This is a genomic window from Paenibacillus sp. JNUCC 35, from assembly GCF_058269095.1.
The window spans coordinates 980,001-1,037,671 of sequence record NZ_CM177771.1; the positions used below are offsets into that span (position 1 = coordinate 980,001).

Annotated in this window: 49 protein-coding genes, 2 rRNA genes and 1 riboswitch (1 of these 52 only partly in view); of the genes, 46 read left to right on the forward strand and 5 right to left on the reverse strand. The window is 49.2% G+C overall.

The window, feature by feature from the left end:
- The 14 genes from AC2TF6_RS04445 to purD all read left to right on the forward strand — a co-directional run.
- A 23S ribosomal RNA gene (locus AC2TF6_RS04445) occupies window positions 1-556 on the forward strand (it extends 2,361 nt beyond the left edge of the window).
- 136 nt (window positions 557-692) lie between these two features.
- A 5S ribosomal RNA gene (rrf, locus tag AC2TF6_RS04450) occupies window positions 693-809 on the forward strand.
- Between the two features lie 446 nt (window positions 810-1,255).
- Window positions 1,256-1,358: riboswitch (purine riboswitch) on the forward strand.
- 160 nt (window positions 1,359-1,518) lie between these two features.
- Window positions 1,519-2,004: a 5-(carboxyamino)imidazole ribonucleotide mutase gene (gene purE / locus AC2TF6_RS04455; protein WP_217561916.1), complete on the forward strand. Its 486-nt coding sequence runs from the start codon at window positions 1,519-1,521 to the stop codon at window positions 2,002-2,004.
- Complete coding sequence (gene purK, locus AC2TF6_RS04460) at window positions 2,001-3,404, forward strand: 5-(carboxyamino)imidazole ribonucleotide synthase (RefSeq protein WP_491310070.1); 1,404 nt, start codon at window positions 2,001-2,003, stop codon at window positions 3,402-3,404. The genes purE and purK overlap by 4 nt, the downstream gene beginning before the upstream one ends.
- Window positions 3,405-3,794: 390 nt before the next feature.
- A complete protein-coding gene (gene purB, locus AC2TF6_RS04465) occupies window positions 3,795-5,090 on the forward strand; it encodes an adenylosuccinate lyase (RefSeq protein ID WP_317956391.1) in 1,296 nt (431 codons plus the stop codon).
- Between the two features lie 30 nt (window positions 5,091-5,120).
- Complete coding sequence (locus tag AC2TF6_RS04470) at window positions 5,121-6,014, forward strand: phosphoribosylaminoimidazolesuccinocarboxamide synthase (RefSeq protein ID WP_491310071.1); 894 nt, start codon at window positions 5,121-5,123, stop codon at window positions 6,012-6,014.
- Window positions 6,015-6,355: 341 nt separating this feature from the next.
- Window positions 6,356-6,595 carry a phosphoribosylformylglycinamidine synthase subunit PurS gene (gene purS / locus AC2TF6_RS04475; RefSeq protein ID WP_009675257.1) on the forward strand — a complete coding sequence of 80 codons (240 nt, stop codon included), beginning with the start codon at window positions 6,356-6,358 and terminating at the stop codon, window positions 6,593-6,595.
- A 20-nt stretch (window positions 6,596-6,615) separates the two neighbouring features.
- A complete protein-coding gene (gene purQ, locus AC2TF6_RS04480; RefSeq protein ID WP_317956392.1) occupies window positions 6,616-7,311 on the forward strand; it encodes a phosphoribosylformylglycinamidine synthase subunit PurQ in 696 nt (231 codons plus the stop codon).
- The gene (purL, locus tag AC2TF6_RS04485; protein WP_491310072.1) at window positions 7,289-9,532 is read left to right on the forward strand and encodes a phosphoribosylformylglycinamidine synthase subunit PurL; all 2,244 of its coding nucleotides are present in this window, start codon (window positions 7,289-7,291) and stop codon (window positions 9,530-9,532) included. The genes purQ and purL overlap by 23 nt, the downstream gene beginning before the upstream one ends.
- Entirely contained in the window at window positions 9,517-10,998 is a 1,482-nt protein-coding gene (purF, locus tag AC2TF6_RS04490; RefSeq protein ID WP_491310073.1) for an amidophosphoribosyltransferase, read from the forward strand. Before purL ends, purF begins: the two co-directional genes overlap by 16 nt.
- A 123-nt stretch (window positions 10,999-11,121) precedes the next feature.
- A complete protein-coding gene (purM, locus tag AC2TF6_RS04495) occupies window positions 11,122-12,162 on the forward strand; it encodes a phosphoribosylformylglycinamidine cyclo-ligase (protein ID WP_491310074.1) in 1,041 nt (346 codons plus the stop codon).
- Between the two features lies 1 nt (window position 12,163).
- Window positions 12,164-12,802 (forward strand): phosphoribosylglycinamide formyltransferase, encoded by a 639-nt coding sequence (purN, locus tag AC2TF6_RS04500; RefSeq protein ID WP_491310075.1) that lies wholly within the window; start codon window positions 12,164-12,166, stop codon window positions 12,800-12,802.
- Between the two features lie 87 nt (window positions 12,803-12,889).
- On the forward strand, window positions 12,890-14,434 hold the full coding sequence (purH, locus tag AC2TF6_RS04505; protein ID WP_491310076.1) for a bifunctional phosphoribosylaminoimidazolecarboxamide formyltransferase/IMP cyclohydrolase: 1,545 nt from the start codon (window positions 12,890-12,892) through the stop codon (window positions 14,432-14,434).
- Between the two features lie 19 nt (window positions 14,435-14,453).
- Window positions 14,454-15,722, forward strand: coding sequence for a phosphoribosylamine--glycine ligase (gene purD, locus AC2TF6_RS04510; protein ID WP_491310077.1), 1,269 nt, complete (start codon window positions 14,454-14,456; stop codon window positions 15,720-15,722).
- Between the two features lie 301 nt (window positions 15,723-16,023).
- On the opposite strand, the gene AC2TF6_RS04515 is transcribed toward purD, so the two are convergent.
- Window positions 16,024-16,176, reverse strand: coding sequence for a hypothetical protein (locus tag AC2TF6_RS04515; protein WP_491310078.1), 153 nt, complete (start codon window positions 16,174-16,176; stop codon window positions 16,024-16,026).
- 310 nt (window positions 16,177-16,486) lie between these two features.
- Here AC2TF6_RS04515 and AC2TF6_RS04520 point away from each other — a divergent pair, with 310 nt between their 5' ends.
- Entirely contained in the window at window positions 16,487-17,713 is a 1,227-nt protein-coding gene (locus tag AC2TF6_RS04520) for a stalk domain-containing protein (protein ID WP_491310079.1), read from the forward strand.
- A gap of 71 nt (window positions 17,714-17,784) precedes the next feature.
- On the opposite strand, the gene AC2TF6_RS04525 is transcribed toward AC2TF6_RS04520, so the two are convergent.
- From AC2TF6_RS04525 to AC2TF6_RS04535, 3 genes are all read right to left on the reverse strand, one after another.
- Complete coding sequence (locus AC2TF6_RS04525) at window positions 17,785-18,213, reverse strand: thiol-disulfide oxidoreductase DCC family protein (RefSeq protein WP_491310080.1); 429 nt, start codon at window positions 18,211-18,213, stop codon at window positions 17,785-17,787.
- 523 nt (window positions 18,214-18,736) lie between these two features.
- The gene (locus AC2TF6_RS04530) at window positions 18,737-18,997 is read right to left on the reverse strand and encodes a hypothetical protein (RefSeq protein ID WP_491310081.1); all 261 of its coding nucleotides are present in this window, start codon (window positions 18,995-18,997) and stop codon (window positions 18,737-18,739) included.
- A 5-nt stretch (window positions 18,998-19,002) separates the two neighbouring features.
- The gene (locus tag AC2TF6_RS04535) at window positions 19,003-19,221 is read right to left on the reverse strand and encodes a hypothetical protein (RefSeq protein ID WP_491310082.1); all 219 of its coding nucleotides are present in this window, start codon (window positions 19,219-19,221) and stop codon (window positions 19,003-19,005) included.
- 404 nt (window positions 19,222-19,625) lie between these two features.
- Between AC2TF6_RS04535 and AC2TF6_RS04540 the strand changes: the two genes are divergently transcribed.
- The 8 genes from AC2TF6_RS04540 to AC2TF6_RS04575 all read left to right on the forward strand — a co-directional run bounded on the left by AC2TF6_RS04540 (window position 19,626) and on the right by AC2TF6_RS04575 (window position 32,747).
- Complete coding sequence (locus AC2TF6_RS04540) at window positions 19,626-19,916, forward strand: YerC/YecD family TrpR-related protein (RefSeq protein WP_009675256.1); 291 nt, start codon at window positions 19,626-19,628, stop codon at window positions 19,914-19,916.
- A gap of 493 nt (window positions 19,917-20,409) precedes the next feature.
- Complete coding sequence (locus tag AC2TF6_RS04545) at window positions 20,410-21,198, forward strand: sirohydrochlorin chelatase (protein WP_491310083.1); 789 nt, start codon at window positions 20,410-20,412, stop codon at window positions 21,196-21,198.
- Between the two features lie 9 nt (window positions 21,199-21,207).
- Window positions 21,208-22,137 carry a diacylglycerol kinase gene (locus tag AC2TF6_RS04550; protein WP_491310084.1) on the forward strand — a complete coding sequence of 310 codons (930 nt, stop codon included), beginning with the start codon at window positions 21,208-21,210 and terminating at the stop codon, window positions 22,135-22,137.
- 5 nt (window positions 22,138-22,142) lie between these two features.
- Entirely contained in the window at window positions 22,143-23,858 is a 1,716-nt protein-coding gene (gene rlmD, locus AC2TF6_RS04555) for a 23S rRNA (uracil(1939)-C(5))-methyltransferase RlmD (RefSeq protein WP_491310085.1), read from the forward strand.
- 813 nt (window positions 23,859-24,671) lie between these two features.
- Window positions 24,672-27,935 (forward strand): type I restriction-modification system endonuclease, encoded by a 3,264-nt coding sequence (hsdR, locus tag AC2TF6_RS04560; RefSeq protein ID WP_491310086.1) that lies wholly within the window; start codon window positions 24,672-24,674, stop codon window positions 27,933-27,935.
- Window positions 27,932-29,350, forward strand: coding sequence for a class I SAM-dependent DNA methyltransferase (locus AC2TF6_RS04565; RefSeq protein WP_491310087.1), 1,419 nt, complete (start codon window positions 27,932-27,934; stop codon window positions 29,348-29,350). Before hsdR ends, AC2TF6_RS04565 begins: the two co-directional genes overlap by 4 nt.
- Window positions 29,350-30,726: a restriction endonuclease subunit S gene (locus AC2TF6_RS04570; RefSeq protein WP_491310088.1), complete on the forward strand. Its 1,377-nt coding sequence runs from the start codon at window positions 29,350-29,352 to the stop codon at window positions 30,724-30,726. Before AC2TF6_RS04565 ends, AC2TF6_RS04570 begins: the two co-directional genes overlap by 1 nt.
- A 743-nt stretch (window positions 30,727-31,469) precedes the next feature.
- Window positions 31,470-32,747 carry a hypothetical protein gene (locus tag AC2TF6_RS04575; protein WP_491310089.1) on the forward strand — a complete coding sequence of 426 codons (1,278 nt, stop codon included), beginning with the start codon at window positions 31,470-31,472 and terminating at the stop codon, window positions 32,745-32,747.
- 13 nt (window positions 32,748-32,760) lie between these two features.
- On the opposite strand, the gene AC2TF6_RS04580 is transcribed toward AC2TF6_RS04575, so the two are convergent.
- Complete coding sequence (locus tag AC2TF6_RS04580; protein ID WP_491310090.1) at window positions 32,761-33,048, reverse strand: hypothetical protein; 288 nt, start codon at window positions 33,046-33,048, stop codon at window positions 32,761-32,763.
- Window positions 33,049-33,219: 171 nt separating this feature from the next.
- Between AC2TF6_RS04580 and AC2TF6_RS04585 the strand changes: the two genes are divergently transcribed.
- From AC2TF6_RS04585 to AC2TF6_RS04695, 23 genes are all read left to right on the forward strand, one after another.
- Window positions 33,220-33,936, forward strand: coding sequence for an MBL fold metallo-hydrolase (locus tag AC2TF6_RS04585; RefSeq protein WP_491310091.1), 717 nt, complete (start codon window positions 33,220-33,222; stop codon window positions 33,934-33,936).
- Window positions 33,937-34,097: 161 nt separating this feature from the next.
- A complete protein-coding gene (locus AC2TF6_RS04590; protein ID WP_491310092.1) occupies window positions 34,098-34,811 on the forward strand; it encodes a DUF7832 domain-containing protein in 714 nt (237 codons plus the stop codon).
- A gap of 118 nt (window positions 34,812-34,929) precedes the next feature.
- Window positions 34,930-35,493, forward strand: a complete 564-nt coding sequence (locus AC2TF6_RS04595) for a hypothetical protein (RefSeq protein ID WP_491310093.1) — start codon at window positions 34,930-34,932, stop codon at window positions 35,491-35,493.
- Between the two features lie 802 nt (window positions 35,494-36,295).
- Window positions 36,296-37,801 (forward strand): TROVE domain-containing protein, encoded by a 1,506-nt coding sequence (locus AC2TF6_RS04600; RefSeq protein WP_491310094.1) that lies wholly within the window; start codon window positions 36,296-36,298, stop codon window positions 37,799-37,801.
- A 345-nt stretch (window positions 37,802-38,146) separates the two neighbouring features.
- Entirely contained in the window at window positions 38,147-39,097 is a 951-nt protein-coding gene (locus AC2TF6_RS04605; RefSeq protein ID WP_491310095.1) for an iron-hydroxamate ABC transporter substrate-binding protein, read from the forward strand.
- A 445-nt stretch (window positions 39,098-39,542) separates the two neighbouring features.
- Window positions 39,543-40,922: an amino acid permease gene (locus tag AC2TF6_RS04610; RefSeq protein WP_491310096.1), complete on the forward strand. Its 1,380-nt coding sequence runs from the start codon at window positions 39,543-39,545 to the stop codon at window positions 40,920-40,922.
- 207 nt (window positions 40,923-41,129) lie between these two features.
- Window positions 41,130-41,570 (forward strand): hypothetical protein, encoded by a 441-nt coding sequence (locus AC2TF6_RS04615; protein WP_491310097.1) that lies wholly within the window; start codon window positions 41,130-41,132, stop codon window positions 41,568-41,570.
- Window positions 41,571-41,855: 285 nt separating this feature from the next.
- Window positions 41,856-42,518, forward strand: coding sequence for a TetR/AcrR family transcriptional regulator (locus AC2TF6_RS04620; RefSeq protein ID WP_491310098.1), 663 nt, complete (start codon window positions 41,856-41,858; stop codon window positions 42,516-42,518).
- Window positions 42,508-43,044: a GNAT family N-acetyltransferase gene (locus tag AC2TF6_RS04625; RefSeq protein WP_491310099.1), complete on the forward strand. Its 537-nt coding sequence runs from the start codon at window positions 42,508-42,510 to the stop codon at window positions 43,042-43,044. Before AC2TF6_RS04620 ends, AC2TF6_RS04625 begins: the two co-directional genes overlap by 11 nt.
- A 136-nt stretch (window positions 43,045-43,180) precedes the next feature.
- Window positions 43,181-43,624: a hypothetical protein gene (locus tag AC2TF6_RS04630; protein WP_491310100.1), complete on the forward strand. Its 444-nt coding sequence runs from the start codon at window positions 43,181-43,183 to the stop codon at window positions 43,622-43,624.
- A gap of 23 nt (window positions 43,625-43,647) precedes the next feature.
- The gene (locus tag AC2TF6_RS04635) at window positions 43,648-44,226 is read left to right on the forward strand and encodes a P-loop NTPase family protein (RefSeq protein ID WP_491310101.1); all 579 of its coding nucleotides are present in this window, start codon (window positions 43,648-43,650) and stop codon (window positions 44,224-44,226) included.
- 14 nt (window positions 44,227-44,240) lie between these two features.
- Window positions 44,241-44,606, forward strand: coding sequence for a DUF4180 domain-containing protein (locus tag AC2TF6_RS04640; RefSeq protein ID WP_491310102.1), 366 nt, complete (start codon window positions 44,241-44,243; stop codon window positions 44,604-44,606).
- Window positions 44,603-45,118, forward strand: a complete 516-nt coding sequence (locus tag AC2TF6_RS04645) for a hypothetical protein (RefSeq protein ID WP_491310103.1) — start codon at window positions 44,603-44,605, stop codon at window positions 45,116-45,118. Before AC2TF6_RS04640 ends, AC2TF6_RS04645 begins: the two co-directional genes overlap by 4 nt.
- Window positions 45,119-45,808: 690 nt before the next feature.
- Window positions 45,809-46,645, forward strand: coding sequence for a MarR family winged helix-turn-helix transcriptional regulator (locus AC2TF6_RS04650; RefSeq protein ID WP_491310104.1), 837 nt, complete (start codon window positions 45,809-45,811; stop codon window positions 46,643-46,645).
- 150 nt (window positions 46,646-46,795) lie between these two features.
- Window positions 46,796-48,244 carry an aryl-sulfate sulfotransferase gene (locus AC2TF6_RS04655; RefSeq protein ID WP_491310105.1) on the forward strand — a complete coding sequence of 483 codons (1,449 nt, stop codon included), beginning with the start codon at window positions 46,796-46,798 and terminating at the stop codon, window positions 48,242-48,244.
- Window positions 48,245-49,315 (forward strand): ABC transporter substrate-binding protein, encoded by a 1,071-nt coding sequence (locus AC2TF6_RS04660; RefSeq protein ID WP_491310106.1) that lies wholly within the window; start codon window positions 48,245-48,247, stop codon window positions 49,313-49,315.
- 170 nt (window positions 49,316-49,485) lie between these two features.
- Window positions 49,486-50,268: an ABC transporter ATP-binding protein gene (locus AC2TF6_RS04665; RefSeq protein ID WP_491310107.1), complete on the forward strand. Its 783-nt coding sequence runs from the start codon at window positions 49,486-49,488 to the stop codon at window positions 50,266-50,268.
- Window positions 50,269-50,283: 15 nt separating this feature from the next.
- Window positions 50,284-51,144 (forward strand): ABC transporter permease, encoded by an 861-nt coding sequence (locus AC2TF6_RS04670; RefSeq protein WP_491310108.1) that lies wholly within the window; start codon window positions 50,284-50,286, stop codon window positions 51,142-51,144.
- Window positions 51,145-51,543: 399 nt separating this feature from the next.
- Window positions 51,544-52,179, forward strand: coding sequence for a hypothetical protein (locus AC2TF6_RS04675; protein ID WP_491310109.1), 636 nt, complete (start codon window positions 51,544-51,546; stop codon window positions 52,177-52,179).
- Between the two features lie 4 nt (window positions 52,180-52,183).
- Window positions 52,184-53,404 carry a 7-cyano-7-deazaguanine synthase gene (locus AC2TF6_RS04680; protein WP_491310110.1) on the forward strand — a complete coding sequence of 407 codons (1,221 nt, stop codon included), beginning with the start codon at window positions 52,184-52,186 and terminating at the stop codon, window positions 53,402-53,404.
- On the forward strand, window positions 53,391-54,134 hold the full coding sequence (locus AC2TF6_RS04685) for a TatD family hydrolase (RefSeq protein WP_491310111.1): 744 nt from the start codon (window positions 53,391-53,393) through the stop codon (window positions 54,132-54,134). The genes AC2TF6_RS04680 and AC2TF6_RS04685 overlap by 14 nt, the downstream gene beginning before the upstream one ends.
- Before the next feature lie 292 nt (window positions 54,135-54,426).
- Window positions 54,427-56,397 carry a retron Eco8 family effector endonuclease gene (locus tag AC2TF6_RS04690; protein WP_491310112.1) on the forward strand — a complete coding sequence of 657 codons (1,971 nt, stop codon included), beginning with the start codon at window positions 54,427-54,429 and terminating at the stop codon, window positions 56,395-56,397.
- Window positions 56,398-56,646: 249 nt separating this feature from the next.
- The gene (locus AC2TF6_RS04695; protein WP_491310113.1) at window positions 56,647-57,663 is read left to right on the forward strand and encodes a reverse transcriptase family protein; all 1,017 of its coding nucleotides are present in this window, start codon (window positions 56,647-56,649) and stop codon (window positions 57,661-57,663) included.
- Window positions 57,664-57,671: the final 8 nt, after the last annotated feature.

The following is a 57,671-nucleotide window of genomic DNA, read 5'->3' on the forward strand; positions in this document are numbered from 1 at the left end:
AGGGAGCTTGACTGCGAGACATACAGGTCGAGCAGGGACGAAAGTCGGGCTTAGTGATCCGGTGGTACCGCATGGAAGGGCCATCGCTCAACGGATAAAAGCTACCCTGGGGATAACAGGCTTATCTCCCCCAAGAGTCCACATCGACGGGGAGGTTTGGCACCTCGATGTCGGCTCATCGCATCCTGGGGCTGAAGTAGGTCCCAAGGGTTGGGCTGTTCGCCCATTAAAGCGGTACGCGAGCTGGGTTCAGAACGTCGTGAGACAGTTCGGTCCCTATCTGTCGCGGGCGCAGGAAATTTGAGAGGAGCTGTCCTTAGTACGAGAGGACCGGGATGGACGTACCGCTGGTGTACCAGTTGTCTCGCCAGAGGCATAGCTGGGTAGCTATGTACGGAAGGGATAAGCGCTGAAAGCATCTAAGCGTGAAGCCCCCCTCAAGATGAGATTTCCCAATTAGTAAGACCCCTTGAAGACGACGAGGTAGATAGGTTGGAGGTGGAAGCACAGCAATGTGTGGAGCTGACCAATACTAATCGGTCGAGGGCTTGACCACAAGGCTTTTTCCGACAGGAAAAGGCCGCATCGAAAGCATATAACACATATGCACCACAAGATCTTTGGATGGATCGACTGCACGTTTCGCTGCTAGTTTTCAGGGAGCAACCCTGATGTGTCTGAATAGACACCTGTTTGGTGACGATGGCGGAAGGGAACCACGCGTACCCATCCCGAACACGACCGTTAAGCCTTCCAGCGCCGATGGTACTTGGACCGAAGGGTCCTGGGAGAGTAGGACGTTGCCAAGCAAATGAGAGTCCTTTTGAACGTAACCGTTCAAGAGGGCTCTTTTTGTTTTACCCTACTTTTTACTAATCAAAGGTCCCTTTTCTTAAAAAGGTCTCTACTTAATGACTGCTTGATGAGTTATATTTAAAACTGGTGGTTCTGTAAACAGAGAGTGCAAGCCAATTGTTGAATGAAGTCGAATGAAATAAGAAATTGTTTTCGCAAGATCAAGGTCTTATAAAAAAAGCGTATATTAAAGAGCTCTGGCCTGTGAATTTAAGGATAAATAAGCATGCTTTTTCACTAAACTGTTTAAGGAAAACGGTTTTGAATAGCCTTTCAGAAGGATTTTAAGAACAGAAAGCGAACTTTACTTCTTTTTCATGAATTGAATGTTCGTATTTCGTTTGACAGGCAAAAAGGTAACTGGTACACTAGAGGAGCGACAATACCTGACAAAACACGTAAATATAGATGTTTACAATCTCGTATAATCATCGGGGATATGGCCCGAAAGTTTCTACCCAAAAGCCGTAAAGTTTTGGACTACGAGAGCGAAGCGAGGGGATCCCAGACGGGGGTGCCTTATGTTTGTGTCTCTTGCAGTCCGGCAGATAGAAGGAAGCAATCTATCTCTGGGCTTTTTTTGCGTCCGGGGATGAAAAGCTGAGGCTTGGGGCTTTCTATTTAAAGTGGTTACCAATATGATAGTAAAGGCGGGTTACGGAGATGTCAGCACGAGTTGGAGTCATTATGGGAAGTAAATCGGATTGGGAAACGATGAAGCATGCTTGCGATGTGCTGGACGAATTCGGCATCCCTTATGAGAAAAAAGTCGTGTCGGCACACCGTACACCGGACTTGATGTTCCAATATGCCGAGCAGGCTGCTGAGCGCGGGCTGCGTGTCATTATCGCGGGAGCGGGAGGCGCCGCTCACCTGCCGGGCATGGTGGCAGCGAAGACGGAGCTGCCGGTTATCGGGGTTCCCGTTAAAAGCAGAGCGCTGAACGGGCTGGATTCCCTTCTCTCGATCGTACAGATGCCGGCGGGTATTCCCGTGGCTACCGTAGCGATCGGAGAGGCAGGAGCCGCGAATGCCGGACTGCTGGCGGCGCAAATTCTTGGAGCATTCGAGCCCGAGCTTCAAAATAAAGTGCGTGAGCGCCGCGAACGCATCAAAGCACAAGTGTTGGAAGCGAGTGAGCTTGAATGACAGCGAAGAACAGCGGAGAAGAAACAGCAAAGGGCAAGCTGAACGGGAGCTTAAATAACAGCGAAGGTTTAAACCGAGCAGGACAGACGGATGGCTCTTACTTTGGAACAAATGGTCCAACGTCCCTGCCGACCCAGTCTACCTCAGTCCAGGCCCCCCAAGCTGAGACAGGGAGAGAATCCAAAGCTGAGACAGCGGTGAAGGACGCCACTGCCGCGGCTGCGGGTACAACTTCCACGCAGCACAGAGTCATCCCGCCCGGAAGCACCATCGGTGTGCTGGGCGGCGGCCAGCTCGGCCGCATGCTGGCGCTTGCGGGCCGAAACATGGGCTACCGGTTCGTTACACTTGAACCGGGCGCAGACTCGCCGTGCGGACAAGTGGCCGACCGGCAGATCCAGGCTTCGTACGGAGACGTGGACGCGGCGCGCGAGCTTGCGAGAGTGTCCGACGTCATCACGTACGAATTCGAGAACGTCGACGCCGCGGTGACGAAACTGCTGACGCAGGAAGCCTATGTGCCGCAGGGTAGCGCCCTGCTGTACACGACGCAGCACAGGCTTCGCGAAAAGCGTGCGATCGAGGCAGCCGGCGTGAGGGTGGCCCCATATGCCGAAATTGCCAGCGAAGAGGATCTTCGCGTTGCTGTCGGCAAATTCGGCACCCCCTGCGTGCTGAAGACCGCGACCGGCGGATACGACGGCAAAGGCCAGTGGGTCATCCGCTCGGCGGATGAGATTCCCGACGCTTTTGCCGAATTGAGCCGGGCGGGTACGGATCTGGTACTCGAGCAGTTCATCCGGTTCGAGAAGGAAATTTCGGTAATCGCGGCGCGGAGTCCCCGCGGAGAGGTGAAAGCTTTTCCGGCAGCGGAAAATATCCATGTCGAGAATATTTTGCATATGTCGATTGTGCCTGCTCGGATCAGTTCCTCCGTTCAAGAGGAAGCCGAACGTCTGGCGATCCGCATCGCGGAGTCGATGAAAGCGGTCGGGTTGATCGCCGTTGAGATGTTTTTGACGAAGGACGGGGAGCTGTTCGTGAACGAGCTCGCACCAAGGCCGCACAACTCCGGACATTATACGATGGAAGCCTGCCTGACTTCGCAGTTTGAGCAGCACGTACGGGCTATCTGCAATCTGCCTCTCGGTCCTACGGAACTGTTGACACCGGTAGTGATGGTGAATGTGCTCGGAGAGCATATGGAACCTCTGCTGGAGTGGTTCTGTTCCGAGGAAAGCGCGGCCTCCGATTCGGGGGTAACGCCAAAGCTTCATTTATACGGAAAAGACGAAGCCAAGACGAAGCGCAAGATGGGGCACATTAACCTTCTTACGGACGATACGGCTAAAGCTGCCGAATGGATGGAACGTACCGGTATCTGGGATTCTATAAGTTAGGTTCAACGGGCTTTGTGGCTGGTAAGGCAGAAAAGATCGGGTAATTCCAGCGGACACGTGCAGTTCCGGGTGCATGGTGCGGCGTCGAATAATGGCGGTCATCCACATTACCGCTACATGCGATGACAATGAAAAACAGTCAAGCTATGTAGCAGAGACCTGGCTGAGCTGCATAGCGGCCCCGTTTTCGTAATGTAGGAGTTCTACGGCACTGTACAGCTTATACATTCGACAATGATAAAGCGAGTGGTCGCAGGACAAACCGGAGTACGAACCGCATTAAAATGCGACACGGATGCTTGAGCCAGTCCATTGAACATGAGCAACAACGGAAGTTCGAGGCACAAAAAAGGGTTCCAACCCAATCGAAACACAGATGGAGGGTTAACGATGATCGAAAGATACAGCCGGCCAGAAATGGTCAACATTTGGACGGAAGAAAACAAATTCAAGGCGTGGCTTGAAGTTGAAATTCTCTCCTGCGAGGCTTGGTCAGAACTTGGCGTCATTCCTAAGGAAGACGTGAAAGAACTGCGCGCCAAAGCGGATTTTGATATGGACCGCATTTATGAAATCGAGCAGGAAACTCGTCACGACGTGATTGCCTTCACTCGCGCGGTATCCGAGAAGCTCGGTCCCGAGCGCAAATGGGTGCACTATGGCCTGACTTCCACGGACGTTGTGGATACCGCTCTGGGCTACCTTTTGAAGCAGGCGAACGAAATTCTTGAAAAAGATCTTCTCAACTTCATCGGAATTCTTAAAAACAAAGCGATCGAGCACAAGCATACCGCCATGATGGGACGCACGCACGGCGTTCATGCCGAGCCGACTACCTTCGGTCTGAAAATGGCCCTGTGGTATGAGGAAATGAAACGGAACCTGGAGCGTTTCCGTTTTGCGGCGGACGGTGTGCAGTACGGGAAAATTTCCGGCGCTGTCGGCACTTACGCGAATATCGATCCTTTCGTGGAGCGCTACGTGTGCGAGCGTCTGGGTACGAACCCGGCTCCGATTTCGACGCAGACCCTTCAGCGCGACCGTCATGCGGAATATATGGCCACTCTCGCCCTGATCGCCACGTCTTTGGACAAGTTCGCGACAGAGGTACGCGCCCTTCAGAAGAGCGAGTTCCGCGAAGTGGAGGAAGCTTTCGCCAAAGGACAAAAAGGTTCGTCGGCTATGCCTCACAAACGGAATCCGATCGGATCGGAGAATATTTCCGGTTTGTCCCGCGTCATCCGCGGTCACATGGTTTCCGCTTATGAGAACGTCACGCTGTGGCACGAGCGCGATATTTCGCACTCCTCCGTCGAGCGCATTATTTTGCCGGATGCGACGATCCTGCTCAACTATATGCTCAATCGTTTCGGCAACATCGTGAAGAACCTGACGGTGTTCCCTGAAAATATGAAGCGTAATATGCAGAGCACTTACGGCGTACCTTTCTCCGGCCGCGTTATGACGAAGCTGATCGACAAGGGCTTCAGCCGCGAGCAGGCCTACGATACGGTACAACCTCGCGCCATGCAGGCCTGGGAAGAACAGCGTTCGTTCCGCGAAATCGTGGAAAACACGGCTGCAATCACCGAGCTGCTGAATGCGGAGGAAATCGAAGACTGCTTCAACCCAAGCTGGCACCTGAAGCATGTGGATACGATTTTTGACCGTCTGGGCTTAAAATAATTCAGAACTTCTGCTTGGGAGGACGCAAACATGGGCGCATCCGTCGCATTGTCGACCGCCGAACATCTCATTAAAGCTCCTTTGGTATACAAAGGCAAAGTCCGTGAATTGTACGACTTGGGCGAGCATTTCCTGATCGTCGTCACGGACCGCATCTCCGCTTTCGACTATGTGCTGGACCCGGCTGTGCCGGATAAGGGCAACGTGCTCAACACGCTGAGCAAGTTCTGGTTTGAGCTGACGACGCCTTTTATGGAAAATCACGTGGTGCACTGTGACGTCGAGCTCCTGGGGGATCTCGTAACGGAGCCGGCGCTTCTGAAAGACCGTGTAATGGTCACCAAAAAAGCGACCCGCATTCCGGTTGAATGCGTTGTACGCGGCTATATTACCGGCGGAGGCTGGCGCCAGTACCAGGAAACCGGCATGATCAACGGCATCCGGCTTCCGGAAGGGCTGCGCAAGAACCAGGTGCTGGAGCACCCGATCTTCACTCCGGCCGCGAAGAACGATGTCGGTCACGACGAGGACATCACCTACGATCAAATGTGCGAGCTGGTCGGCGAGAAGGTAACGGAGCAGCTGATGACCAAAAGCATCATGCTCTACACCCTCGCTCATACGTATTGCGAGCACCGCGGCATCATTTTGGCGGATACAAAGTTCGAATTCGGATTTATCGGCAACGAGCTGATTCTGATCGACGAAATTTTCACGCCGGATTCTTCCCGCTACTGGGCTAAGGATAAGTACGAGCTGGATACGGAAATCGATTCGATGGACAAAGAACCTGTCCGCACGTATCTGGCGAACTCCGGCTGGGACAAGAACAGCGCACCGGATCCGCTTCCGGATTCCGTGGTGGAGGAAACTTCCCGCAGATACCGCGAGATCTTACAGCGTTTAACGGAAGAAACCGAGTAAGAGAGAAGCTGCACCGGGTTTTGTCGAGTGAGACAGAGCCCGGTACAGGCTTATCGATACGCGGTCCGTTAGCCGGGAGAGATGTGCAGGCGTCCGGCCAAGCGACAGGCAGGCTGGGGTTTATCGGGTCGTTAACTATCTTTGTCATGAAAGATAGACAGAACAGACAGTTAACCGCCTTTATAGCACAGCGATTTAAGAATAAATCGGCCTTATTTTTCAGGAGATTAACTTTTTCAAGGATAAAGAGTCAGAAGATTGAAAAAACAAGATGCCAAGAACGGTCAGACAGCCGCATGGAAGCACACGGCGATCGTGATACCAAGGGAGGACAAACCGTAATGAAAGCAACCGTCTATGTGACGATTAAGCAAAGTGTATTGGATCCGCAGGGAAATGCCGTTCAAGGCGCACTGCACTCGATGGGATTTGAAGAAGTCGGCAAAGTACGCGTCGGCAAGTATTTGGAGCTGGAACTGGATACGACGGACCGCGCGGAAGCGGAAGAGCGTTTGAAAGCAATGTGCGAGAAACTGCTGGCGAATACGGTCATTGAAGATTACCGCTTTGAGCTGAACTAACGGATCAGGAGGACATTCCCATGAAATTTGCGGTACTGGTATATCCCGGTTCGAACTGTGACATCGATTGCTACAAGGCGGTCGAAGACACGGTAGGCGAACCCGTCGATTACGTGTGGCATACGGCCACGGACTTGTCCGAATACGACTGCATTCTCGTACCGGGCGGCTTTTCTTACGGCGACTATCTGCGCTGCGGCGCGATTGCCCGTTTTGCTTCGGTAACCCAGGCTCTGGTGAAAGCGGCGGAGCAGGGCAAATATATTCTTGGCATTTGCAACGGTTTTCAAGTCCTGACGGAAGCGGGCCTGCTGCCCGGCGCGCTGCTGCGCAACCGCTCGCTTAAATTCCGTTGTCATTCCACCCTGCTTAAAGTCGTGAATAACGCGACACCGTTCACTTCCGATTATGCGGAAGGCGAAGTGATCAATATTCCGATCGCGCACGGGGAAGGCAACTACTACTGCGACGAAGAGACGCTGCGCGAGCTTCAGCAGAACAATCAGATTGTTTTCCGTTATGAAACGGACACGAACCCGAACGGTTCGGTGGACGATATCGCGGGAATTTGCAGCAAAGAAGGCAACATCGTGGGCATGATGCCCCATCCGGAACGGGCCGTGGACGAGCTTCTCGGTTCGGCTGATGGCAAACGGATGTTTACGTCGATTTTAAACGCTTGGAGGGAACAACATGGCACAGCAGTTAGCCGCTAAGGAACCGAACGCGGAGCAGATCGCCGAGCAGAAAATCTATAAGCAGATGGGCGTAACCGATGCGGAATACGATCAGATCTGCGGATTTCTCGGACGCAAGCCGAACTACGTGGAAATCGGCGTCTTCAGTGTAATGTGGTCGGAGCACTGCTCCTACAAAAATTCCAAGCCGCTTCTCCGCCGTTTTCCTACGACCGGCGAACGCGTATTGATGGGTCCTGGCGAGGGCGCGGGTATCGTGGATATCGGCGACAACCAGGCTGTCGTGTTCAAAATCGAAAGCCATAACCATCCGTCTGCGATAGAGCCGTACCAAGGCGCCGCAACGGGAGTCGGCGGCATTATCCGCGACATCTTCTCGATGGGCGCGCGGCCTGTAGCGCTTCTGAACTCCCTGCGTTTCGGACGTCTCCAGAACGACCGTGTTAAATATTTGTTCGAGCACGTTGTTTCCGGTATTGCCGGTTACGGCAACTGTATCGGAATCCCGACTGTGGGAGGCGAAGTTACCTTTGACGAAAGCTATGAAGGCAACCCGCTCGTCAACGCCATGTGCGTCGGTCTGATCGACCATGACAAAATCCAGCGCGGCGTAGCCAAAGGCGTAGGCAACCCGGTTTATTACGTCGGCCCGGCAACAGGCCGCGACGGTATTCACGGCGCGACCTTCGCGTCCGAAGAGCTGACGAGTGAATCCGAAGCGAAGCGTCCTGCCGTGCAGGTGGGCGATCCGTTCATGGAGAAGCTCGTGATGGAGTCCTGTCTGGAGCTGATCGACACGGGTATCGTACTCGGCATTCAGGACATGGGCGCCGCAGGTCTAACCTGCTCCAGCGCGGAAATGGCGAGCAAGGCTGGCAACGGCTTGGAGCTGTACCTGGACGAAGTGCCGCAGCGCGAGGAAGGCATGACGCCTTACGAAATGATGCTGTCGGAGTCCCAGGAGCGTATGCTGTTCGTTATCGATCCGAAGGATGAAGCGCAAGCTCTCGAAATTTTCGAACGCTGGGGCGTCATTTGCGCCAAAGTCGGCAAAGTGACCGACGACGGCCGCCTGAAGCTTTTCCATCAAGGTCAAATCGTGGGCGACATGCCGGTAACGGCACTTGTCGACGAATGCCCGGTTTACAACAAGCCGTCCGCCGTTCCCGCTTATTACACCGAGCAGGCGAACACGGACACGAGCCGTTACGAAGAAGTGACCGATCTGAACGGGGCGCTGAAAAGCATCCTGGGCTCTCCAACCGTGGCGAGCAAAGAATGGGTCTATAACCAATACGATTACATGGTACGCACAAGCACGGCCGTACAGCCGGGCTCGGATGCGGCGGTTGTCACGATCCGCGGCACCCGCAAAGCGCTTGCCATGACAACGGACTGCAACAGCCGTTATGTGTATCTCGATCCGGAAGTAGGCGGACGCATCGCGGTCAGCGAAGCCGCGCGCAACATCGTCTGCTCGGGCGGAGAGCCTCTGGCCGTGACGGACAACCTGAACTTCGGAAGCCCCGAGAAACCGGAAATTTTCTGGCAGCTTGAAAAAGCGGTCGACGGCATGGCCGAAGCGTGCCGCGAGCTGAGCACGCCGGTTATCGGCGGAAACGTGTCGCTGTACAACGAGAACGCGAAGGGCGCCATTTACCCGACGCCGGTTGTCGGTATGGTCGGCTTGATCCAGGACACGGATCACATTACGACTCAAGGCTTCAAGAACGAAGGCGACGTTATCGTCCTGCTGGGTGAAACGAAAGCCGAGCTCGGCGGAAGCGAGTTCCAGAAGGTCGTGCACGGCGTGGTCGAAGGCCGTCCGCCGCAGCTGGACCTGGAGACCGAGAAACGCCTGCATGCGGGCGTACTTGCCGCGATCCGCGAAGGTCTGGTCGCTTCGGCGCATGACCTTTCCGAAGGCGGCCTGGCGGCTGCCGTAGCGGAAAGCAGCATCTCCGGCGGACTTGGCGCCGACGTGGACTTCCGCACGGAGCTGCGCGCAGATCACGCGCTCTTCAGCGAGAGCCAGTCCCGCATCCTGCTCAGCTGCCATCCGGAGAAGCGCGAAGCGCTGATCGCCCTGCTTCAACAGAAGAACGTACAGGCGGAAGTTATCGGAACGGTAACCGGAACGAACGTGAAGGTCGACATTAACGGAAAACCTGCCGTTCAAGCCTCTATCTCGGAGCTGAGGCAGGTTTGGAAGGACGCGATACCATGTCTGATGCAGTAACATCGGGTAAGGGGCTGTGGACCGGTTCTTACTATAATGAAGGCCACGGCGGCCATGACGGTCTGTTCGACAAGCTGAAAGAGGAATGCGGCGTGTTCGGTGTCTTCGGACATCCGGACGCGGCTTCCTTGTCCTATTACGGACTGCACGCGCTGCAGCACCGGGGACAGGAGAGCGCAGGCATCTGTACGGCGGACGCGGATAATTTCCACTACTTCCGGGGCATGGGCCTCGTCAAGGAAGTGTTCGATCAGTCGAACCTGCCTACACTCGTCGGCACGTCGGCTATCGCCCATGTGCGCTATTCGACGGCAGGGGAGAGCAAGCTGGCGAACGCCCAGCCCCTGGTGTTCAAATACCGGGAGGGCGATCTCGCCGTAGCGACGAACGGCAACCTCGTGAACGCCGGCGAAATCCGCCGGCAGCTCGAAAAGCAGGGCTCGATCTTCCAGACGACGAGCGACACCGAAGTGGTCGCGCACCTTATCGCGCGCTCCAAGCACGATGACATCGTCGACGCGGTCAAAGACGCCCTGCAGCAGGTGATCGGCGCCTACGCGTTCCTGATCCTGACGAAGGACAAGCTGATCGCGGCGCTCGACCCGAACGGGCTGCGGCCTTTCGCGATGGGCAGACTCGGCGACGCGTATCTGTTCGCGTCGGAGTCCTGCGCCTTCGACATCGTCGGCGGCACGTATATGCGCGATCTTCTGCCGGGCGAGCTGCTGGTCCTGGACCGTAACGGGCTCACGGAAGACCGTTTCACGGAAAGTCAGACACGCGCTACTTGCGCGATGGAATATATATATTTCGCTCGTCCCGACAGCGACATCGACGCGATCAACGTCCACTCCGCCCGTAAGCGGATGGGCAAACGCCTCGCGTCGGAAGCGTTCGTGGACGCGGATCTGGTGACCGGCGTGCCGGATTCCAGCACGTCGGCTGCCATCGGTTTCGCCGAGCAGACCGGGATTCCTTACGAGCTCGGACTGATCAAAAACCGCTACACGGGCCGGACCTTCATCCAGCCAAGCCAGGAGCTGCGGGAGCAGGGCGTGAAGATGAAGCTGAGCGCCGTGCGCAAGGTCGTGGAAGGCAAGCGCGTCGTCATGATCGACGATTCGATTGTCCGGGGTACGACTTCGCTGCGCATCGTAAACCTGCTCCGGGAAGCGGGAGCTACGGAAGTGCACGTGCGCATCTCTTCGCCGCCGTTCCAGAACCCGTGCTTCTACGGAATCGATACGCCGAGCCGCAAAGACCTGATCGCGGCGCAGAAGTCGATCGAAGAGATCCGCCAGGCGATCAATGCGGACTCGCTGTACTTCCTCACTCAGGAAGGGCTGATCGACTCCATCGGCCGTAAGGACGGCGTGGAGAACGGCGGCTTCTGCACGGGCTGCTTCGATAATCGTTATGTTACTTACGTGAACGATAACGAAGATGCGGTGGGCTGCGGCTGTTAAACTGCTGTGCAGCCGATACTTTTAACGATAGATCCAACAGTTACGCATCAAAAGATAACCAAGCATGGAAGGTATCACCGCGTTTTGGCGGTGTGCTTTTCAAACCATTAGGGAGTGAGACAAGTGTCGGAGGCATATAAAAAAGCGGGTGTCGACATCGCGGCCGGTAACGAAGCCGTTGAACGGATGAAGAAACATGTGCAGAGAACATTCCGTCCAGAAGTGCTGACGGGACTCGGCGGATTCGGCTCTCTGTTCAGCCTGAACAAGGATAAATACGAAGAGCCGGTACTCGTATCGGGCACCGACGGTGTCGGAACGAAGCTCAAAATCGCGTTTGCGATGGACAAGCACGATACGATCGGGATCGATGCGGTGGCGATGTGCGTCAACGATATCGTGGTGCAGGGTGCGGAACCGCTCTTTTTCCTGGACTATCTGGCCTGCGACCGTGTCATTCCCGAGAAGATCGAAGCGATTGTAAAAGGGATTGCCGACGGCTGCGCGGAGTCCGGCTGTTCGCTGATCGGCGGAGAAACGGCGGAAATGCCGGGGATGTATACGCAAGGGGAGTATGACATTGCCGGTTTTACCGTAGGAATCGTGGATAAGAAAAAAATCATCGACGGCTCCACCGTTCGCCCCGGCGACGTCGTGATCGGTCTTGCTTCGAGCGGCGTGCACAGCAACGGCTTCTCGCTGGTGCGCAAGCTGCTTCTGGAAGAAAAGGGACACAGCCTGACGGACACGATCGACGAGCTTGGCGGAGTTCTCGGCGACGTGCTGCTCGAGCCGACGAAGCTGTATGTGAAGCCGGTTCTCGGCATTCTGGAGCAGGTGGACATCAAAGGCGCCGCGCACATTACGGGCGGAGGCTTCCTGGAAAATATCCCGCGTACACTGCCGGAAGGCGTGAACGTTAACATTCAGTACGGCTCCTGGCCGATTCTGCCGATCTTCTCTCTCATGCAGCGTGAAGGAAACATCACGAACAATGATATGTTCCGTACGTTCAACATGGGAATCGGCATGGTTATTATCGTGGCTCAGGAAGATGCGGAGAAGGCACTGGAGATTGCCGCATCGCATGGTCATGACGCTTACCGGATCGGGGAAGTGACGGAAGGCGGCAAAATCGTGACGTTCGAAGGCGCGGAGGTCTAGAATGGGGAAACTGCGGATCGCCGTGTTTGCTTCGGGAAGCGGGTCGAATTTTCAAGCGGTCGCGGACGCCGTGCGCAGCGGCAGGCTTGAAGCGGAGCTCGCGCTGCTCGTCAGCGACCGGCCGCAGTCGAAAGTGGTGGAACGGGCAAAACAGGCGGACGTGCCTGTTTTCGCTTTTTCTCCCAAAGCGTACGACAGCCGGGAAGCTTACGAGACCGAAATCCTGCAGCTTCTGCGGGAGAAGGAAATTGATCTGATCGTGCTCGCGGGTTACATGCGTATTTTGACGCAGGTGCTGGTGGCGTCGTTTTACGGCCGGATGATTAATGTGCATCCGTCTTTGCTTCCGGCTTTTCCGGGAATCAAAGGGATCGACCAGGCGCTGGAATACGGCGTTAAAGTGACCGGCGTTACGGTGCATTACGTCGACGGCGGGCTCGATTCGGGACCGATTATCGCCCAGCGTGCCCTCGAAATCCGGGAAGACGATACGGTGGACAGCTTGACCGGGCGCGTGCATGCGGCGGAACATGAGCTGCTTCCTCTTGCTATCGGCTGGATCGCGGAAGGACGCGTGACGCTGGAAGGCCGGCTTGTGCGTATTTCGGAACCGGAGACCGCCGAGGCAGCGGAGCAATAGAGCAAGCTTTTTGTGCAAGGCGAGATTTAATCGCGTTCAGTATACAAAGGTTCAAACTAGACTTTCCAACCCATAGGAGGAGAAATCGTGGCAATCAAAAGAGCGTTAATCAGCGTATCGGACAAAACGGGCATTGTGGAATTCGCGTCGGAGCTGGCAAAGCTGGGCGTCGAGCTTATTTCGACGGGGGGAACGAAGACCCTTCTGGAAAAAGAGGGAGTACCGGTCATCGGAATTTCCGACGTGACGGGATTTCCAGAAATTCTCGACGGGCGCGTAAAAACGCTGCATCCCGCCGTACACAGCGGCCTTCTGGCCATCCGTGACGATGCGGAGCACCGCAAAGTGATGGAAGAGCTGGGTCTGGGGTATATCGACCTCGTGATCGTTAACCTGTATCCATTTGCAGAAACGATCGCGAAGCCGGATGTGGAGTACGCGGATGCGGTGGAAAACATCGACATCGGCGGACCGACTATGCTGCGCTCGGCAGCGAAGAACCATGCTTTCGTCTCGGTTGTGGTCGATGCGGCCGATTATGATACGGTGCTTGCCGAAGTCCGTGAAACTGCCGATACGACACTCGAAACGCGCAAACGCCTGGCGGCGAAAGTTTTCCGTCACACGGCGGCTTACGATTCCCTGATCTCCGAATATTTGTCCGGACAAGTGGGCGAAGAGTTCCCGGAACGCTATACGGTTACGTATGAGAAGGTCCAGGACCTGCGCTACGGGGAAAATCCCCATCAGAAAGCGGCGTTCTACCGCAAACCGCTTGCCGGTGAAGGAAGCATCGCGACAGCGGAGCAGATTCACGGCAAAGAGCTTTCTTACAACAACATCAACGATGCGAACGCAGCCCTGCAAATCGTAAAAGAATTTACGGAGCCTGCCGTCGTCGCCGTGAAACATATGAACCCTTGCGGCGTCGGAATCGGCACGTCGGTGAAGGAAGCGTACGAGAAAGCATACGCGGCCGATCCTACGTCCATTTTCGGCGGAATTATCGCGGCCAACCGTCCGATCGACGGAGAAACGGCGCAGCTGCTGCACGAAATTTTCCTGGAAATCGTCATCGCGCCTGACTTTACGGCAGAAGCATTGGAAATTCTCCAGAAGAAGAAAAACATCCGTTTGCTGAAGCTGGGCAACTTTACCGAAGGAGAGCGCAAGGCGCTGCACGTGGTCACTTCCGTAGAAGGCGGCATGCTCGTACAAGAGAGCGATGTTCACGCGATCTCGGAAGGCGATCTTAAGACGGCTACCGACCGCGAGCCGACGGAAGCCGAACTGAAGCAGCTGCTGCTAGCCTGGAAAGTCGTCAAACACGTGAAATCCAACGCGATCGTGCTGGTAACCGAGGACATGACGATCGGAATCGGCGCGGGCCAGATGAACCGTGTAGGCGCCGCCAAGATTGCCATTGAGCAGGCCGGCGACAAAGCCAAGGGTGCGGTACTCGCGTCCGACGCGTTCTTCCCGATGGGCGATACGCTGGAAATTGCCGCGGCTGCGGGAATTACAGCCGTCATTCAGCCGGGCGGTTCGATCAAAGACGAAGAATCGATTAAAGTGGCAAACGATAAAGGCATCGCTATGGTGATGACCGGCGTTCGTCATTTCAAACACTAGAAGCGGGAGGCGGGACACTATGCGCATATTGGTTATCGGCCGCGGAGGCCGGGAGCATGCGATCGTCTGGTCGCTTCGCAAAAGCCCGAAGGTGACGGCTCTGTTCTGCGCACCGGGCAACGGAGGCATTGCGGAACTGGCGGAATGTGTGCCGATTACGGAGTTCCAGTTTGCCGAGATCGCGGAATTCGTCCGTCAGAACGCCATCGATCTGGTCGTCGTGGGACCGGACGATCCGCTCTACGAAGGCATCGTGGATTACCTGGAAGAGCACGGCATCCGCGCATACGGACCGAACCGGGCGGCGGCGGAAATCGAAGGAAGCAAAGTATTTATGAAGCATCTGCTGAAAAAATACGAGATTCCTACGGCCGCTTATGAAGCGTTCGAGGACTACGAAGCTGCGCTTGCCTACCTGCGCAAGCTTGGAGCGCCGATCGTCATCAAAGCGGACGGGCTGGCCGCGGGCAAAGGCGTCATCGTGGCGTCGACGCTGGAGGAAGCGGAGAAAGCGTTGAAGGAAATTATGGTCGAGAAGCAGTTCGGCGCTTCCGGCAACCGCGTCGTCATCGAAGAATTCCTGCAAGGACAAGAAATGTCCCTGCTGGCGTTCGTTGACGGCAATGTCGTGAAGCCGATGGTGCCTTCTCAGGACCATAAGCCGGTTTTCGACGGGGACAAGGGACCCAACACCGGCGGCATGGGCACGTATTCGCCGGTGCCGCACATCCCGCAGGAGATCGTGCAGCAGGCGCTGGACACCATCGTGAAGCCGGCGGCCGAAGCGATGGTGAAGGAAGGGCGCCCGTTCCGCGGCGTGCTCTACGCGGGACTGATGATCACCGCGGACGGACCGAAGACGATCGAGTTCAACGCCCGCTTCGGCGATCCGGAGACGCAGGTCATTCTGCCCCGGCTGAAAACCGACCTGCTGGAGATTATTCTGGCGACACTCGAAGGCCGCCTGGCGGACCTTGCCATCGAGTGGAGCGAAGAAGCGGCCGTGTGCGTCATTCTCGCATCCGGCGGCTACCCCGGCTCGTACCCGAAGGGGCTGCCCATCGAGGGCCTGGACGCCGCAGGCGGAGCCCTCGTGTTCCATGCGGGTACGGCGCTTGAAGACGGCCGTCTGGTCACCAGCGGCGGCCGTGTGCTTGGCGTCACGGCGCTGGGCCGTGACATTGCCGATGCGCGCGAGAAGGCGTACGCCGCCGCGGACCGCATCACCTTCGAAGGGAAGCAGAACCGGACGGATATCGCTCTGAAGGCACTGAACGCGATGAAGTAATGGCAGGCGGATGATGGTATCCGCTGCGGCTGTTGCGGGCAGGGGCCTTGTAGGTGCTCGCTGTCATGCGACGCCGCACCGCACGCCGGGAGCTGCTCACCGTCATGCGACGCAGCACCTCACGCTGGGGGGCTGCTCTCGGTGCGGTTGCTTCTACTTAATAGGAAGTTTGCTTTGGAGTTAAGGATTAACCGAATAAACGCACGTGGCTTCCTTTCCAGGGAGTTCCGTGCGTTTTTTTTGTGGTTTTGGCCAGCGGCTAAGTTAGTGTGTTCCATGTCGTGAGCAGAGAGTGCATAATTTACGATTTGCGCTTTCTCGCATCCCTTTTGTTTAGCCAGTAGAGCTGAAGCTCGTTTCTTTTGCCATATACAAGGTAAACAGCGAACAAGCAGCCGAAAATCATCAGGATCGAAATCCAGTGCCCGCGTATAAATGTCCCAATAGTGCCCATATCCGAAACCCTCCAATATACCGAAATACTTTGAAAAATTGTTTCTTATTATATAAATAAAAGAACATAACCGCCCGGTATTTTGATCACGGAAAATGCTAGGATCATGGTTTTCAAAGACGGAAGAGCAGAGCTATTCGGCTTAGTATGGCCTTAAACGGCAAGGATATTCACAAGGCGGATAGACCCAAGCAGGGGTGCTAATCTACTTTAGAAACATTTTGTATCAATTATTCAAATAACCTATTTACAAGTTACATTATGTATCGTAAAGTAGAACAGAAAAGATTTGTATCTGGGAGGGTGAGAAATGAAAAAGTTAGTTTACGGATTGACTATGATGCTGGCTTTGTTCCTGCTTCCGCTTGCGGCTTCCGCAGCCTCTGGAACGCAGTTACAAGTCAACGACAAGGCAATCGGACTGTCGACAGAACCGCAAATATCCGGTGATACGGCTTATGTAGACTTGGCACCGGTTCTTGGCAGTCTCGGCTACACTGTGCAGCAAAGCGTGTACGGTACAGGCTGGACCGTGTCCAAAGACGGTTCCAAAATCGAGCTGGTGTCCGGCTCAAGCTCTTTTGTAGTGAATGGGGAAAGTGTAAAAGCAGGGGCCACTGTTATTCAAGGCGGGAACAAGCTTAACCTGCAAGCCTTCGCGGACCTGACAGGACGCAAGCTGAAGGTGGACGGGGAAAAAGGACTTATTTCATTAAACGATACGCTTCAAACGAGCGTGCTGGAGACCCTTTACACGGGTACGCTGACGAGTTCCGCACAAGCTCCAAAAGCGCTGACCCAAGGTAACCAAGGCTATACCGGTTACATCAAGATCTTTTACCCGAACGGCAAAGTGTTCTATGACGGATATATGGTGAACAGCAAGTTTGAGGGCAAAGGAAAGTATTACGACTCGAACGGTGTGCTCCGCTACGACGGAAACTGGAAAGATAACAAATTCCACGGACAAGGCAAATCGTATTACGCCGATAAGCATCTGGAGTACGACGGTATGTGGAAAGCGGGTCTGAAGCAGGGATACGGCACCTACTACTGGGCGTGGGAACCTTGCGGCGAACCGCCGGGCAGCGTAACGGGTTATAACAAGTATGTCGGTTTCTTCGATAAAGACGAGTTCGATGGCGTCGGCAAAATCGACTGGGCTGACGGAAGCAAGTTCGAAGGCTTTTTCTCCAAAGGTCAAATTAAATGTGCCGGAGTTTTCTACTGGACGGACGGCTGGAAATATGTCGGCATGTACAAAGACGGCAAGCGTGACGGCTTCGGAACGGAATACAACGAGAAGGGAACCGTCATCTATGAGGGCGGATTCCGCCAAAACTGTGCTGAAGGCTACGGACGTCTGTACGATGCCAACGGAAACCTTTTGTTCGAAGGTGAATTCGTAAACGGACATCCGAAGGGGGAAGCTACAGCGCGCACGCTGACGGGCTTCCAAGCCCAGTCCACTCAAAAATCTTCGGAAGCTCAGCTGCAAACGCATGAACAAAACCAAATGGAAGTTACTTTCCAATAAGGCTGTAAAAGAAAATAACCGGCGTCTCACGATGAGATGCCGGTTATTTGTTTTTGTGGGGAGTGGGGCGGTTAGTCCAGAAACCGCCGGCGCAGCTCCGGCGTGGGTACCATGCACGCGTCCCGCTGCCCGAACCAGCGGTAGCGGTTGCGCGCGATCCAGCGGTACACCGCATCGCGGATCGGCTTCGGCACCGCTACGAAGCCGTACAGCAGCGGCCACGGGTACCGCAGCCGGCGCAGCACACGCAGTCCGGCGGACGACTGCGTGTAGACGCGGCCTCCTTCGATGAGCACGAAGGAATCGAAGGAGGCCGCAGGCAGGCCGTGCCGGGCAAGCAGCCGCTGCCCGGCTTCCGACTGCAGCGCCGCGAACCGGACTCGTCCGGCCGGGTCGCGGCGCACGGTGAACCGGACGGCGGCATTGCACAGGTTGCAGACGCCGTCGAACAAGACCACAGGCCCGGAGATGGCTTCCGGGCCGCGCAGTGGAGCCTTCATAGGGATCACCCGCCCGTCCTAGTGAGTATACGTCAAGTATATCACAGGGGAGCGGGGGAGGCGGAGATGAAGGCGGCCTTGGTTGAGGGCCTCGGCCCGCCGGAACGCTAAAAGAGGCGCTGCGGCTTGCCTCGCAGCCATACAGCGCCGTACCTTGCGAAAGCCGTATGCGGTGCTCGATAATTTTTGAAAGAGGAAATAGGAGACGGTTCAGCTCGGATAGTATTCAAACATTTTCCTATTTATTTTATGTAAATGGAGGAGAATTCTATATATTTTTTGTACGGGAACCGATATAGTTCATGATTGTGGAAGAAACGTTGTGCTGCGGCTTTAAAGGAAACGATGTTTGCAGAGCGTGTGTCTGTGCGAAGGCAGGCCGGTTGTCTGACAATGGTAAACTTTCATCCGCCAAACTGCCAACTGTGAACGGTTTCAAGCAGTCGCGTCTCACCATTATGTTAATGGCCCGGCATAAAAAACCGGGTCCCGCTGGGGACCCGGTCTTATCCGCCTATCTGCGCTAGGACCGTTTACGGCGCTTGGTTGTTTTGCCTTTGCGCTTGGTCTGCGTGGATTTTCTTTTCTTTTTGCGTTTGGCGGCGGGTACGGTATTAGCGCGCTTGGTGGCGGCCTTGGCTCCAAAGCTGCTGAACATCAACTTGAGCATGGGAGCAAACTTCTGGACGGAGCCGACGAATTTCTGCACTTTGCCCATGGTCCCGATGACGCCTTCAATTCCGCCCATGCGGTCAATGAAGCCTTTGATCTGATTGATGTTCATGCCGCCTAAAAGGCCGCCGGCTCCTCCTCCTGAACTCCCGGCTGCAGCGGCCGGTGCGGCGGAATTAACGGGTACGGGCAGATTCTGGCCGAATTCGGAAAATCCCGGGCCGCCCTGAGGGGAGCCTCCGCCTCCGGGGAACCCGCCACCTGAAAAGCCTCCTCCGGGGAAGCCGCCGCCTGAAAAGCCGCCGCCTGGGAACCCGCCGTCAGAAAAACCCCCACCGGGAAATCCGCCGCCCTGGAAAGGAACTCCTCCCTGCCCTCCTGCCTGACCCGGCGAGAACAAGCTTCTGGTTTGCACCTCCGGCTGTCGGCCGTGTTTCGGATAACGATAGCTCACTTGAATTCACGATCCTTTGCAAAGGATTTACTGCTACATCCTATGTGATGGGCAAACGTTTGGACTGGACGGATATCACGGGTATGTGGAAAATGTCAAGGGAACCGGAACGGCCCCAATGTACACTACCAGGAGAAGGTTGCGATTTAGAGCGGTAACGCTTAAAAATTTTACTGTTTTGCAATTGTAAAGGAAGGAGATTATAATAAACCTGTCGAAATAGAAATTATTGTTTTACCGAATTGTCCAGAAATACAAGATGAAATGGAATCTAGGGGTTGAAGATATGCAGTTGAAAAAACTAAATGATAAAGCGATTGACCAGCTTTTCGAGGCGATTCTTACATTGAACAGCCTGGAGGAATGCTATACATTTTTTGACGATCTTTGTACGGTGAACGAGATCCAGTCGCTGTCCCAGCGTCTGGAAGTGGCGCGGATGCTGCGCAAAGGCTGCACGTACAATCAGATCGAAGCCGAGACGGGCGCGAGTACGGCGACGATTTCGCGAGTAAAACGCTGCCTGAACTACGGAAATGACGGCTACGTGCTGACGCTGGATCGTCTGAACCGCTAGAGCGGCAGAGATGGGCGATGCCTGTTTTTCGCTCTCCAGTCGGCGTATTATCAACTGGGAAATTTTATGCGTAAAATGGGTCCTGTGAAACGGCACCGAACCGGTACGGCTGTCTGGCATAAGGACAGCAGTTTTAGGGATTGTCTACTGGTAGTGTACAAGTGATCGCTCATGTGAAACAATTTTTGGAACGAAAACGTTCATTCGAGACGATACCGACAACAACAGATGTTCGGCCGTCGCCCAGGTGACGTCAATCGGAAGCCGCAGGATTGAAAGGTCCCCATGCAGCGGGCTGCTCCGGAAGGACTCTCCTTTTTAATGGTAGTATTCGTATGCTTGGAACGATCGTTCCTTACAACAGCAGACCGCGAATGACCTAAAATCCCCCTCTTTACACCCGTAAATGGGGATTTTTCCTGTTTATTGACATAAGGGGCCAGTTTAGATAGCATGAAAGCAGGATGAACGGAACGGAAGCGGAGTGAAAGCCATGCGTACGTATGGGATTTTGGTGATCAGCCACGGCTCGCGGAGCCGGGAATGGGTGCAGCTGGTGGATGAAGCCGTAGCTGGGATGCGCGTCCCGGACGGTGTTCCTGTGTTCGGTTCCTTCCTGGAGCTTGTGGACGGACGGCTGATTCAAGACGGGATTACCTGGTTAGAAAATCGTGGTGTGACCGATCTGATCGTCATCCCGCTTTTTGTATCTAAAGGAAGCACGCATCTTGACGAGATCGCGTACGCGCTGGGCCTGAAGCCCGAGCCGCTTCTGCCGACGGACCTGGAACCGTTCGAAATCAAGGCGATCGTGCATATGACGCCGCCTATGGATGAGGACGCCGAGCTGCTGGCGGAGATGGTGTATGAGAAAATCCGCAGCCTGTCGAAGGACCCGGAGCGGGAGATCGTGCTGCTTGTGGGACACGGCAGCGTCGAGCAGTTGTTTCATCTGGCGTGGCGCGGAAGTCTGGAGCGGATCGCCCAGGCTTTGAAAAAAACCGGCGGGTTCGGAACGACGGACGTGGCGATGCTGCTGCCGGATCAGACGAAGCGGAAACTGGAATGGTGGCAGGAGCGGAAGCCCGGGCATGCGGTCATCATTGCGCCGCTTTTTTTAAGTGAGGGCTATTTTACGAGAGAAGTGATCCCTTCCAGGCTGGAAGGGTTTGACTACCGATATAACGGGCAATCTATACTGCCGAGTCCTAAGGTCAGCGAGTGGCTGGAGCGGCAGGTTGCCTCTTTTTTTAACCGGGACCATTATGAGCAAAAAAGGTGATAAAGAGAAATGGCCAAACGTGCTAGATTGATCTATAACCCGACTTCGGGTAGGGAAGAAATGCGCAAGCGCCTGCCGGAAGTGCTGCAGCGTCTGGAGCGGGGCGGTTATGAAACGTCCACCCATGCGACGATCGGCGAGGGAGACGCGATGTTGGCGGCCTCACAGGCCGTGGACCGCGGGTTCGACCTTATCATTGCGGCGGGCGGAGACGGGACGCTGTACGAAGTGGTAAACGGGATGGGCGAGAAGCCGAACCGGCCTCCGGTGGGCATTTTGCCGCTCGGAACGACGAACGATTTTGCAAGGGCTTTGAACATTCCGCGCGACTGGGAAGACGCCGTGGATCTCATTGTCCGCGGGTATACGAGACCGATCGATGTCGGTAAAGTGAACCAGAAGTATTTTATCAATATTGCGGGCGGGGGCTCCATGACGGAGCTGACGTACGAAGTGCCCAGCAAGCTCAAAACCATGATCGGGCAGCTTGCCTACTATGTAAAAGGACTCGAAATGCTGCCGCGCCTGCGGCCGATTCACATGCATCTGAAGTCCGATGAAATGGAAATCAACGAGGACGTTATGCTGTTCCTCATTACCAATAGCAATTCCGTCGGGGGCTTTGAAAAGTTGGCCGTTGACGCGAGCCTGAACGACGGGCTTTTCGACGTCATCGTGCTCAAGAAGTGCAACCTGCCGGAGTTCATCAAAATCGCCACCATGGCGCTCAAAGGCGAGCACACCAACGATCCGAACGTTGTTTATTTTCAGACGAGCAAGCTCGAAATTTCGTCCCCGGACTACGTGCAGATCAACCTGGACGGCGAACTCGGCGGCACATTGCCGGCGGTTTTCACCAACCTGCAGTCGCATATCGAGATCATTGTAGACGAATCCGGTCTATCGACATATAAACATCAACGCAGATTAGGGAGCTAGGTATTATGAGTAAAAATAAACGGCGGGGCGGCGCGTCCGCGGGGAAGACGCAGGGCGGGGCATCGTCGGGGCAAAGCCGCGGCGGGACGCCGGCTGGTAAGCGGCAGGGTGAGGCTTCGCGGGGGCAAAACAGGGACGGCAAAGCCCGGACCGAGCGGACATCCGCGCCTCAAGCCGGGAGTAAACGCTCCGCTGTGTTGGCCGGTTTGCCCGTGGAGAAGAACGGCGAGTATACCGCCGAGATCATCGGCATCGGGCATGACGGAGAAGGCGTGGGCCGCGTCGAAGGCTTTACCCTCTTTGTCCCAGGTGCTTTGCCGGGTGAACGGGTGCGTCTCAAGGTGCTCAAGCTCAAAAAGCAGTACGGCTACGCCAAACTGCTTGAAGTGCTGGAATCGAGTCCGGATCGTATCGGCGCGCCATGCCCGATCTATGACAAGTGCGGCGGCTGCCAGCTCCAGCATTTGGACTATGCGGCTCAACTAAAGGTGAAGCGCCAGCTCGTCGTGGACAACCTTGAGCGGATAGGGAAGCTTAAGGTGGCTAAAGAAGCGGATGCCGAGGCAGGAAATGTAGTTGGAGATGCCGCTGGCTTAAGAGCCGGTATAAAAAGCACAAACCTGCGCCGCGGCGAATCGGCAGACCCGCTGAAGCAAGAGAGAGAGCGTGCTTCAGAGGCGGACGGCATCGTCGTGTACCCGACCATCGGCATGAGTGATCCGTGGAGATACCGGAACAAAGCTCAGGTTCCTTTTGGAGAGGAGCAGGGCGGGCTCGTCGGCGGTTTTTACGCGCAGGGCAGTCACCGGATTATCGACATGGAAAGCTGTCTGATCCAGCATGCGAATAACGACGAAGTCATCGCCAAGGTCAAAGAAATCGGCCGCGTGCTAGGCATTCGCGCTTACCGGGAAGAAACACACGAAGGACTGCTTCGGCATGTCGTCGTAAAAGTCGGCTTCCGCACGGGCGAGATCATGGTCGTGCTCGTTACAAACGGCAAAGAGATTCCGCATGCGGAGGAATGGATCGAGCAGATTCGCGCCGCGATACCGGGCGTGGCAAGCATCTGCCAGAACGTCAACACCGGACGGACCAACGTCATCTTCGGAGCGACGACGCGCGTTCTCTGGGGCCGGGAAGTCATCTACGATTACATCGGCGACGTCAAGTTTGCCATCTCGGCCCGCTCGTTCTTCCAGGTCAACCCGGTACAAACCGAGGCGCTTTACGGTAAAGCGCTCGAATATGCCGGGCTGACCGGCGGCGAAACCGTGGTCGATGCGTACTGTGGCATCGGCACCATTTCGCTCTTCTTGGCCAAGCATGCCAAGAAGGTGTATGGCGTCGAGATCGTGCCGGAGGCGATTGAAGACGCGAAGCGCAACGCGGAGCTGAACGGCATCTGCAACGCGGAGTTTGCCGTGGGAGGAGCGGAAGACGTCCTCCCCGAGTGGCAGCGCGCGGGCGTCCGTCCCGACGTCATCGTCGTCGATCCGCCCCGCAAGGGCTGCGACGAGCGGCTGCTCGACACGATCCTCCAGCTCCGTCCGGAGCGGGTCGTCTACGTGTCGTGCAACGCCTCGACCCTCGCACGCGATTTGCGCGTACTCGAGGACGGCGGGTACCGCACCGTCTGCGTTCAGTCGGTGGATATGTTCCCGCATACAGTACACGTAGAATCGGTAGCTTTGTTGGTGAAAAATGGTACAGAGGGCTGAGAATGCAGTGGTGGAGCGGGTTTGGAGAGTAGTACAGATGGATGAAAGTGTGAAACAGAGGCTTTAAAATAATAGAGTTGACTGATTGTTGACGAAATAAGTAGCTCGTATTCGGGATGACAAATTCATAAATCGTGATTGTAATTGGCCTGGAAGGGGTTCGACTCCCCTCGCCTCCATCTTGAAAGGGCTGTCTCAAAAGGATGTCTGCACACACTACTGACATATCACCTAGATCAAATCACGGTAAAAAATGAAGAAATGGCGGCGTTAGGGAGATCCCTGTGCCGCCATTTCTCTATTTCGATCCACAACCGCTTTCTTTAGTAGATTATGAGCAAGCGAAAGCCACCCAACCTCCATGCTTACATTTGGCAAGCCACGAAGCAGGAAGCGTCCGAATCCCCGATCAAATTAAGTTGGAAAAAGAATGAGAGAGAAGGTTTCCAGGCAGACGAAAACCATTTCCAAAATAAGCTTTATTTACTCCACTATTGTTTATTTGATCGAACATCAAGCTCAGATGCCGAAGAATGGGATTTATTTCGTCCTTGAGAAGATGGAGAGAGTATATGAGTCAGTATAACTAAGAAAGGAGATCGCGGCGGTTGCACCCAAAAGCTATATCTAGAACAGTATCGACTTATAATCTGGGCACCAACTCGGTGCTCTTTTGTTTACTTACGTAATAGGCCATTCTTAAATGAAGGAACTTGTCGTCTTTATAGCGAAATAGGCATAGTGCTTAAGACATATTCTGGTTATATTCGGAGAGAGATAAATGTAGCTTGTCAGTCCATGAGGAGGAGAAAAATGGAGTCTAATTTTATATTTTTAGACAGCAACTTTCCTATACTTGCTCAAATAGGCGCAACCGCTGAAGAATATCTTTATTCGGACCCTAATTCATGCTTGATCAAATTAGGATTATTGGGCGAAACAATCGTCAACCTCATGATGCAGTTCGATGGTATTCAACCTCCAAGCTACGATAACACTCATGCCAACCGGATCAAGCTGCTGAAGAATCAAGGACTGCTACCACGCGAAATTGATGATATCTTATACAGCTTGCGTATGGCTCGGAATAAAGCTGTTCATGCGAACTATGATTCACTTGAACAATGTAAAGTTCTAATGGGCATGACCCATGAGCTGAGCATTTGGTTTATGCAAACTTATGGAGACTGGCAGTATAGTCCCGAACGTTTTGTGTTACCACTTGAAAAGTCTCAAGCTAAGGTTGATTACGAAGCGATCCTTCGTGAGAAAGAAGCTAGGATTGAAGAGCTGACGAAGCTTGCTGAACAAGCTAAAGTAGCCCAAACGATGACGATTGAGGAACGTACCTCAAGAGGAAGTCGCGCAGCCCAGCAACTTCAACTGTCCGAAGCGCAGACGAGGTATATTATCGACGAGCAGCTACGCAAGGTTGGATGGGAAGCAGATACGGTTCAATTACGATATTCGAAAGGCACTCGACCACAAAAAGGTTGTAACCTTGCGATTGCAGAATGGCCGACACGCAATTCCAGCGGTAAATCTGGTTATGCCGATTACGCTTTGTTTGTTGGGCTTCAAATGGTCGGCATTATTGAAGCGAAACGTCAGTACACCGATATTCCATCCGTAATCGATAATCAGTGCAAGGAATATGCACAATCCGTTAGTGAAGAACATGCCGCTTATCAGGTAGGTAATTGGAGTCAGTATAAGGTACCATTTGTGTTTGCAACGAACGGTCGGAAGTACTTGAAGCAGCTTGAGACGAAATCGGGGATCTGGTTCCTCGATGTACGCAAACAATCGAATATTTCTAGAGCCCTTCAAGGCTGGATGAGTCCCGATGGTATTATGGAGTTGTTTAACAAAGATACGGATAAAGCCGATCAAGCCTTGGGTGCAACGCCATATGATTTGTTGCGTGACCCAGATGGCCTCAACCTTCGCGAATATCAGATTGAAGCCATTGAGGCAGCAGAACAAGCTATTATCAATGGACAGGACACAGTACTACTATCGATGGCCACGGGAACAGGTAAGACGCGAACGATTCTGGGTATGTTGTATCGTTTCTTGAAATCTGGCCGTTTCCAGCGCATTTTGTTCCTTGTTGACCGCACCTCGCTTGGGGAACAGGCGCAGGATGTGTTCAATGAAGTCAAAATCGAAGAGCTCATGACACTAGATAACATCTACAACATCAAGGAGCTCAGCGATAAAGACATTGATAGAGAGACCAAGGTGCATGTCGCCACGGTACAAAGCTTGGTCAAGCGTGTACTCTACAATGAGGGTGAAACCATTCCTGCTGTTTCCGACTATGACCTTATTATTGTAGATGAAGCGCACCGCGGCTATATCTTAGACAAGGACATGAGTGACGACGAGCTGTTATATCGTAATCAGGAAGACTATATGAGCAAGTATAGTGCGGTCATCGACTACTTTAATGCGGTTAAAATTGGCTTGACGGCTACGCCAGCTATTCAAACAACGCAAATATTTGGCCAGCCTGTGTTCAATTACACTTATCGTCGAGCAGTGGTCGAAGGCTACCTTGTCGATCATGATGCACCGCATACGATTGTCACCAAGCTGAGCAAAGAAGGAATTACCTATCAGAAAGGCGAAGTTGTCCCGATTTACGATCCTGTAACGGGAGAAATTACAAATAGTGGCGAGCTGGATGATGAGTTAAAATTTGATGTGGAGAAGTTTAACCGCCAGGTCATCACGGAGAACTTCAATCGCACGGTATTAGCGGAGATCGCTCAGGACATCAATCCCGAAGGCGATGCGAAAACACTGATCTTTGCCGTTGATGATAGCCATGCTGATGTCATTGTGAAGCTGCTTAAAGAGATTTACGAGCCATACGGTATAGACAACGAGGCAGTCATGAAGATCACAGGCAGCATCGGCGGCGGCAACCCCAAGAAAGTTCAGGAAGCAATCAAACGATTCAAAAATGAACGTTATCCCAATATCGTCGTTACGGTTGATCTTCTTACGACAGGCATCGATGTACCTAAGATTACAACTCTTGTCTTTATGCGTAGAGTCAAGTCACGTATCCTCTTTGAACAAATGATGGGTCGTGCAACACGCCTAAGCCCTGAGATCGGCAAGACGCATTTTGAAATCTATGATCCGGTTGGTGTATACGAATCCCTTGAGGATGTTAATACGATGAAACAAGTGGTTGTTCAGCCTTCTACATCATTTGATGATTTGTTGGATGGATTAGAAGAGTTGTCGACCGAGAAGCAACTGCAAAATCAAATTGATCTCATTGTGGCGAAGCTCCAGCGCAAGAAACGGAACATGACTAAAGATAACATGGCCCATTTCCGAGACATTGCACAAGGTGACACGCCAGACCAGTTTATCGAGAAAGTCAAACATATGCCGGCAGAAGAAGCAAAATCCTATGTACTTGAACATCGGAAAGTCTTTGATATCATGAATGAAGGCGGCAGAGGGAAGCCAAGAGCCGTGGTGATTTCGGATAAAGAAGATGAGCTCGTCTCTCATGAACGAGGTTATGGCAAAGGCTTGAAACCGAAAGACTATTTGGATGAGTTCAAAGCATTCATTACGAACAACATGAACAAAATCGCCGCTCTCCAAGTGGTTTGTACAAAGCCTAGTGATCTTACGCGAGAAAGCTTGAAGAGCTTGCGATTGGAGCTGGATCGTGAAGGATTTACGGAACAACAGCTGAATACCGCATGGAAGCAACTGTCTAATGAGGACATTACAGCGGATATCATTAGCTTTATTCGGAAGGAAGCGCTTGGATCTGTACTCGTCAGCCGAGCTGAACGCACGAAACATGCGATTACTAAGCTGAAGGAGAAGCATTCCTTTACTAAGATGGAGCTTGATTGGCTAGGACGAATTGAAACGGTATTGTTGCACGAACCGATTTTGGATCGTGATCTATTTAATACGGGAGCTTTTAAAAATCAAGGCGGCTACAATCGCATTAATAAGGTCTTTCGTGATAAGCTCGACATTATTATTACAGACATTAATCAGTATTTATTTGAAGATAGGGGACAATCAGCGTGAACAACCAAGAGATCGTATCCAAACTATGGAACCTATGTAACGTCCTCCGAGATGATGGCATTACGTATCATCAGTATGTAACGGAGCTTACCTATATCTTGTTCTTGAAGATGGCAAAAGAAACCGAAACCGAAAAAGAAATCCCAGAGCAGTACCGTTGGGATATGCTGCTTAAGCCAAAGGGCATCGATCTTAAGAAGTTCTATAAGGAGCTGCTCAACCATTTAGGTGAGGATACCACAGGGCGAGTGCGTGAAATTTATGCAGGAGCATCATCTAACATCGATGAGCCCAAGAACCTTGAGAAACTCATTACTTCGATAGACGCACTCGATTGGTATTCGGCCAAAGAAGAAGGGCTAGGTAACCTTTACGAGGGCTTGCTTGAGAAAAATGCAAATGAGAAGAAGTCTGGTGCAGGCCAGTACTTCACTCCACGCGTATTGATCGACGTAATGACAAGGCTTGCTGACCCGAAGCCAGGCGAGCGTTGCAATGACCCTGCTTGCGGTACATTCGGCTTTATGATCGCTGCTGATCGATATGTAAAGGATCAGACAGATGATCTGTTTGCGCTATCGCCTGAATTGCAGGAATTCCAGCGTAAACAGGCTTTTTCTGGCTCTGAGCTTGTACATGAAACCCATCGTTTGGCTTTGATGAATGCAATGCTGCATGATATTGAAGGGTCGATTAAGCTGGGCGATACGTTGTCTAATCAAGGTAAGACAATGAAGGACTTTGATGTCGTACTCACGAATCCACCATTCGGTACGAAAAAAGGCGGCGAACGAGCGACACGTGATGATTTCACTTATCCGACATCGAATAAACAATTGAACTTCTTACAGCATATATACCGAAGCTTGAAATCAAATAATGAAGCGCGTGCAGCCGTTATTCTTCCAGATAACGTATTGTTTGCAGATGGAGACGGTGCCTCCATTCGTAATGACTTGATGGACAAATGTAACTTGCATACAATCTTGCGTCTGCCTACTGGAATCTTCTACGCACAGGGCGTTAAGACAAATGTGCTTTTCTTTACGCGCGGCAAGTCTGATAAGGACAATACGAAAGAAGTATGGATCTATGATTTGCGCACCAACATGCCATCGTTCGGCAAAACAAACCCACTCAAGGCAGAGCACTTTGATGCATTTGTTTCGGCTTACACTGTGGAAGATCGTCACAAGGTACAGGATGAGCGTTGGAACGTATTCACTCGTGAACAAATCCGTGAGAAGAACAACAGTCTTGATCTAGGTCTTATTCGCGATGATAGCGTTTTGGACTATGATGACCTCCCTGACCCGATTGAAAGCGGTGAAGAAGTCGTAGCACAGCTTGAAGAAGCCATTGACTTGATTATGAGCGTTGTGAAGGAACTGAAGTCATTGGAGGTTAGTCGCTAATGGCAAGGGGGAAGAAGCAGAGTTTATCGGTAGAGCAATGGATGGATCAAGCAGTGGTACCTGATGAAGAGCAACCGTACGAATTACCGATGAACTGGATTTGGACAAGGCTGGGAAGCGTTTGTAAAGAGGTTCAATACGGTTACACAGCAAAATCTTCAACCGATGAAATTGGTCCAAAGCTCTTGCGGATAACTGATATACAAGACGGAGGAGTAGATTGGCGTAACGTCCCATTTTGCGAGATTTCACAAGTTGAATACTCCAGATTTAAGCTAGATCCGAATGATATTGTGGTCGCTAGGACAGGGGCAACTACGGGCAAGAGCTATTTGATATCTGAACATGTGGATTCAGTTTTTGCATCCTATTTAATCAGGGTTAAGTTGAATAATCTGCTTAACTATAATTATTTATATTACTTTATGCAGTCAAATCTCTATTGGGGTCAGATTACTGAGTTAGCTCAAGGAATTGCACAACCTGGGGTTAATGCATCTAAGCTACAAACAATGAGTTATCCACTTCCACCTCTTGCCGAGCAGCAACGTATTGTTAACCGAATTGAAAGCTTGTTTGCTAAGCTTGATCAGGCAAAGGAATTGGCACAAAATGCTTTAGATAGATTTGAAACACGTAAAGCCGCTATCCTACACAAAGCTTTTACAGGGGAGCTCACTGCGAAGTGGCGGGAAGAGCACAGTGTGGGAATGGATAGTTGGGAGGAAAAGCCCATTGACTCCTTAGGGGATGTTAAAGGCGGCAAAAGACTACCTAAGGGTGCAAGCTTAACAAATGAAGATACTGGGTTCCCTTATATAAAAGCTGGAGATTTAAAGAATGGAACAGTTTTAGTAGATAAGATACAGTATGTGACGCCAGAGGTACAGAAGTTAATTAAGAATTATACTGTAACAACTGGAGACGTTTATATTACAATTGTTGGTGCATGTATTGGAGATGTTGGGGTAATTCCTGAAATTATGGATAAAGCGAATTTAACGGAAAATGCCGCTAAGATTACAAATTTAAAGTGTGACTCGGACTATCTAGGATTATGTATGAGTTCAAATATCATCCAGGATCAAATAAAAAGCAAAATTGCATCGGCAACTCTTGGTAAACTTTCATTACAAAATATTAAATCATTGGTTGTATTTATACCATCTTTTGATGAACAGAAGGAAATTGTACGTATCATAGATAGCTTATTCGAAAAGGAGAATAGAACCAAAGAGCTTCTTGATTTGATTGATAAAATCGACCTAATGAAAAAAGCAATTCTTTCACGCGCTTTCCGTGGTGAACTGGGGACAAATGATCAAAGTGAGGAATGTGCATTAGAATTGCTAAAAGAAGTAGCCGTGACTCAGTAAGGGACTCAATGTATTAGCGCTGACTGTGCCTTGTGATTACTTCAAGATCATGAACCCTAGATTATAATGGGAAATTGAAGGTAACAGTAAAACAGGCCGAACTCCGAAAACCCGCACTACAGCAGGCTTTCGGACACTTCGGTACATTACAGGATATTGCGCATACCACACTGGCAGCGATGAGATCAGCATTAACCCCTTTTCGTAAGATGACTAGAACTTGTTGACAACTTGTTGACGAACATCGTCAACAACCAATAAAACTCAAACAAAATGGACAATAAGAGTTGGTTAAAACCCTTATATATCAAGGGTTTTAACCAACTAACACAGATTCCAACCAACCCGTACATGTTCCCGCATACGGTGCATGTGGGGATGTTCACTCTTAGTTTGGAACGGAAAATACGATTGAGAAGTTAATATAAGACTGCCCTCTCTGCATGTGAGAGGGTATTTTCTATCTTCATATGGAAGTCGGAGGAGACATGGAACGGTTAATAAGGAACTAATTATTCCGCTTATCCATAATACTTTGAGAGATGAAAGTACGTTTGTTAGAGGGCATGCATATTCGGCTTTAGATGATATTGAATTGTTTTGCAAATAGTCACAGGTTAGATATCCATCTCCTATTATAACCAAACATTCTCTAACATTTGATCAATTGTACTGATTATAATTGTTATAGCGTAGCCCGTAGGTGATTCCAGGATAAAAGTAAGTGTTGCGGGAGGAGATAAATGCACATTCAAAAGTTTCGCTACGAATTAACCCGCGGGTTAGGAAGCATTATTCTCTATCTAAAGGAGAACCCCGCGCTTACTTATCGGCATCTGGATGCTATAGCGGATGCTTGTATTCAGAATACTGCATATGATCCCCAATGTGATGGAAGCAGGGAAGCTTATCTATGGGAGGTCATTCAGCTCTCCAAGGCCTCCCCTATTTTGCAGGAACGAATTCTCAATGCTTTGGGAGGGGAAGTAAACGGGTGGGACCTTCTGCAAGTGTATCGATTAGCGAAAATCTTTGCTTCTCACGGCAATCCGACAGCGGTAGATGCGATGAAAAGGGGATTCCGTTACGATGAAGAATGGAATTGTTTCATAGGCGGGGAAGAGATTATTGAGGCCGAGGGAGCACGAGGTTTTTTGTTTGTGGCAAAGGAGATCGGCAAGCGGATATTGTCTTCCGGCTATGAAGGGGTTACGTTCGTCTGGGAATCTGCCAAGGAATTTCTAGGCGAGGAAAAGGCAGCGGCTCTCTTGGAAGAATCCACGAAGGACGAAAGAGTTCAGGCTTTTTATCAATCAGCGCTCCGGGACGAGGATGATTACTCTCTGTTAAACGGCCGAAAGGCTCTTTCCTATGAGGAATTTAAATCTTCCATGAAAGCGGGTGAAAAAGCCCGGTACCCTTACATTGTTTGGGGCATGCGTGCGTCTAAGGAGGACTTGCTCAAAGCTGCCGATGACTTGTTGAAAGAAAAAAATCCGAAAAAGCTGGAAGCTTATTTGTCTATATTCGTTAAACCGTCTTTTCCGCTTGATCCGCAAAAAATTATAGAGCTGGCACAATCCCAAAATAAACGTCTGCGTTCAGCGGCCATTCATGCACTTTGCAATTTGAAGGACGAGCGTATCCATCGGCTAGCAGTCCAACTGATCTGTCAACGGGAGACAGAGGTAGAGGCACTGGAACTATTCACTTTTAATTATGAGGAAAATGATCTGCCTCTATTGGAACACGTTGCTTTTAAGAAGCATAACAAGCACTCGTTTCATAACATGGAGTTGGATATGGTCAACATTTTTGAAAAACATCCTACAGCATCGTGCCAAAAGATTATGATCGAACTGTACCACAAAGGGCTCTGCTCCCCTTGCAGACGGCGAGCTGTGGAAATTATGATGGCCAATCACATTCTGCCCGCCTCTTTGCGGGATGAAATCCGGTATGATTGCAATCCGGATATCCGTGAACTTTGGATGAAAAGCGCAAACGCCGGGCTTCCCTAGCCGACGCCTGCGCTTATTTTCTTCTATAGAACTTTTCCCAATCGTTTATAACTTCCGCGTGAGTCAATAATTGTTCTCTCAGCCACTGGGATGTTTTCCATTCATGTACCGCCTGCTGCTTTGTTTTGTAAAAGCGATAGTCGCAAATATTCCAGGGGCAGTACAATTTCCGGTACCATTTCCCGTTTTGAACGTCGCCTTTGAAGCGGCGTACCGCTTTGCCGGCCTGCCTTTTGGTCCAGCCGGTGCTTAGGTGCTGTTGGTCTTTAAATACCGGCGACTTTTTTACACTTCTGCTCATTTGGTTCTCTAACCCCTCCTTATGGGAAGCTAGAGACCGTCTAATATTTTCATAGTTCACCCCGGCGTTTGAGTTATTCAATCCGTAGATATAAACGGAATCAATACAGAAAAAGTTACTTTTAAAGGAAAAGTAATAATAAATACGTATATAATTAGGAGGATTTATCATATGGAGTTAAGGCGACTAACGGATCGTGTTTTTTATACAATGTTCAGCAAAGAGTCCGATAGGCCGGTTCTCGGTTATATTAATGGGCAAAAGCGTTCTTTAATGGTGGACTCGGGCAATTCTAAATACCATGCTGCATTGTTTAATGAAGCTGTACGTAAGGAAGGATTAAGAAACCCGGAAATCGTTGCGATTACGCATTGGCATTGGGATCATACTTTTGGGATGCATGCGGTGGAGGGGATTACCATTGCCCACGAAAAAACGAATGATAAACTAGCAGAACAAGCTAAGTGGGAATGGACAGATACTGAAATGAAAAAGAGACTAGCGGCAGGGGTTGAGATTGAATTTGCGGATGCTTGCATTCGGAATGAGTACCCTTCGTTATCGGAGATACAAGTGGTGACTTCTGACATCTCTTTCAACGGAACTATGGAAATCGATCTAGGAGGTATTACGGCACAATTACATCATGTAGCCTCTCCGCATAGTGATGATTCCGTCTGCATATTTGTGCCTGAAGAGCGAGTCTTATTTATTGGCGATGCAGTTGGAGTGGATTATTATAATGATTGCCGCTTGGATAAAGATAAATTGCGTTCTTTACTTACAGCGATTGAAGGATTTGATTTTGATACGTGTGTAGTAGGACATGCTGAACCGGTGAGCAAACAAAGAATTGTTACGATCATGAATTCTCTTCTGGAACGTTAAGAACATTTAAAAGAGAGCGGCAAACTTATTGGAATGTAGGCATTTTTGCCGGATTTTCCTGTGCTAACCTAAGCGTGGTGCCGTTCTTTTCAATAAACCTTGCGCTTCTTAACTCGCATCCTCTAAACTTCCCAATTCCAACGATACAGCGAGGTGACAAAATGGACAAGATCGAAACCGTACTCACCAAACAGGGAAAGACTTTTAAAACCTATTACCATTTGATGCTTACGGAAGCGACGCAGGTTTGTATCGTTAATATCATTAAGGGCCGGTTATATGCCGACAAGAAAACGATGAATCCTACCTATGAACCCTATCCCACTAAGGGGGAAGCGATCAAGCGGATGGAGGAGCTGGCCGATGAACTGAAAAGCAAAGGGTTCGTTGAGGAGCCGAGGGACGTTTTATTTCAGATTCCGGAAAAAGAAATCGTCGTGTTCGATAAAGCGAAATGGCATTATGAAGGGGATTCTCCGTCTGAGCTGGATGTCATTCAAGCCTACGTGCCAACGGGGATGTTCATTGCCTGGGTCATTAAAAACGATCTGGTTGGCAAACGAAGCCGCAAGGAAGACGCGCCGGAGATCGAGCTAGTCAAACGGGATGAGATGACGGGCGCCGAGTTTTATCGTACCAACTGGGACGGTGTGCTCAGCTCGAAAGAATTGTCGGAGGAAGCGGAGGCGTTTGCCCGAGAATACCTCGATATCCGCAACGATGTTTATACGGCCGTCGATTTCACGAACGTATTGGCGGCGGGTTTACCGACGATCTACCATGTGGAGGACTCGCTTGAGAACTACCGGATCATCGAGCCGATTATTTCGGAGCGTTACCGGGACTGGAAGTCCCGTCAGGGAAACCTTGCTTGAAGCGGGACGATTGTGTGATTTACTTTTACCGTGTTACTTTTTCTCAGCCAAATCCTTCAAAACCTGTGCCTCAAAACAGATATAAAAGGAGCACTTGTAAAAAAAGGAGAGTACTGGGATGTCTAAACGCAGCAAAATTAGTTTTTTGATTGGAATGGCCGTTGTACTGTTGTTTGTGATGACAGGGTGTGGAAGCAAGGAAAAAACCGAAGGGGTAAAACCGGCGGAGACAGCTAAGAGTTCGCCTGCAAACTCCGCCAATCCGGCGAATGCTTCAGTTAAGCCGAAAGAGCCGGCCCCTGAGTCTAAACTAAGTCAGATCAGCAACTTTATGACTTCGTCCATTTGGAACGATGGATTCGTAAACGTCGGTTTTTACACCAGCAGGGGTACGGGCAGCACAGGCCAGACACTGGATATGGATTTCACAATGGAGCGCCTGGGCAAAGCAATGGAGAAAAAGGCGGAATACGATACGTACATTCAGGGCCTGGACGCCAAGTATGATAACGTGAAGCAAGTATGGGCCAAGCTCTCGAAAGAAACCGACAACCTATATAAGCAGCTTAAGGAAAATACACCCAAGGCCAACGACGAGAACTATAAGTTCGATACGGGATTATTCGAGCAGTACAGCAGCGCTTTTAGTGATGATGTGCGGGCTTTGAAAAAGAAGCAATAGGCGTGTGAGGTTTCCAATTACGAAACCTGATCGCTGAAAAGGCGTGGAGTCCTACTCCAAGCCTTTTTTTGTTGCCGGCTATTCAATCCGGTTGAGCAAGTTTTCTCATTGCCCTGATACTCTCCGCCAGGTCTCCATCAATTACCTTTCCGCCAACCGCTCCTTATAAATCCCGTAATTCTCCTACTTTACCCCTCATAATACGTCAACGAACGTATTTCCCACAATAAATCCCGGACACCTCCGCGTAAGCGGAAACCAGATTTTTTTCACGCAAAAAAGGTAAACTTTCTCTCCTGTCGTAATACTTTCGCCATGTTCGCGGAGCTGAAAATGAGCGAAGATAGGTACAGAAGGCGGGCACGTTAAACGGCCGGCCCAATAAAATCACCGAGGCGCCTGGACGGGTTACTTCGACTTTTAATCGGCTGGTCGTTGGTTCGAGTCCAACTTCCTCCATGGGGAGGAATAGCTCAGATGGTAGAGCAGCATGTACCTGTCCGACCTATTTCCTCGGTGGTTTCTACAAAAGAAAAAAACGGAGCGAGGCGCCAGAAAGGGGTTCTTCGACTTATTAGGGTTAAGTATGACGGTGTCCGACGGATGCCGCGAACCTTTTCAACTATCTTCCTCGCTCCGCTTCTATTAAAAAAATGAATATCCGGCGAGGCGCAGGGACGGGTTCCTTCGAGCTTATCGACCAATGGCAATACCCCGGGCAGTACGGCAGGTTCGACTCCTGCAGCAGACCTGTTCCGCTTTTTCTTCGCCGGAGTTCTATTAAAAGGAGTGTGTATGAATCATGAGTATGGCGAAAAAGCTGTTCGGCTCTCTGAGACCGGATGCCTACAATAAAGACAACTATCCCGCTTACACGCGATCTGCCGAGGAGCAGTATGTGCAGACGCTGATGACGAATACGATGGGGAACACGTACTACGTGGATCAGCATGAACTGCTCGGCGATGCGGCTCAACTTCATCATGAGATGGCCGAGGCCAATCCGAATTTTATGGCCCGGGCGATTGTGTTTGCCCGTAATGCCGGTTTTATGCGGCTGCAGCCTTTGTTCGGGCTCGCGATTCTTTCCATGTATCGTCCGGATCTGTTTGCGAAGATTTTCCGGCAGGTGGTGCGGATTCCTTCGGATTTGTCCGATTTTCTGACCATCTTGAATGGTCTGGGGCGGGGTGAGGGCGGTCGCGCCGTGAAACGGCAGGTGAACCGGTTCTTGTCCGAAGTGTCCGAATATTGGGCGGTGAAGTACAACGGACGCGGTCGCGGGTACAGTCTGGGCGACGCCATTGCGACGGCGCATCCGAAGCCGCAGGATTTGAAGCAGCAGGCGCTGTTCCGCTATTTGCGCGGGATGGAGGCCAATCTGGCGCTGCTGCCTCAGGTCGAGGCGCTGGAGAGCTTGAAGCTGGCGGCAACCGAGGAAGAGCAGATCCGCTGGATCGAGCGCGGCAAGCTGCCTTACGAAACGGTGACGGGAGCGATCAAGCCGTCGAAGGCAGTCTGGGAGGCGCTGCTGTACCAGATGCCGACGTTTGCGCTGCTCCGTCATTTGAACGCGATGCAGCGGGCGGGTGTGCTCGAAGATGCGCGGCACGTGGAGTATATCGTGCAGCGGTTGACCGATCCGCAGGCGCTGAGCAAAGCGAAGATCCTGCCGTTCCGGCTGGCGACGGCTTTCCGGCAGGTGGAGCATCCGGAGCTGAGGGACGCTTTGCGCGAAGCGGCGGAGCTTACGTTCGACAACCTGCCGGAGCTTGGAGATCAAACGGCGATTTTCCTCGATATCTCGGGCTCGATGAACGGGCAGTACCTGGAGACCGGTGCGGTTTTTGCCCTCGCACTGTATAAAAAGACCCGGGGGAACTCCCTGTTCTGGCTATTTGACACGGAGGTCATGGATGCGAAGCCTTCCCGCAAAGACAGCATTTTGACCCAGGCGGCGCAGATACGTGCCCGAGGCGGAACGGGTACGGGGGCGCCCGTCCGGAAGCTTATCCGGGAGCGCAAGAAAGTGGACCAGATCGTGATGATCACGGATGAGCAGCAGAACAGCGGCAGCGCGTTTTATAAGGAGCTGAAACGGTACCGTTCCAAGGTGAACCGCGACGTGAAGGCGTTCATCATCGACCTTGCGCCTTACCGCCATGCGATGGTTCCCGTTCAGGACCCGCACACCTACTACATTTACGGCTGGAGCGACACGGTGCTGTCCTACATCGCCCAGTCCGTGCAAGGGTATTCCAGCTTGACCGAACAGGTAGCCGAGCTGGATTTGGAGAATTTGAATTAAGCCGGCGGTAAACGAAAAACGGGCAGAGGCAGCCGGATGGCGAACAATCCTCTTACGATTCAGCGTGCGTTTCTTTTCTTGCCACATGGCGGGAAGAGGCCTGCACGCTGTATTTTTTTTGCATGCTTTCAAGTGAGCGGTTATAGCATCAAGACACAGAAGAATGCTGATAGAGCAGCTCCATCCTATTTAGGTATTGACAGCAGACCGACCTGCCTATAAAATGGTTATCATATTGATAATGATTATCATTATCGTTATTGTTAAAATGAATATCCTCTCAACTCGCTCACGATTGGATTATTCATAGATACATAGCAAATTGATGAGGGAGAGAATCGTCTTATGAAAAAATTAATTCCGTTATCCCTGTTCCTTGTCCTTCTTCTGAGCGCGTGCGGCGGCAACCAAGCAGGCACCAAGAGCGGGAACAACGCGTCCTCTGATAGTTCCGGGACCGCGTCGGCAGCTTCGAAATCCGGCACGTTTACCTATCAATCCGAGAACGGGCCGGTTGAGGTTCCCTCGAATCCGCAGCGTGTCGTTGTGCTTACGCGTTTTTTAACGGGAAATGTGATGGCACTGGGGGCGCCTCTGGTCGGTGTGGACGAGATGTCCAAGGAAAACCCGAATTTCGAAGAGAAGCTGAAAAACATCGAGGCGGTTTCGGACGAAAGTCTTGAGAAGATCATCGAGCTGAAGCCGGATCTGATTATCGGGCTTTCCGACATCAAGAACATCGATAAGTTCAAGAAAATCGCTCCGACGGTCACTTATACTTACGGAAAAGTCGATTACTTAAAGCAGCAGCTGGAAGTCGGCAAATTGCTGAACAAAGAGAAAGAAGCGCAGGCCTGGGTCGACGATTTCAAAGCGCGGACCCAAAAAGCCGGAGAAGAGATTAAGGCGAAGATCGGCGCAGATGCGACGGTATCCGTTATCGAGACGTTCAACAAGCAGCTCTATGTCTACGGGGATAACTTTGGACGCGGCACCGAAATCCTCTACCAGGCGTTTGGGCTGCGCATGCCGGATAAAGTCAAAGAAATGACAAAGAAAGAAGGCTATTTTGCCCTGTCCACAGAAGTGTTAAAGGATTACATGGGCGACTATGTTATTTTCAGTAAGAACGTGGAAGAAGACAACTCCTTCCAGAAAACCGAAACCTACAAGAACATTCCAGCAGTCCAAAACAATCGGGTCTTTGAAGCCGACGCGAAGGCGTTCTATTTTAACGATCCGCTGAGCATGGAATATCAATTGAAATTTTTCATGCAACACTTTCTCGGCAAATAAGCGCATTTCGCGGGATGTATCGTATCGCTTTAAGGAGCTGTCGATCGGGTGTATGTGAGAATAATAAAAACGGCCAGGGACGCAGGTCCTTGGCTGTTTTTTTGATTGAAATCGGAGTCCCTGCACAGTTGTCATCATACGAAAATGTTCATCCAAGCATAAGGAAGAATGAGGAGTGAATCCTGCTATATCGGCCGAACCTGTAATGCTTACTCAGCCGTTCTTTCGACCCCCAGATTCCAGTAAATGCCTGCATGCCCGCAGTTGTATTTGCCAATGTTCTGTCATACAATTTTTTGTAACGTTGAGGGGCGTCACGGAGAAAACGCAGTGCTGCCGCTTCATCCGGATTGCATCACACTAAGTTGGGGGGAACGGTGTTACGAACTAGTAATGGGAAAGCGTGAAAAGCAGATAACGTACACAAACGAAGGGGAGCGTTTTTTTGGAAGCCAAACAATTAACCAGAGGACTGAAGCCGCGGCACATTGAGCTGATTGCGCTCGGGGGCACGATCGGCGTCGGGCTGTTTATGGGGTCGGCCAGTACGATCAAATGGGCCGGCCCTTCTGTTCTGCTGGCTTATCTTTTGGCCGGCATCATTATGTTTTTTGTCATGCGGATCATGGGGGAAATGCTGCTGCTCGAACCGGTGACGGGCTCGTTCGCCACGTTCGCCCACAGATATATCGGCCCGCTCGCCGGTTACGTGACCGCCTGGAGCTATTGGTTCCTGTGGGTGACGGTCGGCATGGCGGAAGTGACCGCAATCGGGATTTACGTGGGCTACTGGTTCCCGGACATTCCCCAGTGGATTCCGGCCTTGATCGGCGTGGGAATCATTGCGGCGGCCAACCTGGCGGCAGTGAAATTTTACGGGGAGTTCGAGTTCTGGTTTGCCATGATCAAGGTCGTCGCCATCGTGTTTATGCTGGTGATCGGAACGGCTATGATTTTCTTCGGATTCGGCAACGGGGGAGAGCCTATCGGTCTCTCGAATCTGTACAGTCATGGAGGCTTTTTTGCCGGAGGGCTGAAGGGGTTCCTGTTTGCGCTCTGCATCGTAACCGCTGCCTACCAGGGGATCGAAATGGTCGGAATTACGGCGGGCGAAGCCGAAAATCCGAAGCATACGCTGCGCAAAGCGATTAAAAACATCATCTGGCGCATTCTGATCTTTTATGTAGGCGCTATATTCGTGATCGTGACGATTTATCCGTGGAACCAGGTCGGCGAAATCGGAAGCCCCTTCGTGATGACCTTTGCCAAAGTGGGCATTGTCGCCGCTGCGGGCATTATCAATTTCGTCGTGCTTACAGCGGCGATGTCGGGCTGCAACAGCGGGATTTACAGTGCGGGAAGAATGCTGTACACGCTGGCGCAGAACGGGCAGGCCCCCCAATTTTTTGGGAAGGTCTCCAAAAGCGGTGTCCCGAGAAATAGCATCATCACGACCATTTCTTTGCTGCTGATCGGCGTGCTTTTTAATTACTTGGCGCCGGACTCGAAGCTGTTCCTGTACATTTACAGCGCCAGCGTTCTTCCGGGGATGATCCCCTGGTTTGCGCTCGCCTTCAGCCAGTTTAAATTCCGGCAAAAGTGGAAGCATGAGATGGCGGATCATCCTTTCAAGTCGCGGTTTTTCCCGGTCAGCAACTATATTACCATCGTATTCTTGTTCCTCGTCATCATCGGCATGTGGTTCAATCCGGATACCCGGGTGTCCCTGATCGTCGGAGCCGTGTTCATTGCGGTCGTCATCGTGGGGTACTATGTTTTTGGCATCGGGAAGCGGCAGAAGACCGGAGAGATCGAGGAAGGGTAACAATCGGCTAAAAAGCCGGGCGAATTCAGACAGGAGTCTGGGTTTGGCCCGGTTTTTTGATTTTCAAAGTTCATTCAGGTCACACGTGCTTAGTATTCTCCGAATGTTCTCTACTAAAAGAACATTATGGATTTGATATTATAAATATGGTATATTATAGGTGTTTATATATAAAAAACCAAATGATTAAACGGAGGATGATCAACTGTGTTCAAATTGAAGAAAATTGTCCCGGTCTTAGTTGTAACCGCATCTCTATTATTGTCGTCTCAGTCTGTGTTTGCCGTTTCCGGGTTAGCGGATACAAGAAGCGAGGCCCTAAATGTTTACCCAAATACAGACTATACATGGACGCTGGATACGGCGGCGGATGAAGATTGGTTTTATTGGACCAATTCCACCAGCAGCACTCAAAGTTTATCCGGCTCCTTGCTCTCTCCTGCCGGCAAAAATTATAATTTGCAGCTTGTGCTTGTTACATCAGGAGGCTGGGAGTATGTCTTGAACACAAACGATAACGGTCCGGGACAACACGACGGCTTTAATTCGACTCTTCAACCTGGAGATAAGATCTACTTCAAAATTAGACCAAGTGGATTCGATTACGACAAGTCTAACCCGTACAAATTTAATTTTAAAGTAAGCTGATCTTGTAAATATTTTCCTAGAGTAATAGTTTAGAGGGGCTTAGGGCCTCTCTTTTTTATTTGAAAACACGCGACGGACGTGGGTTTGCCTGCAACTTTTGAGCGGTATATGGTTCGTGTAACCGTCTAAAAGGCTTGACCAATCGAAATTAAAACGAAGAAGCACCCACCGATTCCATGGACACCTTTTGTTTAATTGTGGAATATTTATATTGAAAAACGACATGAATGTCGTTTATAATTCAACTAGAACAACACACATTGCTTTTGATCGGAGTAAATAAAGATGTCTCCCAAAGTGAACGAGGAATACAAAAGGCAAAAGAAAATCGATTTGCTGCAAAACGCCAAACAGGTGTTTAGTCGGAAAGGGTACAACGGAGCGACTATGCAGGACATTATGGAGGCGGCCGGTGTGTCGAGGGGGGCTTTGTATGCCTATTTCGATAACATTGAGCATGTCTATCTGGAGTTACTACGGCATGAGGACCGCAAGCACGAGATCTATTTTCGCAGTGACGACAAGGAGAACAGTTGGCAGCAGATAAAGAATTGGCTTAACAAGCAGCAGGCCGAAATCGGGAGCATGGAAGAGACTTTAGTGCTGGCGAACTCGCAGTTTTTCTCATCGGCCCAATACCGGAACAACAAGGAGATCTATCCTTACATCGCGACACGTTATGAACGGACGATGGAAGTGCTGACCGGATTTTTTGAAAAAGGGGCAGCCCAGGGCGAGTTTGCACTCCGGCTTCCGGCCGAAACCATTTCACGCTACCTGATTTCGTTCATGGATGGGTTAATCATGGACACGGCCCATATGGGTCCTGAGAAAACGAAGGTGAATGAGCAGTTGGATGCTCTGCTTTTTACCCTGGAAGCTATGCTCGGTCCGGTTCAAGAGAAGACGGAGACAACGGAAAAGGAGAACAAAGAGGATGTTATTTGAATCTTCGAGAGTATTATTTCGAAAAATGACGGAAGAAGACGCAGCCATTTACCACACATGGAGAAACGATATGGAAGTGATGAGAACGACCAATCCCTCCTTGGATTTGTCTACTTATGCGGAAACCCGGCAATTTGTGGAGCAGGTGATTTTGGGGTCGGGCACGTCCAAAAGCTATATGATCCTGGATAAGCCATCCGGGCGGCCCATCGGAATCACCTCCTTGATTCAGCTCGATTTTAAAAACCGCAGCGGAGAGTGTATCCTCGACATCGGCGAGAAAGAGTTTTGGGGCAAAGGCTACGGAAGCGAATCCTTGCGGCTGCTGCTCGATTACGCTTTTCTTGAATTAAATCTGCACCGGGTGTCCTTGCGGGTGTTTGCTTTTAACGATAAAGCCATAGCCCTCTATGAAAAAATCGGGTTCAAACGGGAGGGAGTCTCCCGGCAGGCGGTATTCAGGGAAGGGAATTGGCACGACATACTACATATGGGCATTCTTCAAGAGGAGTACAAGCCTGCCTGATGGAATGAGGGTGGCCGGAGGGTTGCTAGCTCTGCTGAAGTCTCTGACTATCGTGCCTTTCAGGATGAACTCAACAGTTTTGAAAAAGCAAGAGAACTGCTAATACGGTATTTTATTAGATGAGCGGTGAGTGAATTTGAAATCATGGAAAAAGTCCTCCACGGATATACATTTTGATGACATAGACTTTCATGATGCGCTGGTGGAGCGGATTGAGGTAAAAGAACGGGAGATTATCGTTGAACTTGAATCGGTAAACATTTTGCCGAAGCACCCGCTCAATCCATACGATGTTGCTAAAAACACGGACAGGTGCATGTTAGTTTTCCGGCAGGTCCTATCAAATGAAGCTGTTAGATTCCAGGAGGGAGACATTCCTCAATCTATGAATTGCGCAGATTTTAAGAGCTTAGAGATTCTTAAATTTGAACGCTTCGAACAGGAAGAGACCCGACTCTTCAAGATTTTTGGAGTAGACGATCAGTTTTGCGAGTGGGAAGTGAGGGCCGAAGGTTTTGTCCTCCACTGGAACGAATTTATGGGGGATGCCTGGTTTGTGGGATGGAATGAGAACGAATAGAATAGTGTCAAGCGGTGGTCTAGATGAAAAAAATTCATATCATGGGCTCGGTCGGAAGCGGCAAAACAACCCTGGCCAGAAGGTTGTCTGCCGAATGGCAGCTTCCTTTTTATGAGCTGGATAATGTGGTCTGGAAAAGAACTCCCTCGGGTGATGTGCGAAGAACGGATGAAGAGCGCGATGCCTGCCTAACGGAAATAGTGCGTGCTGACGCGTGGATAACGGAAGGGGCTCATCATAGCGCCTGGGTTGGCCCTTGTCTTGAACGAGCGGAGCTCATAATTCTCCTGGATACGGAGTATTCCACGCGGTCTAAGCGCATCATCAGCCGGTTTATCCGGCAGAAGCTCGGTCGGGAGAAGGCGAATTATAAGCCGACATGGACTATTTTTCGAAATATGTTTCGCTGGAGTCATCAGTATGAAACGGAGGGCAGAGCCCAAATTATGGAGCTGCTGGAGCCCTACGGCGTTAAATTGCTGGTTTTGAAAGATACCAGCCAGTTGGATACATTGGCTTTTATAATGAGCAAGGGTATCAAGGAAAGCGGGAAAATAACTGACAGACAGTCGGCATCTATAAATAATCGTCCAAACAAATAGGAGGAATATATGAAATGAACATTACAGTCGATCAACGGCAAAATTCAAAAGTGGCCATCATCTCCAGCGAAAATGTGGTGATTAACAGCGTAAACGACGCGCTGGACTTAATGGCAGATGTGCATTACAACCACGGATGCGATAAAGTACTCCTAAGAAAAGAACAGCTCACTGAGGATTTCTTCGAACTGCGGACGAAACTTGCGGGAGATATTTTGCAAAAATACACCAACTACAGCATGAAAATCGCCATCGTCGGCGAGTTCACCGGGTATAACAGCAAAAGCCTGAACGATTTTATTTACGAATGCAACCAGGGGGATAAGGTGTTTTTCAAGCAGACAGAAGCGGAGGCGCTGGATGCGCTGCATGGGGCATGATCGCTTTTCTGCAAACAAAGGGAATTAAGGCGTACAACGAGATTTTGGAGATAGCGGAACGGCCGGGTTTGCTCTTTTCAAATGACCGGGATCAGGTTGATACGGAGGCCCGTTATAACCATCGCACCGTCCAGCGGCTGAACAAAATGATTAAGAACAACAAATTATCCTTAAACGAGCTGGAAGATATATTCGCTTTCGTAGAATCGGCGTGGGCGTCTTATTTGAAGAAGTTTTATGCGGAAAAAACGTTTGTCTTCTACATGTGGGGAGATTATCAAATTCCTGCGATTAGAATTTCCGTAGTTTCTTATTATGAGGGGCTGGGGCTGCCCTTCGGATGTACAGTGAACCAGGTTGACGATCGGAAGGAAGTTCTCATACAGTATCGGGAAAAAACTTGTTTCGATGGAGTTCCAATTGTGGAAAGTGAAGGTTCAAACATAGCGATCGACGATGAAGAAGAAGATACTTATATACTTACTGTGTATGCTAGGATTATAAACGGTTAAAGGTGAATTGATGAAAAAGCGGATCAGGAGAAAGCTCCACAAGCAATACTTAGGGGACCTTGTTTATGAGATTAGTATCTCTGCGTACTGGCGGCAAAAGCTCTTAAGAGGGGTTGAGGCAAGAGTGCTGATTAATAAAGACTGTATGGAAATTCCATGGGATTTGAGAAGTCGGATTAAACGGTTGGATTTAAGATATTATGTTTCGGTCGTCCCTTACTCCAAAACAACCGGTTGGGAAGATTGGGGGGAGAATTACAGCTATTTTAAATTCGAGGCAGTCGAATTCCCTACAGTTCAGTCGTATTCAGTCAATAACCGGGATGCATGGTAGAAGGCTAACAAAATGAGAATGATCAGGCTGCATAAGAATCTGCTCGGGCAGGTTCTTTTTTTGTGCTTCTGGGAGAGTTCGCTCACATATATTTCGCTCCGGTAATAGTTAACGAAAAGCGATTAAAAACTCAAAACCTACTTGACAGGTATGATTAATTGGTTTAATCTTACTTCAAGATCACTAGATGATTCCTAATCAAATGAATATTCATTAAGCGAGCATTCATTATTTTAAAACTAAACTAATAAGGAAAGCCGATTGGACCGCCAAAGGCTCCTGTAATCTCTTACCGTCAGACGGAGGGGATAACGGGGGCTTTTGTGTTTTCCGGGCCTCCTGACGAAAGGAATGGCATGCACGAAAAAGACTGGGCGTTATACGAAGAGGCCGACTGGCTCTTCCGCAGGCTGGTACGCAAATTTGTGAAGGAACGCGACAAAATTTCCGTCGAAGGCATCACACTGCCGGGCATGCTCATCCTCAACTCTATTAACAGAGAGGGAGAGCAGCGGCTGGGAGAGCTGGCGGAGCAGCTGGATTTTACGTCCGGCGCCGTAACGGCGCTGTGCGACAAGCTGGAGGCGGGCGGCTACGCGGTTCGCAAAAGAAGCGAGTCCGACCGCAGGTCCGTAGCGCTGGACATTACGGATAAGGGCCGGGAACTGCTCCGGCGCAACAGCGGGCTAAGTGCGCATATGATCGGCATCCTGTTCGGCGGGTTTTCGCCGGAGGAACTGGCGCATCAGATCGCTTTTTCCCGGAGGCTGCTGGACCAGATGGAAGGTTTCGCGGAAGCGGTGCTGGCCTATCCCGGAGAAGATGCGGAGGACGTGGAAGAAACGGAAGCAGACGATCCAACCGTGGGGGCTCCGTCGCCTGCGGCGGTTTCAGAGGCCGATGCTTTGCAGGTTCCATTACTGCACTCCTCTGCACAGCCGGCAGCGATAGCTGTTTCGGCAGGCTTGCCGGCCAAGTCAGCGAGGGGAGCATCGGCCGATCTTGAACTTGAATCGGCAAGGTTATCCGCCAAGTCCGGAGAGGAAAGCCTGGCTGCTGCTTTTACAGGCGATACAGCATCCGATCCGTCATCGGAATTACGACCGGAATCGTCATCCCAACCCTCAGCGGATCAGCCATCTGCCCCTAAACCGAAAACGGCAGCCCGCAAAAAGAATTTCATTTCTTATTAACCCGGGTGGCCGAAGTTTTTACGACAAGAGGAGTGTTCTTTTCATTCATCAACTTGCATGTAGAAGATAGATTAAATGGATAAGCGTTACTGCGCGAGGCCATTCCTTTTTTTACAAACCAAATCCAACAAAAGAGAGGACGTTAACCATATGGGACATCCGACGATTTATCCAACGGGAACGACGGTTTACAAACCGGGCAAAAGTTGGAGCGGCTACACACTGTATCAGGCGGCAGAGACGGGGGCGCTGCTGATCGACATGAACGGACGGGAGGTTCATCTTTGGAAGGGGCTGAGAGGGTTCCCGAACAAACTGCTTCCGGGCGGGTACGTGTTCGGCAGTACGGCGGAGCGCGATCCGAAGTATGGGTTTCAGGATGAAGTGAATCTGGTGCAGGTCGACTGGGATGGCAATATCGTCTGGAAGTTTGACCGTTACCAGCATATCGAGGACCCCGGGCATGAGCCGCAGTGGATGGCACGCCAGCATCATGATTACCAGCGCGAAGGCAATCCGGTCGGGTACTACGTGCCGGGTCAGGAGCCGAAAGTCCACTCCGGGAACACAATCGTGCTTGCACATAAGAACGTGAATCGCCCCGAAATTTCCGATAAAGAGCTGCTGGACGATACTATCCTTGAAGTGGATTGGGAAGGAAATGTCATCTGGGAGTGGACAACGAGCGATCACTTTGAGGAGCTGGGTTTTGACGAGGATGCCCGGAAGGCGCTGTACAACGACCCTAACACCCGTTTCTTCGGGGCGAACGCCGGCGACTGGATGCACATCAACTCCGCTTCAGTCCTCGGGCCGAACAAGCATTACGATGCGGGAGACGAAAGATTCCATCCGGACAACATCATCTGGGATGCGCGGGAGACGAACATCATTGCCATTACGGACAAAAAGACCGGTAAAATCGTCTGGAAGCTCGGCCCCAACTATAATACCGAAGAGACGAAACACATCGGCTGGATCATCGGCCAGCATCACGCCCATCTTATTCCGCAGGGACTGCCGGGCGCGGGCAATATTCTGATCTTCGACAACGGCGGCTGGGGCGGCTACGGCACACCGAATCCGGAATCCCCCGACGGCATCAAAAACGCCCGCCGCGATCATTCCCGCATTCTGGAGATCAACCCGGTCACACTCGAAATCGAGTGGCAGTACACGCCGACGGAAGCGGGCTTCCAGGCTCCGCTCGATTCGTACCGGTTCTACAGCCCGTACATAAGCTCCGCCCAGCGCCTGCCGAACGGCAATACACTGATTACCGAGGGCGCGGACGGCCGGATTTTTGAAGTGACGCGCGAGCATGAGCTTGTGTGGGAGTACATTTCACCTTACAAAAACAAACGCAACTCCAACATGGTCTACCGCGCCTACCGCGTGCCTTACGAGTGGGTGCCGCAGTTGGAGCTGCCGGAGGAAGTGGAAATCGCGCCGATCGACGTAGCGGACTTCCGTCTGCCGGGAGCGGCTGCTCGCGGAGCGGTAACTGCCGTGGAAGTCGAAGGAACCGTCTCTTACGGGGAGGGCGCACTGTGCGTAGCGAGAACGGACGAAGGCCAGCCGGAACCGGAGAAGGGTTAGGTGAGGACGATGAGAGAGACAGCAGATAAAAGTAAAAAGGCTGCGGGTCACGTTAGCCTCCGCCGCTTCGCCCGCACGCTGCTCGCACTGGTGCTCATCGCCGCGCTGCTGGCTGTGCTGGCCGGCTGCGGCAAAGCGGTCGCCGACCCGAAACAAGGCGGCGCAGCCAAGCTAAAGCTGAAAATCGCGGACATTTCCACCAACTCGATTTTCCGCGTCGCCAAAAGCAAGGGCATCTTTGAGAAGCACGGCATCGACGCCGAGCTCGTCTCGTTCGCCACGCCGGCCGAAGGCGTCAACTCCCTGTTTATCAAACAGGTGGACGTCGCGTTCGGCGCCGATTTTCCTCTGCTGAATGCCGTGAGCAAAGGCGATTACTCCATTTTCGCCTCGTCGGGTACGGCAACGGATCTGAGCGCAAGCGAGTGGAAGCTGTTCGTCCGCAAGGACATCAAGAGCGCGGCTGACCTCAAGGGCAAGAAGCTGAGCTTTTCCCGCGGCACGTTTGTCCCTTACCTGTGGGATGTGTATCTGGGCCAGAACGGCGTCAAATTGTCCGAGGTGAAGCTGATCGGCCAAGGCGGTTTTGATGAAGCGTATGTCGCGCTCAAAAAAGGCGAGATCGACGGCGCGTGGGTATACGGCGCGGTGCTCAACGAAAAATTCGGTGCTCTTGCCGAAGCGCACGAGCTGACCGACATGTCCAAAACGCCGGTACGCCTCGGCAACGGCCTCATCGCTCCCAACGAGCTGCTCAAAAACAACAAAGCGGGCTTCGTCAACTTCCTGAAGGCGATCGACGAAGCTTCTGCCTACGCTCAGGCGCACCAAGAGGAAACCGCGGACATCATGTACAAGGAAGTCAAGCAGCCTAAAGAGGCGACCCTCAAGGACCTGCCCAAAAACCCGTGGAAAATCGGGTTCACCGATAAAGCGTACAACGGCTACAAGGAGCAGAAAAAATACATGGTCGACAACGCCATCATCGAGAAGGATTTCGACCTGAAAAGCAAGCTGAACCTTGATATTTTGCGGGAAGCGTTCCCGGATAGGGTCATTGAAGTGAAGTAGGTTGCAAATCGGAAAAGCGGGAACATGGGCTGGGTCGACCGCCACGCCAACATTGCAGCGCGCGCCCGGCAGCGGTCGATCGAACGCCGTCTTGCACCGAAACACCGACCGCTATCATGCAGCGAAATACGGCAAGAAAAACGCAACCAAGCTGAACAGGGGGATGAAGTATGAGTACGAAGGCAGTGCCGAAACGCAACGAAATCCACATCGAACGCCTGGACAAAAGCTACACGCAGCCTTCCGCGGGCGAGCTGCACTACATCATTCAGGACGTGAATCTGGCGGTCCGGGGCGGCGAGTTCTTCGTCCTGCTGGGACCGAGCGGCTGCGGCAAATCGACGCTGCTCAGTCTCATCGCGGGCTTCGTCTCCAAGACGTCCGGCCAGGTGCGCGTCGGTGACCGCGAGGTCGACCGGCCCGGCCAGGACCGCGCCGTCGTCTTCCAGCAGGCCGATTCGTCCCTGTTCCCCTGGCTTACGGTCAGGGAGAACGTGGAGTTCGGCCTGCGCATGAAGCGTGTCCCGGCGGCCGAGCGCCGCAGCATTTCCGACCAGTACATCGAGCTGGTCGGTCTCAAGGGACACGAGAGCAAGTTCCCGCGCGAGCTGTCCGGCGGCATGAAGCAGCGCGTGCAGCTGGCCCGCGTGCTGTCGAACGATCCGGCCATCCTGCTCATGGATGAGCCGTTCGGCGCGCTCGACGCGATGACGCGCCGCACCATGCAGAAGGAGCTTCAGCGGATTTGGCAGGAAACCGACAAAACCGTCATTTTTGTCACCCACGACATCCAGGAAGCGCTGCTGCTCGGCGGCCGCATCGGCATCATGTCCGCCGGCCCGTCGTCCAACATCTCGCACATCTACGACGTGCCCCTCGCGTATCCGCGGGACCTGGGGTCGCCGGAGTTTTACGAGCTGTACAACCGCATCCAGGCGCATTTCGACGAATAGGGAGGAGAAGCTGACATGAACACGAACGCCATTACGGCAAAAAAACCGATCACGGCCAAGCCGCCCATTACGGCTGCTTCGGCCCGGAAACCGCTCATCCGTAAGTCTTGGTTCAAAAAAACGCTACTCACCCTCGTCTTCTGGATCGCGGGACTGCTTCTGTGGCACGGGCTGTCGCTCGTCTACGGTCCGGAAATCCTGCCCGGCCCGATCCTGACCGCCCAAGGCGGCTACGAGCTGCTGGCAGACGGCACCCTGCTGCAATACATCGGCATCAGCTCGTACCGCGTCCTGCTCGGCTGGACCCTCGGCAGCCTGATCGCCATCCCGGTCGGCCTCATCATCGGCAAAGTCGACGCTATCCGTGCTTTTGCGGAGCCGTTTCTGAACTTCATCCGCTTCATTCCGCCGATCGCGTTTATTACACTTTTCCTCGTCTGGTTTGGCATCGGGGAGACATCGAAAGTCGTGCTCATCCTGTACGCCACTTTCTTCATCGTCGTGCTGAACACCTTGACCGGCGTGCTCGCCGTGGAGGAGGACAAAATCCGCTCCGCCCGCAGCATGGGCGCCTCCGAATGGCAGATCGTCTTGCACGTCATCATCCCGTCCACCGTACCGTACATGTTCACCGGCATCCGCCTCGCCATGGGCACCTCCTTCATGGCCATCATCGGCGCCGAAATGATCGCCTCCAACGAAGGCGTCGGCTATCTCATCTGGAACTCGCGGCTGTTCTTCCGCACGGATTGGATTTTCGTGGGGCTGATTTGCCTCGGGCTGATGGGCTTCATAACAGATCGCGCCGTGGCGCTGCTGGGGCGTAAGCTTTTGGCACGGTATGGGGTTGTGGGGGCGGTGGGGGGACGGCGGTAAGGGGAGACAACTAACTTAATCTCAAATGTTTTTAAACCTCTTCAGAATAATTTCTGGAGAGGTTTAAATTTTATATATGACATTAGATTTTATTTGGTTCTGAAACGTAAAGCTTGGATCCCAATTAGGTGATTTTTATAAGGGTTGGTGAAAATTGAAATGAGGATAGCAGTGCATGAACGTAAAGTTACTCAACTTGATTCATCGATGGCTTCTTTTATGGGATCGCCTAGTCAGGTATTATCGCTTCAAAACAAAACAATGGTAATATCGTAATCATTCGTTCTAAATTGATTTTAAACATGCTTAATAGATATTTCAGTTTTCGACATAATTTTACAAAATGTAGTATTTATTTTTGCTATAATTGTAACCATATTTTAGTATGGGGGATGAAATATGGGTACTTCAAAAAGAAAGACTAACCTTAACGTTAAAAAGTTATTGCAGGAGATAGGCCAGCAAGATATAACTAAAACTTTACCTCAAGCAACATCAGTGGTACTAAATGAAAAGCACATAATGAGAGAGTTAAAAGATGATGCTTTTAAAGTTTTAATTATAGCAGGTGTTGAAGGTTTAACTGGGGTGATGTCTGGTGGACAATTTGAGGGGATGACTTTAGATGAAATTAAACAAGATAGTGAAATACAAAATAACTTTTTAGAAAAGCTAATTGAGCTAGCGGAAGAACGAGCCGATGATGAATTGTCTGAGCTACTGTTACAAGCATTCAGGCTTGCAGTTGTCGAATTTTTGCAAGATAACAAAAATATCGATGATTTCATTTCTATATTTGCCTATTTCTTAATTTATTTAATAGTTCAAAACGAAATCATAGAAGTCTTTAGCAATATATATTTAGATATCCCGCATAACGAAATAAATAGGTTAATAAAAGAGCAGTCTAAAAAAATTGTAACAACTGATCTTTCTTACAATATTAATGAATACATCAACGGTAAAATTTCTTTAAAAAAATTGGTTGAACTTATTGTGCTGAGGGCAGAAGCGGCTGAATTAGGAGAGTTCTAATATTATGGGGAATCATTTTATTGATTATTTTGGTAAATATCCATATGAGTATTTTATAAATGATCTTGATAATCCTAATTATGTTACAGATCAAGACGCATTGCTTCTAGATTTAATTGATGTATTTGCTTCAGTTTATTTTATGGATATCAGTTTGAAACGGCCAGTTGAAAACACAAGAACATTTACTATTGAGGTGCCTGTATCGAACGTAGATATTTGGAATCTTAATGATAATCTTTTAACTAGGCTTATGAGGTTCGTTAGTGGAGATAACGTATTATTTAAGTTTATAGAAAAGAAAAAAAGTAATATAGTTAATTATTTACCTATAGAAGTTGCCCAGCAATATAACAATATAACTTTATTATCAGGTGGGTTAGATTCTTTCAGCGGAGCATTTCAAAATATTATGGAGAAGAGGAATGCTATCTATTTAGGGTACAAACTCAACACATATGAACAAAGTAAACAAAATGACATTAAAAACTTTGTTTTTCAAAATGATAAAAGAGCTATTGGATATTTTGTTAATAAATTAGAATTCAAAAAAAAAGAAAGTTCACAAGCGACAAGGTCTCTTCTTTTTCTAACTTTAGCAAGTGCCGTAGCCTATAATTATAAAATATCAGAGATATATATTTATGAGAATGGTTTTCTCTCGTTAAATCCATTTAAAAATGGAAGATTTACTACTAAAACAACGCATCCAAAAACTATAGCTATGTATAATAGTATTCTTGAGAATTTTGGCTTTAAAATAAGAATTGTTAATCCTTTTATCTATGAAACAAAGGGAACTGTTATAAACAATATGAATTCTTTTTTTAAAAAACAAATAAAGAATACGTATAGTTGTTCCAAAGGTAGAAATAACATTAAACTTACTAATAAAACCAAGCAATGCGGTTATTGCATTCCATGTATATTAAGAAAAATTTCTTTAGCGGCTTATGACAATGAAATTTTTGATGTAGTATATGAATTAAATTATCAGGAGAAAATGAAGAATGTTGCTACATTAAATCAAAAAGAAGAATATAAATCTTCGATAGAATATTTTAGATCGTGTAAACAGGATATTGATAATGGGGAAATTTTTGGTTATTTGGGGTTGAAAAGCATCTATTATGAAGACAAAGGATATTTTAATAAAACCCAAAGAATGTTGAGTATGTTTAGTAAAGAAGTTGAAAGGTATTTGGATAAATATGATATATTTTGATTTTCATGTCCATCTTGATCACTATTCAGATGCACAGAAAATTGCTAAAGAGTATGAAACAAATAAAATTTATGCTCTATTTGTAACGAATCTTCCTGAACTGTTTGAAAAACAATATAAATTTTTTAGTGGTTTTAAATATGTTAGGATTGCATTAGGATTTCATCCTGATTTGACAGATAATTATCCATTAAATCAAGAGATATTTGAAGCAATGGTAAAAAAAACGAATTATATAGGTGAAGTTGGTATTGATGTTATACGAGGAAATAGGATAAATTTAAAAAAACAAATTGAAAATTTCAATTTTGTTACTCAAGAAAAATATAATAAAGGAAAAATTTATTCTGTTCATTCAAGAGGCGCCGAAGACGAGGTTTTAAATATCCTAACTAAAAATAATGTAAAACACGCAGTATTCCACTGGTATACTGGAAAGCTATCTACACTAGAAAAAATTGTTGAGAAGCAGTACATGTTTTCCATTAATATAAATATGTTAAATTCGAAAAAGGGCCTAAAGATTATAGAGTCCATTCCAACTAATTTATTATTATTTGAAACCGACGGACCCTTTACAAGATATAATAATAAAATAATAAGGCCTGCAGCAATTTCAGAGGTTTACAATGTATTTAATGAAAAGATACTTGGATTTGACGAAATTGCGTATAAAAATTTTAGACGACTCCTTTTATTGAGAGATTTGCACTCGAAAATAAATTCATAGCATTTTGTTTTTAAGAATTTTGTAAGTATACAGGATATATAAAGAGTTTAACGATCATATAATTAACATGTAGATAGCATTTGGAATGTAGAAAATCTCGTCATTTTAAACTTAATATTTATCCTTATAGAATAATATATATACAATATTGATAAATTAAAAAAGTGAAGTAGAAATTTTCTCTTAGCTACCATGTTCGGAACTCATGCTTATATTTGTCATTTCGTTACATCAAACTAATTACAAACACATGTATTATTTCGAACAGGAAGATTTGAAAAGAGGGAATCCTATGCCGATTACAAAAATTAAAATAAAGAATTTTAGATCATTAAAGAATGTTGAATTAGCGTTAAGTGACATAAATTGTTTAATCGGCGAAAATGGAACAGGAAAGACAAATATTTTAAAGGCTTTAAGGTATTTTTATAATAATCTTTCAGAAAGTCAAATTGATTCAAAGTTATTTGATAAAAATAATCCCTACAATGATTATTTTGTAATCGAAGTTACTTATAATTTACAAAAATTATCGCGGATTACTCAAAATAATCTAGACAAACAATTTTTAGGTGATATTCACCCTTTTTTTAAAAAGGTGTTTTCAGAAATCTTTAATTATGTTGACGATGAAATGGAATTAACACTTATCCTCAGACAATATAAAAATAATATTCAAGAATGGAATATTCCTTACGATGTGAGAAATTTTATTAAAAATAATTTTCCTATTTATTTTATACACGCTAGACAGATCCAATTAAATGATTGGGAAAACCTTTGGGAAATTATTGGGGATATGAGCAAATTTAGACCTGCTGAAGGGGTCTTATTAGATGTTGAAATTAAGAAGATGTTAGAAACAATGTTTGGTGAGAAAATTTTAAAGGATTTACGACTTATTCAGGATGAATTCGAAATAAATGATATTAAGTTAGATTCTTTTAGTCCAAAACAAAAGTTTTCACATATATACCAATTTCAATTGGGGGGAAGACAATTTAAGCATAAAGACGAGCATTTAGATTATTTTTCTGATGGGATGAACGCCTATAATTATTTGAAAATTCTTATAAATATTGTTGGGAAAATAAAGCCTTCCAAGTTAAAGGAACCGACAATTGTTGTGGACGAGCCCGAAATTGGCTTACACCCAAAGTACGCGGATGATTTAATTAATAGTTTTATATCTCAATCAAAAGTAATAAGAATTCTACTTGCAAGTCATTCTTCAAGAATGGTGAAGAATGTAATGAGTGCTCGTCATGGAATTATGTATCATGTTTCGCAAAGAAACAAATATACCTATCTTAAGAAGATGAATGGATTTACTAATCTTAGAGAAAATAATATCATGTCAGAGAAGGAGGCAAGTTTTTATTTTTCTAGAGGGATACTTTTTGTAGAAGGTGCCACAGAGTTGGAGCTGTTCACAAATAAAAATTTAAGGAATTTATTTCCGATACTCGCTGAATTTGATGTGTACTCATATGATTCTGATAATGTTAAATTAAAATTGACCCATCCAAATGAAAAAAACACCAGCATACCTTACTTATTACTTCTGGATTTAGATAAAATATTAAATTTTCAACATAAGAATAATCGCTTTATAATAAAAGGAGATAATTACAACCCTTTTAAAAATAATGGATTTTTAAAAAAGGAACATTTTTACTATGGTGACAAGCGAAAAAAAACACTCCACTTAAGAGCTAGAATAAATGGACTCTTAAAAAAATGCACTTTTATTCCTGATAAACATTGGGGTTATATTCATGACGATTACTTTTATTTAGTTAAGACACTAATTAAAAACTACTGTGTTCAATACAATGTATTTCCTGTTAACACAACAATTGAGGGAACGATTATCAATGATAGTAACTATAAGTTAATATACAATTGGTTAGTTCACACGAAAGATAAGAATGAAATTGATGATATTTATAATCACAATACAAACGGGGTTTATAGAACTACGGTATTACGACTTTTATTTAGTGGGAAGTATGACAGTCTTGATTCGTTTGACGATAGTAAAATTGAAGGATTTACTGATAAAAGTATTAAATCTGTATATAAAAAAATTAATAAAAATAAAATTCAAAAAACAGAGGGCTGGGTTACAGAGCTTTTAAATTACTTTTTTGAAAATGAAATTGACACTTTAGATGATGATGAAAAGAGAAGAAAATTTAAATCCCAATTTTCTGAACTATACGATATAATAAGAATGCTTGAATATAGACTTCAGAAATAGAATAGAGTGAGTAGCAATAGCTTAGTTAGATAATAACAGGCACCTTGTTGACATGTTGAGTCTTGTAACCTTGAAAAAGTTACATAGAATATCTCAAAAAACCAAGGATAGAGTGCTACAATTTTGGGCTCGGCTGTTGTCGTGGCTTATCGATGTGGTATCTCCTCGCTGTTTAAACGCCAAGGCGAGGTTTTGAGAAGGTACTCACTCTATTTTATATACATTGTTTTGAGGTGATTCACTATATTTGTGAAGACAAGCTCCTTTTTTTATGATGATATACTTAGATTTGATAAGGTGGAATTGGAACGAGTTATTAATGACAAATCGAAAAAATACTATACTGTTACAATCCCCAAAAAAGGCGGTATAAGAACTCTAAATTGTCTAGATAAAGAAGCGGAACTTTATTCTCTGCAACAGAAACTATCTAGGTATTTTCTTAATTCTATACCGTTGCCTGATAATGTTTTTGGATTTGTAAAAGGTAGTTCGTATAGAGACTTTTTAATTCCTCATGTTAAGAAGGATACTATCACAGAGAAATATTTTCTAAGGGTGGATATTAAGTCTTTTTTTGATACAATTAATTCTCATATGATAAGGAAAGCTTTGTCTTACTATTTCAAAATATCGGATGAAGAGCTTAATGAAGATGTTTTAAACAAAACTGTTGATATTGTTACTTTAGATGATGTATTACCACAAGGTGCTGTTACGTCACCAGTGGTATCAAATATTGTCTTTAGACCTATTGATTTAAGAATAAGAAAATATTGCAGAAAACTTGGTTTTACGTATACAAGATACGCAGATGACATGCTTTTTTCATCAAATAATCCTCGAATATTAGATTCATTTTTCATTAAGATGCTAAAAAAAATCTTGAAATCTAATAATTTTTCAATAAATTATAACAAAATAAAAAAGAGTGTTTCTGAAATTTCTCTAAATGGTTTTGTTATTGGTGACAGCGTTAGGATATCAAGAAAAAAGAAACATGATATATCGAATGCGATTTTTCTATTTGAAAAAGGTGGAGTACCAAAAAAAATTCAAGACTACATTGACCGTTTGAATGCTGCTGAATTTTATTATAGAAGCAATGACTTTACTAATAAGAGCAGTGTAATTAATTATTTGTGTGGCTATAGATCGTTTTTAATAAGTTGGTTACCTCACGAAAAAGACAGTTTTTATACAGAATGCAATAATTTAATTGTAAAAATTGAAATGTTAATCTTAAAAGTTGAAAAACTAAATTAATTTAGAAG

What these genes read in the sequence shown, in the direction of transcription:
- AC2TF6_RS04670 (WP_491310108.1), top strand. Translation starts at nt 50,284, where the DNA reads ATGAACACGAACGCCATTACGGCAAAAAAACCGATCACGGCCAAGCCG.
- AC2TF6_RS04635 (WP_491310101.1), top strand. Translation starts at nt 43,648, where the DNA reads ATGAAAAAAATTCATATCATGGGCTCGGTCGGAAGCGGCAAAACAACC.
- hsdR (WP_491310086.1), top strand. Translation starts at nt 24,672, where the DNA reads ATGGAGTCTAATTTTATATTTTTAGACAGCAACTTTCCTATACTTGCT.
- AC2TF6_RS04640 (WP_491310102.1), top strand. Translation starts at nt 44,241, where the DNA reads ATGAACATTACAGTCGATCAACGGCAAAATTCAAAAGTGGCCATCATC.
- AC2TF6_RS04525 (WP_491310080.1), bottom strand. Translation starts at nt 18,213, where the DNA reads ATGAAGGCTCCACTGCGCGGCCCGGAAGCCATCTCCGGGCCTGTGGTC.
- purD (WP_491310077.1), top strand. Translation starts at nt 14,454, where the DNA reads ATGCGCATATTGGTTATCGGCCGCGGAGGCCGGGAGCATGCGATCGTC.
- AC2TF6_RS04625 (WP_491310099.1), top strand. Translation starts at nt 42,508, where the DNA reads ATGTTATTTGAATCTTCGAGAGTATTATTTCGAAAAATGACGGAAGAA.
- AC2TF6_RS04685 (WP_491310111.1), top strand. Translation starts at nt 53,391, where the DNA reads ATGATATATTTTGATTTTCATGTCCATCTTGATCACTATTCAGATGCA.
- AC2TF6_RS04595 (WP_491310093.1), top strand. Translation starts at nt 34,930, where the DNA reads ATGTCTAAACGCAGCAAAATTAGTTTTTTGATTGGAATGGCCGTTGTA.
- AC2TF6_RS04655 (WP_491310105.1), top strand. Translation starts at nt 46,796, where the DNA reads ATGGGACATCCGACGATTTATCCAACGGGAACGACGGTTTACAAACCG.
- AC2TF6_RS04530 (WP_491310081.1), bottom strand. Translation starts at nt 18,997, where the DNA reads ATGAACATCAATCAGATCAAAGGCTTCATTGACCGCATGGGCGGAATT.
- AC2TF6_RS04545 (WP_491310083.1), top strand. Translation starts at nt 20,410, where the DNA reads ATGCGTACGTATGGGATTTTGGTGATCAGCCACGGCTCGCGGAGCCGG.
- purQ (WP_317956392.1), top strand. Translation starts at nt 6,616, where the DNA reads ATGAAATTTGCGGTACTGGTATATCCCGGTTCGAACTGTGACATCGAT.
- purK (WP_491310070.1), top strand. Translation starts at nt 2,001, where the DNA reads ATGACAGCGAAGAACAGCGGAGAAGAAACAGCAAAGGGCAAGCTGAAC.
- purL (WP_491310072.1), top strand. Translation starts at nt 7,289, where the DNA reads ATGGCACAGCAGTTAGCCGCTAAGGAACCGAACGCGGAGCAGATCGCC.
- purN (WP_491310075.1), top strand. Translation starts at nt 12,164, where the DNA reads ATGGGGAAACTGCGGATCGCCGTGTTTGCTTCGGGAAGCGGGTCGAAT.
- AC2TF6_RS04675 (WP_491310109.1), top strand. Translation starts at nt 51,544, where the DNA reads ATGGGTACTTCAAAAAGAAAGACTAACCTTAACGTTAAAAAGTTATTG.
- AC2TF6_RS04620 (WP_491310098.1), top strand. Translation starts at nt 41,856, where the DNA reads ATGTCTCCCAAAGTGAACGAGGAATACAAAAGGCAAAAGAAAATCGAT.
- AC2TF6_RS04515 (WP_491310078.1), bottom strand. Translation starts at nt 16,176, where the DNA reads ATGGGCACTATTGGGACATTTATACGCGGGCACTGGATTTCGATCCTG.
- AC2TF6_RS04575 (WP_491310089.1), top strand. Translation starts at nt 31,470, where the DNA reads ATGCACATTCAAAAGTTTCGCTACGAATTAACCCGCGGGTTAGGAAGC.
- AC2TF6_RS04590 (WP_491310092.1), top strand. Translation starts at nt 34,098, where the DNA reads ATGGACAAGATCGAAACCGTACTCACCAAACAGGGAAAGACTTTTAAA.
- AC2TF6_RS04690 (WP_491310112.1), top strand. Translation starts at nt 54,427, where the DNA reads ATGCCGATTACAAAAATTAAAATAAAGAATTTTAGATCATTAAAGAAT.
- AC2TF6_RS04470 (WP_491310071.1), top strand. Translation starts at nt 5,121, where the DNA reads ATGGGCGCATCCGTCGCATTGTCGACCGCCGAACATCTCATTAAAGCT.
- AC2TF6_RS04665 (WP_491310107.1), top strand. Translation starts at nt 49,486, where the DNA reads ATGAGTACGAAGGCAGTGCCGAAACGCAACGAAATCCACATCGAACGC.
- purS (WP_009675257.1), top strand. Translation starts at nt 6,356, where the DNA reads ATGAAAGCAACCGTCTATGTGACGATTAAGCAAAGTGTATTGGATCCG.
- AC2TF6_RS04600 (WP_491310094.1), top strand. Translation starts at nt 36,296, where the DNA reads ATGAGTATGGCGAAAAAGCTGTTCGGCTCTCTGAGACCGGATGCCTAC.
- AC2TF6_RS04605 (WP_491310095.1), top strand. Translation starts at nt 38,147, where the DNA reads ATGAAAAAATTAATTCCGTTATCCCTGTTCCTTGTCCTTCTTCTGAGC.
- AC2TF6_RS04680 (WP_491310110.1), top strand. Translation starts at nt 52,184, where the DNA reads ATGGGGAATCATTTTATTGATTATTTTGGTAAATATCCATATGAGTAT.
- AC2TF6_RS04520 (WP_491310079.1), top strand. Translation starts at nt 16,487, where the DNA reads ATGAAAAAGTTAGTTTACGGATTGACTATGATGCTGGCTTTGTTCCTG.
- AC2TF6_RS04585 (WP_491310091.1), top strand. Translation starts at nt 33,220, where the DNA reads ATGGAGTTAAGGCGACTAACGGATCGTGTTTTTTATACAATGTTCAGC.
- AC2TF6_RS04540 (WP_009675256.1), top strand. Translation starts at nt 19,626, where the DNA reads ATGCAGTTGAAAAAACTAAATGATAAAGCGATTGACCAGCTTTTCGAG.
- AC2TF6_RS04645 (WP_491310103.1), top strand. Translation starts at nt 44,603, where the DNA reads ATGATCGCTTTTCTGCAAACAAAGGGAATTAAGGCGTACAACGAGATT.
- AC2TF6_RS04570 (WP_491310088.1), top strand. Translation starts at nt 29,350, where the DNA reads ATGGCAAGGGGGAAGAAGCAGAGTTTATCGGTAGAGCAATGGATGGAT.
- AC2TF6_RS04580 (WP_491310090.1), bottom strand. Translation starts at nt 33,048, where the DNA reads ATGAGCAGAAGTGTAAAAAAGTCGCCGGTATTTAAAGACCAACAGCAC.
- purE (WP_217561916.1), top strand. Translation starts at nt 1,519, where the DNA reads ATGTCAGCACGAGTTGGAGTCATTATGGGAAGTAAATCGGATTGGGAA.
- purF (WP_491310073.1), top strand. Translation starts at nt 9,517, where the DNA reads ATGTCTGATGCAGTAACATCGGGTAAGGGGCTGTGGACCGGTTCTTAC.
- purB (WP_317956391.1), top strand. Translation starts at nt 3,795, where the DNA reads ATGATCGAAAGATACAGCCGGCCAGAAATGGTCAACATTTGGACGGAA.
- rlmD (WP_491310085.1), top strand. Translation starts at nt 22,143, where the DNA reads ATGAGTAAAAATAAACGGCGGGGCGGCGCGTCCGCGGGGAAGACGCAG.
- AC2TF6_RS04650 (WP_491310104.1), top strand. Translation starts at nt 45,809, where the DNA reads ATGCACGAAAAAGACTGGGCGTTATACGAAGAGGCCGACTGGCTCTTC.
- AC2TF6_RS04550 (WP_491310084.1), top strand. Translation starts at nt 21,208, where the DNA reads ATGGCCAAACGTGCTAGATTGATCTATAACCCGACTTCGGGTAGGGAA.